Source organism: Brevundimonas sp. LPMIX5 (assembly GCF_003576505.1).
Taxonomy (GTDB): Bacteria; Pseudomonadota; Alphaproteobacteria; order Caulobacterales; family Caulobacteraceae; genus Brevundimonas; species Brevundimonas naejangsanensis.
This window is the reverse complement of record NZ_QWTZ01000006.1, coordinates 56,231-113,240: the sequence shown is the minus strand read 5'-3', so window position 1 is coordinate 113,240 and position 57,010 is coordinate 56,231. Positions and strand designations below refer to the sequence as shown.

The 57,010-nt window shown below is 67.4% G+C and carries 48 protein-coding genes and 1 tRNA gene (2 of these 49 cut by a window edge); 24 read left to right on the top strand and 25 right to left on the bottom strand.

Features of this window, described 5'->3' with window-relative positions; genetic code table 11:
- The 3 genes from eco to D1604_RS08270 all read right to left on the bottom strand — a co-directional run.
- On the bottom strand, positions 1-15 hold the beginning of the coding sequence (gene eco / locus D1604_RS08280) for a serine protease inhibitor ecotin (RefSeq protein ID WP_233551974.1). It extends 498 nt beyond the left edge of the window; the window shows 15 of its 513 coding nt (coding positions 1-15); the start codon lies at positions 13-15; its stop codon lies off the left edge, out of view.
- A 46-nt stretch (positions 16-61) separates the two neighbouring features.
- Positions 62-1,252: a thiolase family protein gene (locus D1604_RS08275; protein WP_119412908.1), complete on the bottom strand. Its 1,191-nt coding sequence runs from the start codon at positions 1,250-1,252 to the stop codon at positions 62-64.
- Between the two features lie 93 nt (positions 1,253-1,345).
- Entirely contained in the window at positions 1,346-2,182 is an 837-nt protein-coding gene (locus D1604_RS08270) for an acyl-CoA thioesterase (RefSeq protein ID WP_233551973.1), read from the bottom strand.
- A 164-nt stretch (positions 2,183-2,346) separates the two neighbouring features.
- Here D1604_RS08270 and D1604_RS08265 point away from each other — a divergent pair, with 164 nt between their 5' ends.
- Complete coding sequence (locus tag D1604_RS08265; RefSeq protein ID WP_024353273.1) at positions 2,347-2,841, top strand: winged helix-turn-helix transcriptional regulator; 495 nt, start codon at positions 2,347-2,349, stop codon at positions 2,839-2,841.
- A gap of 35 nt (positions 2,842-2,876) precedes the next feature.
- Here the strand turns inward: D1604_RS08265 and D1604_RS08260 are convergent, their stop codons facing one another.
- Positions 2,877-3,527 (bottom strand): hypothetical protein, encoded by a 651-nt coding sequence (locus tag D1604_RS08260; RefSeq protein ID WP_119412906.1) that lies wholly within the window; start codon positions 3,525-3,527, stop codon positions 2,877-2,879.
- A gap of 113 nt (positions 3,528-3,640) precedes the next feature.
- On the opposite strand from D1604_RS08260, the gene D1604_RS08255 reads away from it, so the two are divergent.
- Together D1604_RS08255 and D1604_RS08250 are read left to right on the top strand one after the other, a co-directional pair.
- On the top strand, positions 3,641-4,336 hold the full coding sequence (locus D1604_RS08255; RefSeq protein WP_119412905.1) for a helix-turn-helix transcriptional regulator: 696 nt from the start codon (positions 3,641-3,643) through the stop codon (positions 4,334-4,336).
- 70 nt (positions 4,337-4,406) lie between these two features.
- Complete coding sequence (locus tag D1604_RS08250; RefSeq protein ID WP_233551972.1) at positions 4,407-4,787, top strand: VOC family protein; 381 nt, start codon at positions 4,407-4,409, stop codon at positions 4,785-4,787.
- Between the two features lie 39 nt (positions 4,788-4,826).
- Here the strand turns inward: D1604_RS08250 and mnmA are convergent, their stop codons facing one another.
- Complete coding sequence (gene mnmA / locus D1604_RS08245) at positions 4,827-6,059, bottom strand: tRNA 2-thiouridine(34) synthase MnmA (protein WP_119412904.1); 1,233 nt, start codon at positions 6,057-6,059, stop codon at positions 4,827-4,829.
- Between the two features lie 109 nt (positions 6,060-6,168).
- On the opposite strand from mnmA, the gene D1604_RS15620 reads away from it, so the two are divergent.
- On the top strand, positions 6,169-6,387 hold the full coding sequence (locus D1604_RS15620; protein WP_147399897.1) for a hypothetical protein: 219 nt from the start codon (positions 6,169-6,171) through the stop codon (positions 6,385-6,387).
- 85 nt (positions 6,388-6,472) lie between these two features.
- Here D1604_RS15620 and sciP read toward each other — a convergent pair whose 3' ends face one another.
- From sciP to D1604_RS15915, 4 genes are all read right to left on the bottom strand, one after another.
- Positions 6,473-6,757 (bottom strand): CtrA inhibitor SciP, encoded by a 285-nt coding sequence (sciP, locus tag D1604_RS08240; protein ID WP_024353268.1) that lies wholly within the window; start codon positions 6,755-6,757, stop codon positions 6,473-6,475.
- Between the two features lie 187 nt (positions 6,758-6,944).
- On the bottom strand, positions 6,945-8,393 hold the full coding sequence (locus D1604_RS08235) for a flagellar hook protein FlgE (RefSeq protein WP_119412903.1): 1,449 nt from the start codon (positions 8,391-8,393) through the stop codon (positions 6,945-6,947).
- A gap of 12 nt (positions 8,394-8,405) precedes the next feature.
- The gene (locus D1604_RS08230) at positions 8,406-9,152 is read right to left on the bottom strand and encodes a flagellar hook assembly protein FlgD (protein ID WP_024353266.1); all 747 of its coding nucleotides are present in this window, start codon (positions 9,150-9,152) and stop codon (positions 8,406-8,408) included.
- Positions 9,153-9,154: 2 nt separating this feature from the next.
- A complete protein-coding gene (locus tag D1604_RS15915; protein WP_233551970.1) occupies positions 9,155-10,546 on the bottom strand; it encodes a flagellar hook-length control protein FliK in 1,392 nt (463 codons plus the stop codon).
- Positions 10,547-10,933: 387 nt separating this feature from the next.
- Between D1604_RS15915 and flgK the strand changes: the two genes are divergently transcribed.
- From flgK to D1604_RS08195, 6 genes are all read left to right on the top strand, one after another.
- Positions 10,934-13,024, top strand: a complete 2,091-nt coding sequence (gene flgK / locus D1604_RS08220) for a flagellar hook-associated protein FlgK (protein WP_119412902.1) — start codon at positions 10,934-10,936, stop codon at positions 13,022-13,024.
- On the top strand, positions 13,021-13,968 hold the full coding sequence (locus tag D1604_RS08215; RefSeq protein WP_119412901.1) for a flagellin: 948 nt from the start codon (positions 13,021-13,023) through the stop codon (positions 13,966-13,968). The genes flgK and D1604_RS08215 overlap by 4 nt, the downstream gene beginning before the upstream one ends.
- A gap of 307 nt (positions 13,969-14,275) precedes the next feature.
- Positions 14,276-15,394 carry an ABC transporter permease gene (locus D1604_RS08210; protein WP_119412900.1) on the top strand — a complete coding sequence of 373 codons (1,119 nt, stop codon included), beginning with the start codon at positions 14,276-14,278 and terminating at the stop codon, positions 15,392-15,394.
- Positions 15,391-16,185: an ABC transporter ATP-binding protein gene (locus D1604_RS08205; RefSeq protein ID WP_119412899.1), complete on the top strand. Its 795-nt coding sequence runs from the start codon at positions 15,391-15,393 to the stop codon at positions 16,183-16,185. Before D1604_RS08210 ends, D1604_RS08205 begins: the two co-directional genes overlap by 4 nt.
- A gap of 15 nt (positions 16,186-16,200) precedes the next feature.
- Entirely contained in the window at positions 16,201-17,139 is a 939-nt protein-coding gene (locus tag D1604_RS08200; protein ID WP_119412898.1) for an MlaD family protein, read from the top strand.
- Positions 17,136-17,768, top strand: coding sequence for an ABC-type transport auxiliary lipoprotein family protein (locus tag D1604_RS08195; protein ID WP_119412897.1), 633 nt, complete (start codon positions 17,136-17,138; stop codon positions 17,766-17,768). The genes D1604_RS08200 and D1604_RS08195 overlap by 4 nt, the downstream gene beginning before the upstream one ends.
- Before the next feature lie 96 nt (positions 17,769-17,864).
- Here D1604_RS08195 and D1604_RS08190 read toward each other — a convergent pair whose 3' ends face one another.
- Positions 17,865-18,515 (bottom strand): 3-oxoacid CoA-transferase subunit B, encoded by a 651-nt coding sequence (locus D1604_RS08190; RefSeq protein WP_119412896.1) that lies wholly within the window; start codon positions 18,513-18,515, stop codon positions 17,865-17,867.
- Positions 18,516-18,519: 4 nt separating this feature from the next.
- Positions 18,520-19,221, bottom strand: coding sequence for a CoA transferase subunit A (locus tag D1604_RS08185; RefSeq protein ID WP_119412895.1), 702 nt, complete (start codon positions 19,219-19,221; stop codon positions 18,520-18,522).
- 167 nt (positions 19,222-19,388) lie between these two features.
- Here D1604_RS08185 and D1604_RS08180 point away from each other — a divergent pair, with 167 nt between their 5' ends.
- Positions 19,389-21,854 (top strand): S9 family peptidase, encoded by a 2,466-nt coding sequence (locus D1604_RS08180; RefSeq protein ID WP_233551968.1) that lies wholly within the window; start codon positions 19,389-19,391, stop codon positions 21,852-21,854.
- Here the strand turns inward: D1604_RS08180 and D1604_RS08175 are convergent, their stop codons facing one another.
- Positions 21,855-22,745: a LysR family transcriptional regulator gene (locus tag D1604_RS08175; RefSeq protein ID WP_119412894.1), complete on the bottom strand. Its 891-nt coding sequence runs from the start codon at positions 22,743-22,745 to the stop codon at positions 21,855-21,857.
- A gap of 102 nt (positions 22,746-22,847) precedes the next feature.
- On the opposite strand from D1604_RS08175, the gene D1604_RS08170 reads away from it, so the two are divergent.
- Positions 22,848-25,022: a malate synthase G gene (locus D1604_RS08170; protein ID WP_119412893.1), complete on the top strand. Its 2,175-nt coding sequence runs from the start codon at positions 22,848-22,850 to the stop codon at positions 25,020-25,022.
- A 168-nt stretch (positions 25,023-25,190) separates the two neighbouring features.
- Here the strand turns inward: D1604_RS08170 and D1604_RS08165 are convergent, their stop codons facing one another.
- Positions 25,191-26,534 carry an MFS transporter gene (locus D1604_RS08165; RefSeq protein WP_119412989.1) on the bottom strand — a complete coding sequence of 448 codons (1,344 nt, stop codon included), beginning with the start codon at positions 26,532-26,534 and terminating at the stop codon, positions 25,191-25,193.
- 147 nt (positions 26,535-26,681) lie between these two features.
- Between D1604_RS08165 and cyoA the strand changes: the two genes are divergently transcribed.
- From cyoA to D1604_RS08130, 7 genes are read left to right on the top strand one after another with little or no spacing between them, the layout of a single operon-like run.
- Positions 26,682-27,917 (top strand): ubiquinol oxidase subunit II, encoded by a 1,236-nt coding sequence (cyoA, locus tag D1604_RS08160; protein ID WP_233551966.1) that lies wholly within the window; start codon positions 26,682-26,684, stop codon positions 27,915-27,917.
- A gap of 14 nt (positions 27,918-27,931) precedes the next feature.
- Positions 27,932-29,944, top strand: a complete 2,013-nt coding sequence (gene cyoB / locus D1604_RS08155; RefSeq protein ID WP_119412892.1) for a cytochrome o ubiquinol oxidase subunit I — start codon at positions 27,932-27,934, stop codon at positions 29,942-29,944.
- Positions 29,945-29,948: 4 nt separating this feature from the next.
- Positions 29,949-30,593 carry a cytochrome o ubiquinol oxidase subunit III gene (cyoC, locus tag D1604_RS08150; protein ID WP_119412891.1) on the top strand — a complete coding sequence of 215 codons (645 nt, stop codon included), beginning with the start codon at positions 29,949-29,951 and terminating at the stop codon, positions 30,591-30,593.
- Positions 30,590-30,973, top strand: a complete 384-nt coding sequence (gene cyoD / locus D1604_RS08145; RefSeq protein ID WP_119412890.1) for a cytochrome o ubiquinol oxidase subunit IV — start codon at positions 30,590-30,592, stop codon at positions 30,971-30,973. Before cyoC ends, cyoD begins: the two co-directional genes overlap by 4 nt.
- Positions 30,974-30,998: 25 nt before the next feature.
- On the top strand, positions 30,999-31,766 hold the full coding sequence (locus D1604_RS08140; protein WP_119412889.1) for an SURF1 family protein: 768 nt from the start codon (positions 30,999-31,001) through the stop codon (positions 31,764-31,766).
- The gene (locus tag D1604_RS08135; protein WP_119412888.1) at positions 31,766-33,109 is read left to right on the top strand and encodes an ATP-binding protein; all 1,344 of its coding nucleotides are present in this window, start codon (positions 31,766-31,768) and stop codon (positions 33,107-33,109) included. Before D1604_RS08140 ends, D1604_RS08135 begins: the two co-directional genes overlap by 1 nt.
- 23 nt (positions 33,110-33,132) lie before the next feature.
- The gene (locus D1604_RS08130; RefSeq protein WP_119412887.1) at positions 33,133-33,669 is read left to right on the top strand and encodes a response regulator transcription factor; all 537 of its coding nucleotides are present in this window, start codon (positions 33,133-33,135) and stop codon (positions 33,667-33,669) included.
- A gap of 13 nt (positions 33,670-33,682) precedes the next feature.
- Here D1604_RS08130 and D1604_RS08125 read toward each other — a convergent pair whose 3' ends face one another.
- Entirely contained in the window at positions 33,683-34,897 is a 1,215-nt protein-coding gene (locus D1604_RS08125; RefSeq protein ID WP_119412886.1) for a CaiB/BaiF CoA transferase family protein, read from the bottom strand.
- A gap of 85 nt (positions 34,898-34,982) precedes the next feature.
- Positions 34,983-35,058, bottom strand: a tRNA-Lys gene (locus tag D1604_RS08120).
- A 195-nt stretch (positions 35,059-35,253) separates the two neighbouring features.
- Here D1604_RS08120 and D1604_RS08115 point away from each other — a divergent pair.
- The gene (locus tag D1604_RS08115; protein WP_119412885.1) at positions 35,254-36,669 is read left to right on the top strand and encodes an amino acid permease; all 1,416 of its coding nucleotides are present in this window, start codon (positions 35,254-35,256) and stop codon (positions 36,667-36,669) included.
- Complete coding sequence (locus D1604_RS08110; RefSeq protein WP_024353238.1) at positions 36,669-37,022, top strand: Hpt domain-containing protein; 354 nt, start codon at positions 36,669-36,671, stop codon at positions 37,020-37,022. Before D1604_RS08115 ends, D1604_RS08110 begins: the two co-directional genes overlap by 1 nt.
- Before the next feature lie 7 nt (positions 37,023-37,029).
- Here D1604_RS08110 and D1604_RS08105 read toward each other — a convergent pair whose 3' ends face one another.
- Positions 37,030-37,362, bottom strand: coding sequence for a chorismate mutase (locus D1604_RS08105; protein ID WP_024353237.1), 333 nt, complete (start codon positions 37,360-37,362; stop codon positions 37,030-37,032).
- A gap of 4 nt (positions 37,363-37,366) precedes the next feature.
- Positions 37,367-38,182 (bottom strand): ferredoxin--NADP reductase, encoded by an 816-nt coding sequence (locus D1604_RS08100; protein WP_119412884.1) that lies wholly within the window; start codon positions 38,180-38,182, stop codon positions 37,367-37,369.
- Positions 38,183-38,630: 448 nt separating this feature from the next.
- On the opposite strand from D1604_RS08100, the gene D1604_RS08095 reads away from it, so the two are divergent.
- Together D1604_RS08095 and D1604_RS08090 are read left to right on the top strand one after the other, a co-directional pair.
- Complete coding sequence (locus D1604_RS08095; protein WP_119412883.1) at positions 38,631-40,904, top strand: S9 family peptidase; 2,274 nt, start codon at positions 38,631-38,633, stop codon at positions 40,902-40,904.
- A gap of 221 nt (positions 40,905-41,125) precedes the next feature.
- Entirely contained in the window at positions 41,126-42,508 is a 1,383-nt protein-coding gene (locus D1604_RS08090) for an amidase (RefSeq protein WP_119412882.1), read from the top strand.
- Here the strand turns inward: D1604_RS08090 and D1604_RS08085 are convergent.
- Together D1604_RS08085 and D1604_RS08080 are read right to left on the bottom strand one after the other, a co-directional pair.
- Positions 42,496-43,950: an amidohydrolase gene (locus D1604_RS08085; protein WP_024353233.1), complete on the bottom strand. Its 1,455-nt coding sequence runs from the start codon at positions 43,948-43,950 to the stop codon at positions 42,496-42,498. The genes D1604_RS08090 and D1604_RS08085 overlap by 13 nt on opposite strands.
- A 76-nt stretch (positions 43,951-44,026) precedes the next feature.
- A complete protein-coding gene (locus tag D1604_RS08080) occupies positions 44,027-47,083 on the bottom strand; it encodes a TonB-dependent receptor plug domain-containing protein (protein WP_024353232.1) in 3,057 nt (1,018 codons plus the stop codon).
- A 371-nt stretch (positions 47,084-47,454) separates the two neighbouring features.
- On the opposite strand from D1604_RS08080, the gene ggt reads away from it, so the two are divergent.
- Positions 47,455-49,203: a gamma-glutamyltransferase gene (gene ggt / locus D1604_RS08075; protein WP_119412881.1), complete on the top strand. Its 1,749-nt coding sequence runs from the start codon at positions 47,455-47,457 to the stop codon at positions 49,201-49,203.
- 39 nt (positions 49,204-49,242) lie between these two features.
- Here ggt and D1604_RS08070 read toward each other — a convergent pair whose 3' ends face one another.
- From D1604_RS08070 to D1604_RS08045, 6 genes are all read right to left on the bottom strand, one after another.
- Positions 49,243-50,367 carry a P1 family peptidase gene (locus tag D1604_RS08070; protein ID WP_119412880.1) on the bottom strand — a complete coding sequence of 375 codons (1,125 nt, stop codon included), beginning with the start codon at positions 50,365-50,367 and terminating at the stop codon, positions 49,243-49,245.
- The gene (locus D1604_RS08065) at positions 50,364-51,980 is read right to left on the bottom strand and encodes an ABC transporter ATP-binding protein (RefSeq protein ID WP_119412879.1); all 1,617 of its coding nucleotides are present in this window, start codon (positions 51,978-51,980) and stop codon (positions 50,364-50,366) included. Before D1604_RS08065 ends, D1604_RS08070 begins: the two co-directional genes overlap by 4 nt.
- 2 nt (positions 51,981-51,982) lie before the next feature.
- On the bottom strand, positions 51,983-52,840 hold the full coding sequence (locus tag D1604_RS08060) for an ABC transporter permease (RefSeq protein WP_119412878.1): 858 nt from the start codon (positions 52,838-52,840) through the stop codon (positions 51,983-51,985).
- Positions 52,837-55,458: an ABC transporter substrate-binding protein gene (locus D1604_RS08055; RefSeq protein WP_233551961.1), complete on the bottom strand. Its 2,622-nt coding sequence runs from the start codon at positions 55,456-55,458 to the stop codon at positions 52,837-52,839. The genes D1604_RS08060 and D1604_RS08055 overlap by 4 nt, the downstream gene beginning before the upstream one ends.
- Positions 55,459-55,545: 87 nt before the next feature.
- Complete coding sequence (locus D1604_RS08050) at positions 55,546-56,391, bottom strand: acid phosphatase (protein WP_233551960.1); 846 nt, start codon at positions 56,389-56,391, stop codon at positions 55,546-55,548.
- A gap of 23 nt (positions 56,392-56,414) precedes the next feature.
- Positions 56,415-57,010: the end of an alkaline phosphatase D family protein gene (locus D1604_RS08045; RefSeq protein ID WP_233551959.1), read on the bottom strand. It continues 985 nt past the right edge of the window; 596 of the gene's 1,581 nt are visible here — the last part of the coding sequence; its start codon lies off the right edge, out of view; its stop codon occupies positions 56,415-56,417.

Sequence of the window (57,010 nt, the reverse complement as noted above, 5' to 3'; positions counted from 1 at the left end):
GGCAGGGAGTTTCAAGGGGGAGGTCTCCACAGTTAGCTTGACCGCCGACAACGTCGCAGGATCAGGCGAGTTCCACCGCCATGGCCACGGCCTCGCCGCCGCCGATGCACAGGGAGGCCACCCCCTTCTTGCTGCCGCGCGCCTGAAGCGCCGCCAGCAGCGTGGACAGGATGCGCGCGCCCGACGCGCCGATGGGGTGGCCCAGCGCCGTGGCGCCGCCGTTGACGTTCAGCTTGGCGCGGTCGATGCCCAGCTCCTGTTGGGCGATCATGGCGACGACGGCGAAGGCTTCGTTGACCTCCCACAGGTCCACGTCCTCGACCGACCAGCCCGCCTTCTTCAGGGCCTTCTGCATGGCCGGAACCGGGGCGGTGGTGAACAGGCCCGGCTCATGGGCGTGGGCGGCGTGGCTGACCACGCGGGCGACGATGGGCAGGCCCAGCGCCTTGGCCGTGCTTTCGCGCGTCATGACCACGGCGGCCGCGCCGTCGGAGATGGAGCTGGAGTTGGCGGCGGTGACGGCGCCGTCCTTGACGAAGGCGGGCTTCAGCGTCGGGATCTTGGCCGGATCGGCCTTACCGGGCTGTTCGTCCTCGCTGACCGTCACCGGGCCCTTGCGGGTGGCGACCTCGACCGGGACGATCTCGGCCTTGAAGGCGCCGGAGGCGATGGCGTTCTTGGCGCGGGTCAGGCTCTCGATGGCGTATTCGTCCATCTGTTCGCGGGTGAACTGATACTGGGCCGCGGCGTCCTCGGCGAAGACGCCCATGGCCTTGCCGGGGGAATAGGCGTCCTCCAGCCCGTCCATCATCATGCTGTCGACGATGACGTCGTGGCCGATGCGGGCGCCGCCGCGGTGCTTGTTCATCAGGTAGGGGGCGCCCGTCATCGACTCCATGCCGCCCGCGACGATGACATCGGCCGTCCCCGCGAGCAGGGCGTCGTGCGCCATCATGGCCGATTGCAGGCCCGAGCCGCACATCTTGTTCACTGTCGTCGCCTCGACGTGTTTGCCGAGCCCGGCGCCGATGGCGGCCTGACGCGCAGGGGCCTGGCCCAGACCGGCGGGCAGGACGCAGCCCATGAAGATCTGCTCGACCTTCTCAGGCGCGACGCCTGCGCGCTCGACAGCGGCCTTGACCGCGACGGCGCCCAGATCAGTGGCTTTCACAGGCGACAGCGCGCCCTGGAAGCCGCCCATCGGCGTGCGGGCGAAGGAGCAGATGACGACGGGGTCAGAAGCGGCGGTCATGGCGGACGTTTCCGTAAGTTGAATCGTTTCGAGGGGGATTAGGGGAGGCGAAGGCCCGCTGGCAAGCGGCGCCTCACCGCAGCTTGTGGCGCTTCACAATAGCTTGCGGCGCTGGCGGGCCAGGGCCAGCGGGCGGCCGTCGGCGCCCCAGGCGATCGCTTCATCTACCGACCAGCCCAGGCCGTGGTCCAGCAGGCGATACTCGAAGAAGGCCCAGCCGTCGGGCGCGGTTTCGGGCGTCGGATCGGCCAGGAAGTCGCAGCGCAGGTCCACCGTCGTCATCATCGGCGGCGCCTTGAAGGCCGTCCAGGCGGGCGGATAGAGGGCGTCCAGCAGGTAGCACATCCGCAGTTCGTCCAGCGGCGCGCTGTCCTTCACCCGCATCCAGACCCGTTCGACGACAGGCCTGCCCTCATTACCGCCCAGGATGTTGGGGCCGCCGTCGAAGCGATAGTCGACGTGCTGAGAGAAGCGCGGCGCCATCGGGCCGCTGATGCCCGGCGCGTCCTTCAGGCTGTCCAGCGAGGGCGGCGACGCCAGCAGCGGCGTCAGCGGCGTGGGCGTCGCGCCGTCCGCGCCGTAGGTGGCGCTGGCGTGGTGGGTCAGCTTCGAACCTTGCCCGCCCTCGACCACGGCATAGGCGACGTTGCGGCCGCCCCTCAGCATCCGGGGCCGAAACTGCAACGACTGGCCGTAGCGGGCGGCCGCCAGATACTGGACCGTCAGGCTGCGCAGCGGCGCCTCGATCCCCAGACTCTGACGCATGGCCCCGGCGCACAGGGCCGCCAGCAGGCCGCCGAAGGGGAAGCCCGCTTCGGGCGGGGCGCTGATCGGGCCGTTGGAGAATTCGCCGGAAAGATGGGCCGCCAGAACGCCGTCATCTTCGGGCGTCAGGCAGAAGGCGGCGCGGATCAGGTCGGGTTCGGTCATGACTCTCATCGAAAAGCGGAGGCGGAACCTGCGACGGCGCCGCCTCCGAGTCGAGGGAAGGACATGGCCGGGGGCGGCCATGTCCGTTGCCAATAGAAACTGACTGACTGCGTCGCGATTGGCAACCCTTGTCAAAAGCCTGACGGAGCGTCACTTTCAGTTGTATGGGACGCACCGCCGACTATTCGCGCCAGAGCTGCTCGGTCGCCGCCACCCTCGAGGTGATCGGCGACCCGTGGACCATGCTGGTCATCCGCGACGCCTTCAACGGCGTCCGCCGCTTCGAGCAATGGCAGGAGCGGCTGGGCGTGGCGCGGAACGTTCTGGCCGCGCGGCTGAAGTCGCTGGTGCATCATGGGGTTTTGGAGCCGCGCCCCTATTCCGAGCGCCCGCCACGCAACGAGTACGTCCTGACGGCCAAGGGCAAGGATTTGTACGGCGTCCTGGTCACTCTGCATGCCTGGGGCGAGAAGCACGTCTATGGCGACGAGGCGTCGGGAATCGTCCTGCGCCACAAGACCTGCGGCCATGACCTGAAGCCGCGTATCGCCTGCGGCTGCTGCAATGAGATGGTTCGACCGCGCGAGGTGGAGGTGGTCTTCACCGAGAACCGACCGACCGTCGGCGAGGTCATGCCGACCAAGGACGAAGCGGCCTGAGAGGCCACGCCGGCGGAGGCTGGCGGAATGGCCGATCAGCCTGTCTTGTGCTGCGAGACGTCGTCCGAGCCGCCCATGCCCATGCCCATCCCCATGCCCATGCCGCCCCCTCCGCCGCCGGAGCCGCCGCCCTTGGCGTCGTCGCGGCCGCTCTTGCTTCCTGACGGGCGGGCCGGACCTTGCGGCGGAATGTCGAGGCCGCGCGGGACGGGGGTGAGGTCCAGAGCCTTGCGGATGAAGTCTCGCAGGGAGACGACCAGGGCGTGGGTGCGCACAGGCCGCCCGGCGACGAGGTCGCGCGCGGCCTGCTCGGCCAGGCGCACCTGGTCTTCCGTCCCCAGCAGGATGATGTCGGACAGGGCCGATTCAACCGCATCGCGGATGCGGCGGGCGCGGTCCGAGCGTTCGTGAGCGGCGGCGTCGTCGTCGGCAGCGCCGCCGCGCCGGATGTCGCGCATGTGGCGGGGATCGACGCTCAGATCGCCGGTGAACGATCCGCCCAGCACCTTATAGGCGGCGATCAGGGTGCGCAGGCGCTCGTTGATCTGGCGGTTCATCCGTTCGCGGCGCTGCTGGATGGCGAACATCATCATCAGCCGTATGCCCATCCCGATCAGCGTGACCAGGGCCAGGCCCAGCAAGGTGGCGAACAGGCTCTGCCATGAGCTGAAGTCGATGCCGCGCAAGGGCGTTCTCCCGTTGTAAATCCATCATGTCCGCTCAGGCGGGGCGGGAGCAAGAGCGTCTCTGTCCGACCCATGCTGCCGCTTTCCGACAGCAAGTCTGTTAAGCTTGCGGGGTGTCGCGCTCCGAACGTCTTCTTGATCTTCTCAACACCCTGCGGCGCCATCGTCGGCCGGTCAGCGGCCGCGCGCTGGCGGAGGAGACGGGCGTTTCCCTGCGCACCCTCTATCGCGATATCGCCAGCCTGCAGGCGCAGGGCGCGACGATCGAGGGCGAGCCGGGCGTGGGCTATGTGCTGAAGCCCGGCTATCTGCTGCCGCCGCTGATGTTCACACCGGAAGAGATCGAGGCCCTGGCCCTGGGCTCGCGCTGGGTGGCCGAGCGGGCGGATGCGCGATTGCGCGATGCGGCGTTGAGCGCCCAGTCGCGGATCGCGGCGGTGCTGCCGCCGGATCTGCGCGACGAGATGGAGGCCTCGGCCCTGTTCATCGGACCGGGCGCGCCGATCCCCGCCGATGCGGTCGATCCGACCCATTTGCGCAAGGCGATCCGCATCGAACGCAAGCTGAGGCTGAACTATCGCGACGAGGCGGGCGCGGCGTCGGACCGGGTCGTCTGGCCCTTCGCCCTGGCCTTTTTCGACCGGGTGCGGCTGCTGATCGGCTGGTGCGAACTGCGCGACGACTTCCGCAGCTTCCGCACCGACCGCATCGTCGAGGCCGAGGTGCTGGAGGCCCGCTATCCCACGCGAAAGGCCGTGCTGCTGAAACGCTGGCATGAGGCGTGCGAGCGGCAGGGGCCGCCGCGATGATGCTGACAGAAACTGGCGGCAGGCCCGACTAGGTTCTCCTTCTGTTCAGACAGGTGGAGGGACCATGACCATGAGCGACGACATTGTGCTGAACGTGGCCGACCCGGACGCCAGCGCGCGTTTCTACGCCGGGCTGCTGGGCCGACGACCGGTCGAGGCGGGGCCTGACCATGCCGTTTTCTTGCTGGCGCCGGGGCGGAGACTCAGCCTGTGGCGCGGTCGAGGCGGAACCCAGGCGGACCTGCGCATGGAGGCTCCCGGCGTGGTGGATGAACTGCACATCGACTGGTGGGACCGGGGCGCGCGCATCGTCCTGCCGCCGACGGACATGGACGGCGGCCACGGCTTCGTGGCGCGCGATCCGGACGGCAACTGCCTGCGGGTCTATGCGGCCCGCCAGAACCGTCACCCTCGGGCTTGTTCCGAGGGCCCATGGCGGACGTGTGCGTGACCTGAGCGGCTGTCCGCGCGGCTTGCAAATTTAAGGAGGTTAGACCGCCACGGCCTCGGTCGACTGGATGAAGCCGCCGCCCAGAACGCGCTCGTCGTCGGCCGGGTCGTACAGGACGCAGGCCTGGCCGGGGGCGACGCCTTCCTCGCCCTGATCGAAGACGACCTGAACGGCGTCATCCACCCAAGCCAGATGGGCGGCGGAAGGCTGGCGCGTCGAGCGGACGCGGGCCAGCACCGGGGCGCCGTCGCGGGCGGCTTCCTCGATGGTGGCTTGATCGCCCAGCCAGTTGGTTTCCTCCAGCGTCAGACGGGCGGTCAGCAGGGCTTCGCGCGGGCCGACGATGACGCGGCGGGTGTCGGGGTCCAGCTTGACCACGAACAGAGGCTCGCCCACAGCGACGTTCAGCCCCCGGCGCTGGCCGATGGTGTAGTCGGTGATGCCCGAATGGCGACCCAGCACCCGGCCGTCCATGTGGACGATGTCGCCCGCCTCACGTCCCTGTGGCCGCAGCCGGTCGATCAGGGTGCGATAGTCGCCGGTCGGCACGAAGCAGATGTCCTGGCTGTCCGGCTTGGACGCGATGCGCAGGCCCAGCGATGCGGCGACGCCCCGCACCTGCGGCTTTTCCAGATCGGCCAGCGGGAAGCGCAGATAATCCAACTGTTCCTGCGTCGTGGCGAACAGGAAGTAGGACTGGTCGCGCGAGTGATCGACCGCCTTGCGCATCTGCGAGCGGTTGCCGTGGGTCGCGCGGCGGACGTAGTGGCCGGTGGCCATGGCCTCGGCGCCCAGATCGCGGGCGACGTCCAGCAGGTCGCGGAATTTCACTGTCTGATTGCAGCGGATGCAGGGGACCGGCGTCTGGCCCTTCAGATAGGAGTCCGCGAACTGGTCGATCACCGCGTCTTTGAAGCGGTTTTCGTAGTCGAGGACATAGTGTGGAATGCCGATCAGATCGGCGGCCAGACGGGCGTCGTGAATATCCTGACCGGCGCAGCAGGCGCCCTTCTTCTTCAACGCCTCGCCGTGGTCGTAGAGCTGAAGGGTCACGCCCACCACGTCATAGCCCGCCTTGTGCAGCAGGGCCGCGACGACGGTGGAATCCACTCCGCCGGACATGGCGGCGACCACGCGCGCGCCCTGCGGCAGGCTCACGGCCTGTCGCACGCTCTCGATCGCGGCGTCCATGTCGGCTTGCGACATGGGAGCGATGTCGGGAACGGGGCAGAGGATGTCGTCGGTCAGGGCGTCCATGGTCATCGCCGCCATTTAGGCCTTAAGGCGCGCGATTTCGAGGCCTGGCTTCAGAGAGATGGCGACTTGTCGTTCCATCCGCCTCGACCTTCACCAGAAAACGGAACCAGCGCGGGGTTGAATCTTGCGACTGGAACATCTGGGCGTGGCCGAAGGCGATGGCTTTTTCCGCCTGGCCGCACGGGGGCGGCGGGCCGTTCACGATCTCACATTGCGTGGCGAGAGCGTCCGTTTCTCCGAGGCATTCCAGCCAGACAACGGCTTCCTGCGGGATACATTGGGCGGCCGGACGAGCGGCTGCGCATCCGCCGAGAAGCAGCGCGCTCGCGAGGATTGGACCTGAGACCTTCACCGCGCTGAACTCCAGACATGAAAAAGACCGCCCCCATTCAGGAGCGGCCCATGATCATGCGTCAAGCCGGGCAGGCTTAGTCGCGATAGCTCTGGATGCGCGTGGTGCGCAGGCCCTGCATGCCCCATTTGTCGATGGCCTTCTGCCAGGCCATGAATTCCTCGGCCGTCAGACGGTACTTCTCGAGGGCGTCCTCAAGGCTGATCAGCCCACCGCGCACGGCGGCCACGACCTCGGCCTTGCGCCGGATGACCCAGCGGTTCGTATCCGACGGCGGAAGGTCGCGCAGGGTCAGGGGCGTGCCCGTCGGCCCGACCACGTACTGTTCGCCGTTACTGTTAAGGCGTCGCTCTTGCAGCATGGGCTTTAAGCCTCTCTCACCACCACCATAGACGCGCAGGCTAGGCCCCCGCCCGCTAAGGGGCGTTTAAGCGTCGTGGTGAAGGAATGGCTAAGACGCATCCGGCCGATCCGGCGCGTTCTGCGCCGGCTAAAGGAAGGATTCATCGAGTCTAACGAGACCTTGCTCATGGATTCCCGTTGGCCGATCAGCGCTTGATGTTGATCAGCTCCGCCAGCATTTCGTCGGCGGTGGTGATGATCTTGGACGAGGCCGAATAGGCGCGCTGGGTGGTGATCAGGCCGGTGAACTCGGTCGACAGGTCGACGGTCGAGGCCTCCAGCTGCTGGGCGCCCAGCAGGCCCGCGCCGCCCGTGCCGGGGGCCTTCAGGTTGAAGGTGCCGGAGTTCTGGCTGACCCGGAAGGCGTTGCCCGCGACTTCGGTCAGGCTGTCGGCGCTGGGGAAGGTGGCCAGGGCGACCTGGGCGATCTTGCGCATGACGCCATTGTCGAAGATGGCGGTTACGAAGCCGTTGTCGTCGATCTTCACCTCGGTCAGATTCCCGAAGGCGGTGCCGTTCGTATAGGTGGCCTGGACGATGGAGGTGCTGTCGTACTGGGTCAGTCCGCCCGTCGAGGCGCCCAGGTCGATGCTGATGGTCTGGGCGGCGACGCCAAGATCTGTGGCCCAGAGAACGTCCGGCGTCGGCGCGCCGGGGATCGGCGGCGTCGGCGGCGTCGTCAGCGACGCTCCCATGGTGATGGTGGCGTTGGTCGGATCAGGGAACAGGGCGTTCGGACCGGTAAAAGACGTATCAAGCCGGCCGTCCTGGGTGAATTTGACGATACCGCTCTTGATCGGCGCATTCGGCGTCATGAGGGTGCCGTCTGCGTTGATCACCGAACCGTCGGGCGCATAGATTTCCGCGAACCATTCATTGGGGTTGGGTCCCTTCAGGAAGGCGACGGTGAGGTTCTGCTGGCCGCCCTTGGAGTCCGACACCGGAATGGAGATTTCAAAGTTGGGCTTCACCCCGACCGCCGGCACGGCGTCCGCCTTATAGGCGGCCATTGTTTCGCCAGCGCCGTAGCGCGCCAGTTCGGCCGCATCGGGCTCGGTGCTGGACTTCAGGTTGGCGTTCAGGCTGACGCGGGTCGTGGGTTCGGCGGCGCCGCCGACCGAGCCGACGTTGATGGTGCGCAGGCGGCTCATGTCAGACGGGTCGGCGTTGACCGTGCCGTCGCTGGCGACCGGCCAGCCCTGCAGATACAGGCCCGAGGTGTTCTGCAGATAGCCCAGGTCGTCGATCTTGAACGCCCCGGCGCGGGTGAACAGGCGCGCGTCCGACAGGGTCAGGTTCTCGGACTTTTCAGTCACGACGAAGAAGCCCTGGCCGGCGATGGCCAGGTCGGTGCCCGAGGTGGTGCGCTGAAGCTGGCCCGCCTGGCTGATGAAGTGACGGGCGGTCGCCTGCACCCCTCCGGCCGAATAGCCGACGCCCTGTGTCTGGGCGTTGACGACGGTGGAGAACTCCGTCGCCGCCCGCTTGTAGCCGACCGTGTTCACATTCGCGATGTTCTGCGAGATCGTCGAAAGGGCCGCGGCGTTCGCGGTCAGGCCGGACACGCCGGCCAGCATGGCGCCGTTGATGCTCATGGCTGGGGTTCCTTACGAGAGAAGATTGAAGGGGTTGAGTTTCGAGGCCAGGGCGCTGAGCGCGCCTGCGTCCTCGTCCGGATCGGGTTTGGCGGCGGCCTTTTGTTCTTCCAGCGCGATCAGGCTGGACACCGGCATGATCGACTTGCCGATGACGACGAAGGGGGTGTTGTCGTACATCTCGACCCCGGTGACGCGGCCGCGGATCAGCACCTGGCTGTCGACGTCCTTGCCTGCGCCGTCCTTGGCGACGACCTTCAGCGTATAGACGCCGCCGTCGTCCACCTGACCGCCGCCGGTGGTCTTTCCGTCCCACTTGAAGTCGTGCAGGCCGTTGGTCTTGTCAGGCGCCGGGCCGCTCCAGACCACCTTGCCCGAGGCGTCCAGCACCTGAAGCGTGGCATCGGTCGCGTCGGCGGCCAGTTCATAGCTCCAGCTGGCCTCGCCATCTTCGAAGCGGGTGGCGGACCAGACGGCGGTGGCGTCCTTGCCGATATAGGGCGCGGCTCCGGTCAGGCCGTCGCCCTGCTGGGCCTTCAGCAGACCGGTCAGCAGGTCGTTGGTCAGCAGTTGCTGCTCGACGCCCGCCATCTGGGTCAGCTGGGCGGTGAATTCGTTGGAATCGACCGGCGACAGCGGGTCCTGGTTCCTCAGCTGGGTGGTCAGCAGCGACAGGAAGGTCTGGAAGTTGGAGGCCAGCATCTGGCCTCCGGCGTTCACCCGGCCTGCGGCGTTGTTGGTGGAGACGGCGTCAACCATCGTCAGACCTTCAGATCGACGCGGTCAGGCGTCAGGGAAAGGGATGTCCAGGCGCTGGGCGGCGGAACGAGGGAATCGGCCTCTGCGGCCAGGCGGGCGGCGCCGGTGAAGGCGCGGCGGTCGGGCTGGCGCTCAAACGCGCCGCCGCCGAAGCCGGACGAGGGATCGCGCTCGGCGAACTCCAGGTCGTCGCTCGACAGGTGCAGCCCCGCCTCCATCAGCTGGCGGCGCAGTTCATCGGCGCGGGCGCGCAGGTCGGCGGCGGCGGCCGGGGTGTCGAAGGCCAGACGGGCCGTGACCTGACCGTCGGACTCGATCTCAAGGCTGACATCGACCCGGCCCAGACCCTCGGGCGTCAGCGCCATGTCGAAGCGGGTCGAGCGGCCGTCCAGCTTCTTGATGATCTGGGCGGCGATCTGGGCGGTGGTCTCGACCGTGGCGCGCGACAGATGGGACAGGCCCAGATCGCGTGGCGCGGCAGACTCCTGCGGCGCGGCCGTTTGGGCGGCGGCGGGCGGCTGGACCGGCGCGTCCGCGTCGGCGGCGGGCGGGGCGGGGGCGGGCGTCGGCGGCGTGGGGAGCGTTGCGGCTGTAGTCGGGCGAGCGACGGCTCCAGCTGCGACGGTCGCCGGAGCATCGCTTGTCTTGAGACGGTCGGCCGCCGACAGATCGGAGCCGCCTTCCGTCTGCGCCGCCGCCTGAACGACTTCACGCGCAGAGGCCAGGCGCTCGCCCGCGCCGGAGCGGAAGCCGGTCACGCCCGGCATGGCGGGGGTCGGACCCGACGGCGAGGGCAGGGGGGAGCGGTCGGGCGTCGAACCTTCAGCCTGCGTCTCGCCCTCGGCGGGCGGGGCTTCGATCGGAGCGTCAGATGCTGCGGCGACGGGGGCGGCCGCCTTGAGGGCGACGAGCGGCGCGGCGGCGGGGCTGAGCGCGAGCCCGTTCGCAGAGGGCGCTACCGGGTTAGCGGGCGCGGCGAATGCGGACGAAGCCGCAGGTGCGGCGGCCGCGATAGCTTCTGCGTCCTGCGTCTTGGCCTCAGTGTCCGCCGTCTTCTCAGAAGCGGGTTCTTCGGCCGCGGCGTCCGTGTTCAGCGGGGCGTCGTCGCCTTCAATCGTCAGCGCCGGTGCGCCGGTCGCAAGCTGTTGAGGCTCGGGCGTCGGAGCGAACCAGACCGGAATCATGGCGACGGCTGCGCCCATGTCGTCGGGCTCAGTCTGCGCGGCGGGCGTCCGGACGGACGGCGGAGCGGCGGCTGGGGCTTCGGGCGTCTCTTCCTTGAGCATCAGATCCGCGAACATGGCGCTGTCCGTCGCCGCCTCGATCGAGGCGTCCGGGCCCGCGCCGTCGGGGGCGGCGGGCGTCAGCACAGACAGGATGTTGATGGCGGACATGCGGCGGGCAGGCGCTTTCGGTCGTGTAAGGCGGCGCCTGCTGCGCCTGGGACATTCGGCAGAGGCTCCGCAAGCCTCGGGCCAAGTGCAGGATGTCGAGTTAACCTACTGAATTAAAGACATATTCAGAACGCGCGGCGCGCCGTTTTCGTTTTCCCGCGCCGGGCGCTTCTTGCCGCGCCTGTCGCTTTTTGCCGGGCGAAGAGGCCGCCGCGCGACTTGGCCCGCGCCTTGCCTTCCTCACCTGGGAACGCACAAGGGCCGAATGCCGATGTCGAGGAAAATCAAAGAGATGGTCAGAAGACCTGCTCGTTTCGCCGGGCAAGATCTGCACGCTCGCCTGCAAGGCTTGCCGGGCGGGCGGTCGTCGGCGTCAGGAGGCGTCTGATGTCCCTTAACTCGATCATGAACATCGCCACCTCGGGCATGAATGCGGCCCAGACGCAGCTGCGGGTGGTTTCGGACAACGTCTCCAACGTCAACACGCCCGGCTATGTCCGCAAGATCGCCGACCAGCAGTCCTGGGCCAGTCAGGGCGTGGGCGCAGGCGTCGAGATCGCCCGCATCCGCCTGGCGACCGACCGTTTCCTGCAGGCGGCCAGCCTGAACGCCAGCGCCGACGCCGGCCGCCAGACGGTGCGCTATGAACTGTATGACCGCATCCAGTCGATGTTCGGCGACCCTGGCGCCAACAGCGGTTTCTTCTCGCAGATCGACAGCGTCTTCGCCGCCTTCGCCGCCTCGGCCGAGAATTCGACCTCCGGTCCCGCGCGTCAGGACGCCATCTGGAAGACCCAAGGGCTGTTCGACGAAGCTGCCCGCATCAACAGTCAGATCCAGTCGGTGCGCGAAGACGCCGACGCCCGCATCAAGAGCGCGGTCGAGACGGCCAACAGCCTGCTGGAGCAGATCGAAAAACTGAACGTCGAGATCGCCAAGGCCACGGTGGTCAATGCGGACTCATCCGGCGCCCAGACGGCGCAGGCCGCCCTGATCGACCAGTTGTCCGGCCTCATGGACGTTCGCATCACCGGGCGTGCGGTCGGCGGGGTCGAAATCCGCACCGGCGCCGGCATCATGCTGGCGGGGCAGGGCGCGGCCAAGCTGGACTATGTGCGCGCGGGCGCTGTCGCGGCCGAGACGGTGTTCAACGAGATCACGGTCATAGAGCCGCCTGCCGGAAAGGCCCGCTCTCTGGCCGAAGGGCTGGGTTCGGGCGAGATCAAGGGCCTGCTGGAACTGCGCGACGGCGAGGCTCCGGCCACTGCCGAGCGTCTGGCTGAACTGATGTCGCGGCTGGCCGACGAACTGAACCGGGCGCACAACGCCTCCTCGGCCGCGCCGCCGCCGAACAGCCTGACCGGGCGCAATGTGGGCCAGTCGCTGGAGACCGCGCTGGCGGGCTTTACCGGCCGAACCTCCATCGTCATCACCAATGATCAGGGCGTCGCCCTGCACAAGGTGGACCTGGATCTGGCGACGATGAACCCGGCGACCTTCCTGGCCGATCTGAACGCCCAGCTGGGAACCAACGGCAGCGCCAGCTTCGTCGACGGGCGGCTGAAGATCGAGGGCGCGCCGGGAACGAGGGTCGTGGTGGTCGACGACCCTGCCGCGCCGACGAACAAGGGCGGGCGGGGCTTTTCGCACTTCTTCGGCCTGAACGACCTGATCTCCAGCGACCAGCCGGCGATGTACGAAACCGGCATGACGGGCGCGTCGCAGCATGGCTTCCCGGCGGGCGAGACCATCACCTTCCGCTTCAGCGATGCGGCGGGCGCCAAGTTGCGTGATGTCCAGGTGGCGGTCCCCGCGGGCGGCGACATGACCAGCCTGCTGGCCGCGCTGAACGATCCGATGACGGGCGCCGGTCGGATGGGAACCTTCAGCCTCAATGCGGCGGGCGAGATGGCGTTCACCCCGCGCCCCGGCTCCGGCGCCCAGCTTTCGGTGCTTCAGGACCGCACGACCCAGGTTCCGTCAGGCGTGTCGATGAGCGCCCTGTTCGGCCTGGGCGGGGCGCGCGCCTCGCGTGCGGACGCCTTTTCTGTCCGGCCGGACATTGTGCGCGACCCGGCGCTGATGGCCTTCGCTCAAGCGGACGCGACGGGCGGTCTGGGCACGGCCGTCGTCGGGCGGAATGACGCGCGCGGCGCCCGGCTTCTGGCCGCTGCGGGCGAGAATGCGACGACCTTCTCTGCGGCGGGCGGATCGGCGGGCGGCTCCATGTCGCTGTCGCGCTATGCGTCCGAACTGTCGGGCGAAATCGGCAGCCGCACCGCAATGGCCAAGAACAACGCCATCAGCGCCACGGCCCTGGCCAAGGAGGCGACGGCGCGGCGGACCTCGGTCGAAGGCGTCAATCTGGACGAGGAACTGGTGCTGATGACCACCTATCAGCAAGCCTTTAACGCTTCGGCGCGCATGGTTCAGGCCGCCAAGGACATGTACGATATCCTGTTGGGGATGGTGCGATGACCCGCGTCTCGACCTATGGAAACTACCAATCGGCCCTGCTGGACCTGATGTCGGCTCAGTCGCGCGCCGAGACGGCCCAGAAGAAGGTCAACACCCAGAAGAACGCCACCGATCTGGTGGGTTTCGGGCGGGGGTCGGAAACGGTCAGCGCGCTGAAGTCCAGCCAGACCCGCATCCAAACCTTCATCGACACCAACAAGGCCGTCGCCGCCCGGCTGGAGACGCAGGACCTGGCGATGGACCGCGTCGCCGACGCCGCGACCGCCGCGCGCCAGGCCCTCGCCGACGCCATCGCCGCCGGGCGTATGGACGCGCTGATGGGCTCGCTGGAAAGCCTGTTTATGGAGGCTCAGGACGGGCTGAACATGAAGCATCAGGGCAAGTATCTGTTCAGCGGCGGGGCTGTTGACCGCGCGCCCGTGGACCTGCCTGACATCCCCGGCCAGCCTGGCGCGACCATGATGGCCAAGCTGGCCGCCTTGCCTGATGAGAATGCGGCCTTCCGCAACGATCAACTGAAGCAATCGTCCTGGCTGGACGAGAACGTGTCGATGTACACCGGCTTCCTGGCCGACGCTATGGGGGCGGAGTTGTTCGCCATCTTCCGCGACATTCAACTGGCCCATGAGGCGGCGCCGCTGGAAGGGCAGATGACCGACGCGCAGAAGGCCTTCCTGACCACTCAGATGGGGCGCTTCGAGGCGGCGGCCAAAGGCGTCGTTGAACTTCAGGCCGCCAACGGCGGAATGCAGAACCGGGTGGATCGCCTGCTGGAGTCGCAGGAGGCGCGCAAGATCTCGGTCGACACCATCCTGGCCGGCAAGACCGACGCCAACATGGCTGAGGCGGTTGTGGAGCTGGAGATGGCCCAGATCGCCCTACAGGCTTCGGCCCAGGTGATCAGCCAATTGCGGCAGGTCTCGCTGCTGGACTATCTGCGCTAGAGCGAAATCGGTTCACATGCGATTGCATGTGAACCCAGATATTCGCTCGAGTGATTGATCTGGACCATTGATCTGAGTTCGGATTGATTCAATCCGAACCGATAATGGTCTAGGCCTTTGCTTTTCGATGCCTCTGAACAAAAATCCTCCCACGACGTTCACAAAGCTGCGCCGTGACGGGAGGGCTTGGCTTGCGCTCAGCAAGGCCGGAAGAGATCAAGAGTTGTCATCAGTCGTTGACGTCCGGCGAAAAGCATAGCTTTAAGCCGCGTAGGCGCGCGGACGGGCCTGTGTCAGTGTCGAGCTCATGAATCGGGCGGATTTCCAGGTTGACGATCATCAGGACGGACAGGCGCGCCTGCGGCTGGCCGGCGACTGGTCGACGGTGTCTGTCGGGCGTCTGGGCGACCGGCTGAAGTCCGAACTGGACGGGCGATCGGTTACGGCGCTGGATCTGGACGATCTGGGCCGTTTCGATACGGCGGGCGCTTTGGCGGTGGCCCAGGCGATGAGCAGCCCCATTCCCGAATCCGCCTGGTCTGCCCGGCCCGAGGCGGGGCGGCTGTACCGTATGGTGGCCAAGCTGGACTGTATGACGACGGAGCCGCCGCGCCGATCCGCGCCGATGACGCGCGGCTTCGCCAAGGTCGGTCGCGGGGTCTATGATTTCGGCGCTGAAGCCATGCTGTCGCTGGCCTTTCTGGGTCGCTTGATGGCCGCCGTCATCACGACGCTGAAGCACCCCGGCAGCATCCGCTGGGCCGCCTGGTTCAGTCAGGCGGAGCGCACGGGCCTGGACGCCATTCCCATCGTGGTGGTGACCAACTTCTTCATCGGCGCTGTGGTGGCCTTCATCGGCGTGGACCTGCTGACCCAGTTCGGCGCCGGGGTCTTCTCGGTGCAGTTGATCGGCGTCGCCGTCTTCCGCGAGTTCGCTGTGGTGATCACGGCGGTGCTGCTGGCGGGCCGCTCGGCCTCGTCCTTCGCCGCCGAAATCGGCTCCATGCGCATGACGCAGGAGGTGGACGCCATGCGGGTCATGGGGGTCGATCCCTTTCAGGCCCTGGTCATTCCGCGTCTGGCGGCGCTACTGGTCATGCTGCCGCTTCTGACCTTCCTGGCGATGGTGGGCGGGCTGCTGGGCGGGGTGCTGGTGTCTTGGAGCCAGCTGAACCTCGGCCCGGCCTTCTTTTTCCAGCGGTTGGTCGAGGACGGCTATATGCCGACCCACATGATGGTGGGTCTGATCAAGGCGCCGGTCTTCGCCCTCGTCGTCGCGGCCATCGGTTGCCGACAGGGCATGTCGGTGGCGGGCGATGTCGAAAGCCTGGGGCGCCGGGTCACGGCGGCCGTGGTGCAGGCCATCTTCGCCATCATCCTGCTGGACGCCGTCTTCGCCCTGATCTTCATCGAGCTGAAAATATGACGGGCGAGACGCGCAAACCGGACGACCGCGAGGCCGTCATTCAGGTGCGGGGCCTGCTCAGCCAGTTCGGCGAGCGGGTTATCCACCAGGGCCTGGATCTGGACGTGATGCGCGGCGAAGTGCTGGGCGTCGTCGGTGGGTCCGGCACGGGCAAGACGGTGCTGTTGAATTCCATCATCGGCCTGAAAGAGCCTGAGGGCGGGGAAGTGCGTCTGTTCGGCGAGGACCGCAGCGCCATGACCAAGGAAGAGGCCGCCGCCGTCGAGCGCCGCACCGGCGTGCTGTTCCAGCAGGGGGCGCTGTTCTCCTCCCTGTCCGTGCTCGACAATGTGGCCTCGCCGCTGGTCGAACATACCCATCTGCCGAAGAACACGATCCGTGAACTGGCCGAGATGAAGGTCGCCATGGTGGGGCTCAAGCCCGAGGCCCTTTATCTGAAACCGGCCGAACTGTCGGGCGGGATGCGCAAGCGCGTCGGCCTGGCGCGGGCGCTGGCGCTGGACCCCGAGCTGGTCTTTCTGGACGAGCCGACGGCGGGGCTGGATCCCATCGGGGCGGCGGCGTTCGACGACCTGATCCGTCAGCTGTCGGATGATCTGGGGCTGACCGTCTTCATGATCACCCACGATCTCGATAGCCTGTACGCCATCTGCGACCAGGTGGCGGTGCTGGCTGATAAACATGTGGTGGCCAAGGCGCCGGTCGCTGAGCTGGAACGCTCTGACCACCCTTGGATCAAGGAATATTTCCTGGGGCCGCGCGGACGCGCCGCCCACAAGACCGCGGCCTGAGGAGGGCGCGAAACGATGGAAAGAGACGCTCATTACGCCGCCGTCGGCATCGCCACCGTCGCCCTTCTGGTGGCGCTGGCCGTGTTCACGATCTGGCTGGCGCGGTTGCAGTTCAACAAGGACTACGATGTCTATGACATCATCTTCTACGGTCCCGTGCGCGGCCTGTCGGAAGGCGGCGAGGTCCATTTCAACGGCATCCGCGTCGGTGAAGTGACAAACCTGAACCTGGACCCCAAAAAGGGCGATCAGGTCATAGCCCGGGTGCGTCTGAACGGCACGACCCCGGTGCGCGTCACCTCGCGCGCCCAGTTGGAGCCGCAGGGCATCACGGGCCTGAACTACATCCAGATCACGGCGGGCGAGGCGTCCAGCCCGCTTCTGAAGGACCAGTATCCCGACAATGTCGTCCCGGTGATCCAGAGCCAGCCCAGTCCGCTGGCTGAATTGCTCAGCGGCTCGGGAACGGTGCTGGCGCAGACGGTCGACGCCCTGAACCGCATCAATCGGGTCATGTCGGACGACAATATCCGCAGCTTCTCGTCCAGTGTGAAAAACGTCGAGGCCCTGACCGCCGAGCTGGAAGCCCGCAAGGGCATGTTCCAGCAGCTGGAAGAGACGATCGCCAAGGCCAACGCCGCAGTCGGCGAATACCAGGCCCTGGGCGTCAGTGCGCGCCAGATGGTCGATACCGACGGCAGGCAGGCTATCGCCAACATCAACAAGGCGACGCAGGAAGCTCAGGCCGCCATCGCCTCGATCAATCGTTCGGCGTCCGGTCTCGAAGGGCCTCTGGGCGATTTCGGCACGCAGACAGTGCCGCAGTTGAACGACACCATCCGCCAGCTGGATCAGGCGACGCGCTCGCTGCAGTCGCTGATCGACAATGTGCGCGACAGTCCGCGTGAGTTCTTCGCCAAGGCGCCGTCCAAGGAAATCGAGGTGCAGCCATGATCCGCAACCGATGGATGACCGTTGCCGCCAGCGCTGCGCTTGCGGGCGCTTTGTCCGGCTGTGCTGTTCTGGCGACGCCGGATCCCGTCCAACTGTATCGCTTTGGCGGCGCATCCGCCTACGCCGGGACCGGAGCGACCTCGGCCTGCCCTGACGTTCATGTCGCCATGCGTCGGGTCGAGTTTCCTGAGGCCGCGCGCGGCGACCGCATGTTGGCCGTAACCGGGACCGAAGCCGCCTACATCAAGGGCGCGCGCTGGGTGTCTCCGGCCGAGACCCTGTTCGAAGAAGCTCTGCGCAACGCCTTTGCCGACGGCGGCACCTGCACGGTCCTGAGCAGCGGTCCGATGGCCCGCAACGGCCTGTTGCTCAGCGTCGACGTGCGCCGCTTCGAGGCGGCCTACGCCGCGCCGGGCGCCGTGCCGGATGCGAACATCGTCGTACTGCTGCGTCTGGTTCGGCCGGGGGACCGTTCCATCTTGGCCGAGGATCGCATCTCGGTCAGCGAGAGCGCGGGCGCCAACCGCCAGTCGGCCATCGTCGCCGCCTTCGACCGCGCCACGGCCGAGGCCAGCCGCCAGATCGTCCTGTGGACCGACCAGCAGGGCTTCCAGGCGACGCGGGATTAAATCTCTTCTCCCCTTGAGGGAGAAGGAAGACATGCAAAAACCCCGGCGACCGCGAGGTCGCCGGGGTTTCTGTTTTCAGAAGCGGAAGAGGGCGGTTCAGCCCACGCCCGGCGCCACCGTGTAGTCGGCCTCGGTCTTGGCCGCGACCTCGTCCAGCGTGACGCCGTCGGCCAGTTCGATCAGTTCGAGACCCGAACCGTCCGGCTTGACGTCGAACACCGCCAGATCGGTGATGATGCGGCTGACTACGCCCGTGCCGGTCAGGGGCAGGGTGCATGCCTTCAGCACCTTGGACTGACCGTGCTTGTTGGCGTGATCCATGACCACGACCACGCGCTTGACGCCCGCGACCAGATCCATGGCCCCGCCCATGCCCTTCACCAGCTTGCCGGGGATCATCCAGTTGGCGATGTCGCCGTTCTGGGCCACCTCCATCGCGCCCAGGATCGACAGGTTGATGTGGCCGCCCCGGATCATGGCGAAGCTGTCCGAGGAGCTGAAATAGCTGCTCTCGGGGATTTCAGTGATCGTCTGCTTGCCCGCATTGATAAGGTCGGGGTCTTCCTCGCCCTCATAGGGGAAGGGGCCCATGCCCAGCATGCCGTTCTCGCTCTGCAGCGTGACGGTCATGCCCTGCGGGATATAGTTGGCGACCAGCGTCGGGATGCCGATGCCCAGGTTCACATAGAAGCCGTCCTGAAGCTCTTTCGCGGCGCGTTCAGCCAGTTGTTCGCGAGTACGTGCCATTGGATTAAGCCTCCCGTTTGCGCGTAGTGCGCTGTTCGATGCGCTTTTCGGAAACGGTCTGGATCAGGCGGTCGACATAGACGCCCGGCGTATGGATGTGGTCGGGGTCCAGCGAGCCGACGGGGACGATCTCTTCCACCTCGACCAGCGTCACCTTGCCCGCCGTCGCCATCATCGGATTGAAGTTGCGGGCCGTCTTGCGGAAGACGAGGTTGCCGCGCTCATCGGCCTTCCACGCCTTGATGATGGACAGGTCGGCGACCAGCCCCGTCTCCATGACGTATTTGCGGCCGTCGAACTCGCGCACTTCCTTGCCTTCGGCGACCAGGGTGCCGACGCCGGTGGCGGTGAAGAAGGCGGGGATGCCCGCGCCGCCCGCGCGGATGCGCTCGGCCAGGGTGCCCTGCGGGTTGAACTCCAGTTGCAGCTCGCCGGCCAGATACTGGCGCTCGAACTCCTTGTTCTCGCCGACGTAGGACGAGATCATCTTGGCGATCTGCTTCGTCTCCAGCAGTTGGCCCAGACCGAAGCCGTCCACGCCCGCATTGTTGGAGATGACGGTCAGGCCCTTGACCCCCGTGTCGCGCAGGCCCGCGATCAGGTTCTCGGGAATGCCGCACAGGCCGAAGCCGCCCGACATGACGGTCATGCCGTCGAATGTCAGCCCCTCCAGCGCGGACTTCACGTCAGCGTAAATCTTGCCCATCGGACTCCCTTTTTCACCGTCTGATGAATATCGCGGTCTTCTCCGTCCTTAAAGCGGGCGAGAGAAGGGGGCAAGCGCCATGCGTCGAAAGGCTCGGCGGTTGACCGCGCGGCCCGGGGGCGACACACCTAGGCTCACAGAAGACTTAATCTCAGTGGGGAAACTCCATGCGCAATCGACTGATGCGGGCCGCATTGCCCGCTCTGGTTCTGGCTGCGGCCGTTCCGGCCCTGACGCTGCCGGTCGCAGCGGTCGCCCAGGAGGCGGCGGCGACCTATCAGCAGCCGCCCGCGCCGATCGCACAAATCCTCGACGCCAAGCCCAACCCCGGCGTCAGCGTCAGCCCGGATCGCAAGACCCTGCTGCTGACCGACCGCTCCAACCTGCCCAGCATCGCCGAATTGTCCGAGCCGATGCTTCGCTTGGCCGGATACCGCATAAACCCGCGCAACAACGGCCCGGCCAATAGCCGCGTCTCGTGGCTGACCGGGCTCAGCTTCCAGTCGATCGATGGCGGCGCGGCGCGGCCGGTCACGGGCCTGCCCGCCAATGCGCGCCTGACGAACACCAGCTGGGCGCCGGACGGCAGGACGGTCGCCTTCCTGGTCAACGTCCCGAACGGGCTGGAGCTGTGGGTCGCCGATGTCGCCCAGGCCAAGGCGCGCAAGCTGAACGGGCCGATGGTCAACGCCGCCTCGGGGTCGGGCTTCTCCTGGCTGCCGGATTCCTCTGGCCTGCTCGTCCTGGCGGTTCCGGCCGGGCGGGGCGTAGCCCCGAACGTGGATCATCCGCCCGAGGGTCCGATCATCACCGAGACGGGCGGCCGCGCCGCTCCGGTGCGCACCTATCAGGACCTGCTGTCCAATGCGGGCGACGAGGCCCTGTTCGGCTATTACTTCACCAGCCAGCCGACGGCGGTGTCGCTGAACGGCCGCGCCCGCACCGTGGGGCAGCCGGGCGTCATCCTGGGTCTGTCGACCTCGCCGGACGGCCGCTACATCCTGCAGACGCGGGTGAAGAAGCCTTATTCCTATGTCGTGCCGGCCAGCCTGTTTCCGTCCGACGTCATCGTCACCGACCTGAACGGCCGCGAGGCGCACCGCGTCGCCGACCTGCCGCTGCGGGATAATGTGCCGACGCCGTTCGACGCCGTGGCGCCGGGGCCGCGCTCGGTGCAGTGGCGCGCGGACGCCGACGCCACCCTAGTCTGGACTGAGGCTCAGGACGGGGGCGATCCGCGCAACGCCGCCGAGGTGCGTGACCGCGTCTTCATGCTGCGCGCGCCGTTCAACGACCGGCCGCAGGTGCTGCTTGACCTCAAGGAACGCTACGCCGGTACCACCTGGGGCCGCGACGACGTGGCCATCGTCAACAGCCGCTGGTTCAACACTCGGCATGAGACCCGCACCCTGGTCGACCCATCCAATCCCGGCGCGGGCCGCGTCCTGGTCGATCGCAATTATCAGGACCGTTACAATGACCCTGGCTCGGTGATGACCGAGCCGAACGCGCGCGGCCGCTCGGTCATGCGCTTCAACGCCGACGGCTCCAAGGTCTTCGTCGATGGCGCCGGGGCGACGCGCGAGGGGCAATATCCCTTCCTCGACCTGATGGATCTCAAGACCGGTGCGTCCGAACGTCTGTGGCGCTCGTCCCAGGGCGAGTACGAAACCGTCGTCGGCGTGCTGGACGAGAACGGCCGCAAGCTGGTCACCTATCGCGAAAGCCGCACCGACCCGGCCAACCTGCGCGTGCGCGATCTGGACGGGGGCGTCACCCAACTGACGCACTTCCCGGACCCGGCGCCGCAACTGGCCGGGGTCAGCCGCGAGTTGATCACCTACACCCGCGACGACGGGGTCGAACTGTCGGGGACGCTGTATCTGCCCGCCGGCTATGACAAGGACCGCGACGGCCCGCTGCCGCTGCTGATGTGGGCCTATCCGGCCGAGTTCACCGACGCCGCCGTGGCCGGTCAGGTCGTCGACACCGACAACCGCTTCGTGCGACCGGGCGGCTCCAGCCACCTGTTCCTGCTGACGCAAGGCTACGCCATCCTGGACAACCCGACGATGCCGATCATCGGCCGCGACGGGGCCGAGCCGAACGACACCTACATCGAGCAACTGTCCGCCAGCGCCAAGGCGGCGGTCGACGCCGTGGTCGCTCTTGGCGTGGCGGATCGCGACCGGATCGCCGTCGGCGGCCACTCCTACGGCGCATTCATGACGGCCAACCTGTTGGCGCACACCGACCTGTTCAAGACCGGCATCGCCCGCTCGGGGGCCTATAACCGGACGCTGACGCCGTTCGGCTTCCAGGCGGAACAGCGGTCCTATTGGGAGGCGACCGACACCTACAACGCCATGTCGCCCTTCACCTACGCCAACAAGATCAACGAGCCGATCCTGCTGATCCACGGCGAGGAGGACGACAATTCGGGCACCTTCCCGGTGCAGACCGAACGCTTCTATGCGGCGCTGAAGGGCAATGGCGCCACGGCGCGCTATGTCGTTCTGCCGCTGGAGGCGCACGGCTACCGCGCGCGGGAGTCCGTCGGTCATACCCTGTATGAGATGGGCGCCTGGTTGGATCGCTGGATGAAGCCGGCGGCGACGACCGGACAGGAGTGATCAGCGATCCCACTCCGGCGTCTCGCCATAGAGACCGGTCAGGAAGTCGATGAAGGCGCGGACGCGGGTTTCGGTCCGCGCCCGCCCGGCCGTCAGGGCGAAGATGGCTACGTCCGACGATCCCGCATACTGCGGCAGCACCACCTTCAGCCGCCCGTCGCGCAGTTCGTCCCCGACGTCCCACGTCGAGCGCAGGGCGACGCCGACGCCCGCCAGAGCCAGTTCGCGCGCCACTTCGCTTGAGTTGGTCCGCACCCGGCTGCGGGCGTGGAAGACGACGGGGCCTTCCGGACCCTCCAGCCGCCAGGTCGATTGATTTTCGGCGGCCAGTTGGGCGTGACGGCGCAGGTCTTCCAAGCTCTCCGGCACGCCGTGCTCGGCCAGATAGGCGGGCGAGGCGCACAGCACGCGCCGGTTCGGCGCCAGTCGGTGCATCAGCGGGTTTTCCGCTTCATAGCCGCCGATCCGCACCGCCACGTCCACGTCTTCAGCCATCAGGTCGACGAAGGCGTCGGTCAGGTTCAGCTCCAGCGTCAGGCGGGGCTGCGCCGCCAGGAAGGGCTGCAGCAGGGGCGCCAGCCGTCGCCGCCCGAACGAGGTCGGCGCCGAGACGCGCAGCAGGCCGCGCGCCTGGGTCGTGCGGCGCGACACCACGGCCTCCAGATCCTCGACCCCCTCAAGCAGCTGCGCCGCGCGGTCATAGACCAGCCGCCCCGCCTCGGTCGGGGCCAGACGACGTGAGGTGCGCTCGATCAGCCGCACGCCCAGTCGGTCTTCCAGCCGAGCCAGCCTGCGCGAGGCCACGGCGGGCGACAGGTCCAGCCGACGCGCGGCGGCGGACAAGCTGCCTTCCTCCAGCGCACGGACGAAGATTTCATACTCGGCCAGCATGGCGGACTCTCATCATTGCAGATTTTGCAAAGATAAGCGGCTTTCTTCGCCGTGGATAGCGGCGGCCATTAGGGCGTAGTCTTCAGGCTGAAGGAGACCGCCATGTTCGACGCCCCCAAGACCCCCGCCGACGCCTATGTCCGCCACGGCAGCCTGAAGGTCGCCGCCGAACTGGACGCCTTCGTGCGCGATCAGGCGACGCCGGATACGGGCGTGAGCGCCGCAGCCTTCTGGGCCGGGGTCGAGGGGCTGCTGGCCCGCTTTGGGCGCCGAAACCGCGACCTGCTGGAGCGCCGCGATCAGCTGCAGCGCAAGCTGGACGACTGGCACCGCGCCTATCCGGGCCAGCCGGATCAGGCGGCCTATCAGGCCTATCTGCGCGAGATCGGCTACATCGAGCCAGAGCGCGACGGCGTGCAGGCCGAGACGGTGAACGTCGATCCCGAGATCGCCTCCATGGCCGGGCCGCAGTTGGTCGTGCCGCTGACCAACGCCCGCTATCTGCTGAACGCGGCCAATGCGCGCTGGGGCAGCCTGTACGACGCGCTTTACGGCACCGATGCGCTGGGCGAGGCGCCCGGGGCGGGCGGCTATGACGTCGAACGTGGCGCGCGCGTCATCGCCCGCGCCCGCGCTTTCCTGGACCAGGCGGCTCCGCTGGCTGAGGGCGGCCATGCCGAGGCAGTCGCCTATCGGGTCGAGGGCGGGCGGCTGGTCGTCGCCTTGTCCGGGGGGCGCGAGACGGGGCTGGCCGATCAGGCCTCCTTCGCCGGTCATGCGGGGGAGGCGGCGGCGCCGTCGGGCGTCCTGCTGCGACACAACGGCTTGCATCTGGAGATCGTCATCGATCGCGCGCACCCCATCGGCCGTGACGACCCGGCGGGCGTCGCCGACGTGCTGGTCGAGGCGGCCCTGTCGGCCATCGCCGACGCCGAGGACAGCGTCGCGGCCGTCGACGCGGCGGACAAGCGGCTGGTCTACGCCAACTGGCTGGGCCTGATGCGCGGCGATCTTCAGGCGGATTTCGAGAAGGACGGCCGCACGGTCGAGCGGCGCCTGAACCCCGACCGTGTCTATACGGCGCCGGATGGATCGACGCTGGCGCTGAAGGGGCGCAGCCTGATGTTGGTGCGCAACGTCGGCCTGCACCTGATGACCGACGCCGTGCTGGACGCCCACGGGCGTGAGACGCCCGAGCATCTGTTGGACATCGCCATGACGGGCCTGATCGGCCTGCACGACCTGCGCCGCCCGGCTGAGGCGCGCAACAGCCCTGCGGGCTCGGTCTATGTGGTGCGGCCCAAGATGCACGGCTCGGACGAGGTGGCCTTTGCCGACGAGCTGTTCGGCGCGGTCGAGGCCATGCTGGGCCTGTCCGCCCTGACGCTGAAGATGGGCATCATGGACGAGGAGCGTCGCACCAGCGTCAACCTGATGAACTGCATCGCGGCGGCTAAGGGACGGGTGGTCTTCATCAACACCGGCTTCCTGGACCGCACGGGCGACGAGATTCACACGGTGATGGAAGGCGGCCCCGTCGTCCGCAAGGAGGCGGTGCGCGAGACCGGCTGGATCAAGGCCTATGAGGACCGCAACGTCGACATCGGCCTGAAGGCGGGCCTGTCGGGCCGGGCGCAGATCGGCAAGGGGATGTGGGCCGCGCCGGACCGCATGGGCGATATGCTGGCGGCCAAGGCGGGGCATCCGCGCGCGGGCGCCTCGACGGCCTGGGTTCCGTCGCCGACAGCGGCGACCCTTCACGCCCTGCACTATCACGAGGTCGACGTCTGGGCGCGTCAGGCCGAGATCGCGACGCGCGCACCGACCGGACTGACGCCACTGCTGACGCCACCGTTCGCGACCGGAACGCCGGGCGGTGATGGAATCCGGCAGGAGCTGGACAACAACGCCCAGGGCATCCTCGGCTATGTCGTGCGCTGGGTGGATCAGGGCGTCGGCTGCTCCAAGGTGCCGGACATCCACGACGTGGGACTGATGGAGGACCGGGCGACGCTGCGGATCTCCAGCCAGCATCTGGCCAACTGGCTGCGCCACGGCGTCACGACCGAAGACGAGGTCATGGAGGCGCTGAAGCGCATGGCCGTGGTGGTGGATCGCCAGAACGCGGGCGAGCCGGCCTATCGCCCGCTGGCGCCGGCCTATGACGGCCCGGCGTGGCAGGCGGCCTGCGATCTGGTGTTCAAGGGCAGGGAGCAGCCGAACGGCTACACCGAGCACCTGCTGACTCACTGGCGCCGCAAGGCTAAGGCGGGCTGATATCCATTCTGCCGCTCATCCCCCCCTCCGCGGGGATGAGCGGGGTTTGGGGAGCTGCGCAAAAATGCGCTCAAGCAGCGAGGCGCCGCGCGCCGAGCGATAGCGCAAACAAAAGAAGGGGCGCGACCGGCTGGCCGCGCCCCTTCTTTCAGGCCGGGGAGAAAAATCCTACGCCTTGCCGCCCGCGCGGCCCTTGGCCAGTTCGCGGTTCAGCCACAGGGCCAGTAGGGTGCAGATCGCGCCCGACAGCAGATAGGCGCCGCCCGCCACCAGGCCGAACCTGCCTGACAGCGCCAGGGCCGCCAGCGGGGCGAAGCCTGCCCCGAACAGCCACGCCAGGTCCGAGGTCAGGGCCGAGGCGGTGTAGCGGTTTTTCAGGCTGAAGCTGGAGGCGATGGCGCCCGAGGCCTGGCCGAACGACAGGCCCAGCAAGATGAAGCCCAGGATCATATAGGTCAGTTCGCCCGCCGGGCCGCCGTCCAGAAGCTGGGGCGCGAAGCCCGAGAAGGCGGCGATGCCCGCCGCCGTGACGGCCAGCAGGGCGCGGCGGCCATAGCGATCGGCCAGCCAGCCCGAGGCCAGGATGGCGAACAGGCCGAAGACGGCGCCGATCAACTCGATCATCAGGAAGCGGCTGGGCGCCTCGTCAGTGTAGAGGAAGACCCACGACAGCGGGAACACCGTCACCATGTGGAACATGGCGAAGCTGGCCAGAGGAGCGAAGGCGCCGATGATGATGTCGCCGCCTTCTTCGCGCACGGCCTTGGTCACAGGCGCGGGGTGCAACTCGAGCGTCTCGAAGGCGGCCTGGAAGGTCGGCGTCACCACGATGCGCAGCCGGGCGAACAGGGCCACGACGTTGATGGCGAAGGCCACGAAGAAGGGGTAGCGCCAGCCCCAGTCCATGAAGTCGGCCGCCGACAGCTTGCTCAGGAAATAGGCGAACAGGGCGCTGGCCACGATCAGGCCGATCGGCGCCCCCAACTGCGGGACCATCGCATACCAGCCTCGGCGCTTTTCAGGCGCGCTGACGGACAGCAGGGAGGCCATGCCGTCCCAGGCGCCGCCCAGTGCCACGCCCTGACCGATCCGCAGGGCGATCAGCATGGCGGCCGACCAGTGACCGACCTGCGCATGGCTCGGCAGGAAGCCCAGGCAGACGGTCGACAGGCCCAGCAGGAACAGGGCGATGGTCAGCTTGGTCCCACGCCCGAAGCGTCGGTCGATGGCGATGAACAGGGCCGTGCCGAACGGCCGGGCGATGAAGGCCACGGCGAAGACGGCGAAGGACAGCAACGTGCCGCCCAGTGGTCCCGCATAGGGAAACACCAGCTGCGGAAACACCACGACCGAGGCGATGGCGTAGACGAAGAAGTCGAAAAACTCCGACGTCCGGCCGATGATGACGCCGATGGCGATTTCGCCCGCGTCGATTTTGCCGTCTCGTGCGTTGATCCGGCTGGCGTCCCGTTCAAGGGGCTCTGAAGAAGGCGCGCCGCTGGCTGCGTTCATGACCATGAGGCTCCCTGCACCGGGGCGCATACACGCCCGCGATCATAGAATGGCTAAAGCGTCCCTTTGCTCCCCTCGGGTCGCAGAGGGGATAGGGCAGATTGTCCAATGTCGTACGCTGGGGGTGGGGTTTACGGGGGCTGGACGATGACCGAGCCCTTGTCTCAAACCTCGACTGGAGCCGCCGTGCGCCGACTGCGCCCCCTGTTGCTGTTGCCCCTTCTGGCCTTGCTGCCCGCCTGTCAGGCCGTGGTGCTGGCGCCCGCCGGCGACATCGCCGCCCAGCAGCGCGACCTGCTGGTCATGTCCGTGCTGCTGATGCTGATCGTCATCATCCCGGTGATGATTCTGACCGTCTTCTTCGCCTGGAAATATCGGGAGTCGAACAAGGAAGCCCGTTACGAGCCGGACTGGGACCACTCGACTCATCTGGAGCTGGTGATCTGGGCGGCGCCGCTGCTGATCATCATCTGCCTGGGCGCCATAACCTGGGCCGGGACGCACCTGCTCGACCCCTATCGGCCGCTGGACCGTGTCGCGGCCGGGCAGGCCGTCGCCGAGGATCACCGTCCGCTTCAGGTCGAAGTGGTGGCGATGGACTGGAAGTGGCTGTTCATCTACCCCGAATACGGCATCGCCACGGTGAACGAGCTGGCCGCCCCGGTTGATCGGCCGATCCGTTTCCACATCACCTCGACCGGGGTGATGAACTCCTTCTACATCCCGGCGCTGGCCGGTCAGATCTACGCCATGCCGGGCATGGAGACGAAGCTGCACGCCGTCATCAACCGTCCGGGCGAATACGTCGGCTTCTCGGCCAACTATTCCGGCGACGGCTTCTCCAACATGCGTTTCGCCTTCCACGGGCTGGATGAAGCGGGCTTCGACCAGTGGGTCGCGGGCGTGCGCGCCGCCGGTCAGGGTCTGGACCGCGACACCTATCTGGAGCTGGAGAAACCCAGCGAGAAGGTCCCCGTCATCCACTACGCCTCGGTCGACGACCGCCTGTTCGACGCCGTGGTCAACATGTGCGTCGAGCCGGGCAAGATGTGCATGGGCGAGATGATGGACATCGACCGCAAGGGCGGTCTGGGCCTGACGGCGGTCAAGAACACCCTGCCGCTGGTCTATGACAAATACGCCCGTCGCGGCGACGCCGTCTTCGGCGCCGGCGAGTCCTATGTGCTGACGATCTGCACCCCGCTGGAGGCCGAGGCCGCCGCCGTAGAGGCGGCCCGTCGCCGTCAGGCCTTCGGCGAGGACGTGGCTCGCGACACGCCGCTGAACCGCGTCATGGGTCAGGGGCTGGAGCGCCCCGGCCGATCCGAACCGGGCCAGCGTTTCGCCTCCCTCTTCTCCGCGCCTGCTGCGTCGCAATCCTGAGCGCCTGAACGATCATGACCGTTGAACATTCCACATCGCCGCTTCTGGGCCGGTTGAACTGGGAGTCGCTTCCGTTCCACGAGCCCATCCTGGTCGCCACCTTCGCCGTCGTCGTGATCGGCGGCCTGGGGGTGCTGGCCCTGATCACCCGCTACAAACTGTGGGGTTATCTCTGGAAGGAGTGGTTCACGACGGTGGACCACAAGAAGATCGGGATCATGTACATGATCCTGGGCCTGATCATGTTCCTGCGGGGCTTCGCCGATGCGGTCATGATGCGTCTGCAGCAGGCCATGGCTTTCGGCGGGTCCGAGGGCTACCTCAACGCCCACCACTATGATCAGATCTTCACCGCCCACGGCGTGATCATGATCTTCTTCGTGGCCATGCCCCTGATCACCGGCCTGATGAACTATCTTGTGCCGTTGCAGATCGGGGCGCGGGACGTCTCCTTCCCCTTCCTGAACAACTTCAGCTTCTGGATGACCACCATGGGGGCCGTTCTGGTGATGGCCTCGCTGTTCATCGGCGAGTTCGCGCGCACGGGCTGGCTGGCCTATCCGCCGCTGTCGGGCATCGGCTACAGTCCGGGCGTCGGGGTCGATTACTACATCTGGGCGCTGCAGATCGCGGGGGTAGGGACCACCCTGTCCGGCATCAACCTGATCGCGACCATCGTGAAGATGCGCGCGCCGGGCATGGGCCTGATGAAGATGCCGGTCTTCACCTGGACCTCGCTGTGCGCCAACATCCTGATCGTGGCGTCCTTCCCGATCCTGACAGCCACCCTGGTCCTGCTGTCGGCGGATCGCTACATCGGCACCAACTTCTTCACGAACGACTTCGGCGGCAATCCGATGATGTACGTGAACCTGATCTGGATCTGGGGCCACCCCGAGGTCTACATCCTGATCCTGCCGCTCTTCGGCGTGTTTTCCGAAGTCACCTCGACCTTCTCGGGCAAGAAGCTCTTCGGCTACACCTCCATGGTCTATGCGACGGTGGTGATCACCATCCTGTCCTACCTGGTGTGGCTGCACCACTTCTTCACCATGGGCTCGGGCGCGTCGGTGAACTCCTTCTTCGGGATCACGACGATGATCATCTCGATCCCGACAGGGGCCAAGCTCTTCAACTGGCTGTTCACCATGTACCGCGGCCGCATCCGGTTCGAACTGCCGATGATGTGGACGGTCGCCTTCATGCTGACCTTTGTGATCGGCGGGATGACGGGCGTCATGCTGGCGGTGCCGCCGGCGGACTTCGTGCTGCACAACTCCCTGTTCCTGATCGCCCACTTCCACAACGTCATCATCGGCGGGGTGCTGTTCGGCCTGTTCGCCGCCATCAACTTCTGGTGGCCCAAGGCCTTCGGCTTCCGGCTGGAGAAGAAGTGGGGCCTGGTCAGCTTCTGGTGCTGGGTGGTCGGCTTCTGGATGGCCTTCATGCCGCTGTACGTCCTGGGCTTCATGGGCGTGACGCGGCGGATGCGGGTCTTCGACGACCCGGCCTATCAGATCTGGTTCGTCATCGCGGGTGTCGGCGTGGCCGTCATCGCCGTCGGCATCCTGGCCATGCTGATCCAGTTCGCCGTCAGCATCATCAACCGCGACAAGCTGCGCGACGAGACCGGCGACCCCTGGCAGGGCCGCACGCTGGAGTGGGCCACCTCGTCTCCACCGCCGGACTACAACTTCGCCAAGACGCCGATCATCCATGACAGCGACGCCTGGTGGGACATGAAGACGCGCGGCTATGAGCGGCCGAGCGAAGGTTTCAAGCCGATCCACATGCCCGCCAATACCGGCGCCGGTTTCATTCTGTCGGCGCTGTCGCTGATCGTCGGATTCGCCCTGATCTGGTACATCTGGTGGCTGGTGGCGGCGGGCTTCGCGGCCCTGATCGGCTACGCCATCTTCCACACCTTCAACTACAGGCGCGACTACTACATTCCGGCCGAGACGGTTCAGGCGACCGAGGACGCGCGCACCCAGGCCCTGGCGGCCGCAGCAGCGACGCAGGGGTGATCCGATGAGCCACGCACCAACCCTCAACCCCGACTACGTCGACGAGACCGGGCGGCCGATCTTCCACCCGGCCGAGGAGCCGCACCACCCGGAGGGCCACAGCACCATGCTGGGCTTCTGGATGTATCTGATGAGCGACTGCCTCATCTTCGCGATCCTGTTTGCGGTCTACGCGGTGCTGGGCGGCAACTATGCCGCCGGTCCGGCACCCAAGGACCTGTTCGACCTGCCGCTGGTGGCGGTGAACACCTCCATGCTGCTGTTCTCGTCGATTACCTACGGCTTCGCCATGCTGGCGATGTACCGCAACAAGGTGGCGCAGACGCAGGCGTGGCTGGCGATCACCGGCCTGTTCGGCCTCTGCTTCCTGGGCATCGAGCTCTATGAGTTCGCCCACATGATCCACCTGGGCGCCACGCCCCAGCGCAGCGGCTTCCTGTCGGCCTTCTTCATCCTGGTGGGCACGCACGGCCTGCACGTCACCTTCGGCTGCATCTGGCTGGTCACCCTGATGATCCAGGTGGGGCAGAAGGGCCTGATCCAGGCCAACAAGCGCCGCCTCATGTGCCTGAGCCTGTTCTGGCACTTCCTGGACGTCATCTGGATCGGCGTCTTCACCTTCGTCTATCTGTTCGGGATGCTGCGATGAGCGCCGAAGCCCACAACGAGCACGCCGTGACTCACGACGATCACCACGGCGACGACCATGATCACGGCACCTACAGAAGCTATCTGATCGGCTTCGCCTTGTCGGTCGTGCTGACCGCCATTCCCTTCTGGCTGGTCATGGCCGGGGTGCTGGCGCCGCAGCTGACGGGCCTGATCATCACCGCCTTCGCCGTGGTGCAGATCGTGGTCCACATGATCTTCTTCCTTCACATGAACCACAGGTCCGAGGGCGGGTGGAACATGCTGGCGCTGATCTTCACCCTGGTGATCGTGGTCATCGCCGTCGCCGGTTCGGTCTGGGTCATGTATCACCTGAACACCAATATGATGCCCGTCCACGACATGCAGGTGATGGGCTGAGCCCTTTTGCACGCGGAGACGCCGCTTGACGTCATCGTCGGCCCCTGAACCCGCCGCCCGTCCGGCGACACGCCGTCGATGGATCGCGGGACTGGCGGTCTTCGCCGTACTGTTCGCAGGCTTTTCCGCGCTGGGGGTCTGGCAGGTCCAGCGCCTGGCGTGGAAGCAGGAGCTGATCCGCCAGGTCGACAGCCGCATCCACGCCGACCCCGTCCCGGCGCCGGGGCCTGCAAGCTTCGACGCCGTGACGCGCGAGGCGGACCAGTACAGCCGCGTCACGGCCAGCGGCCGGTTCCTGCATGACCGCGAGGCGCGGGTGAAGGCGGTGACGGACCTGGGGCCGGGCTTCTGGGTCGTCACGCCGCTGGCGGATGCGCGGGGCTTCACCGTCCTGATCAACCGGGGCTTCGTCCCCGCCGAGCGAACGGCCCCTGAAACCCGCACCGAAGGTCAGGTCGACGGCCCGGTCTCCGTCACCGGCCTGTTGCGGATCAGTGAACCGAAGGGCGGCTTCCTACGCGACAATGATCCAGTCGGCGACCGCTGGTTCTCGCGCGATGTGGCGGCGATCGCGCAGGCCAAGCGGCTGGACGGCCCGGTTGCGCCCTATTTCATAGATGCTGACTCGACGCCCAATCCCGGCGGCTGGCCGCGCGGCGGTCTGACGGTGGTGCGCTTCGCCAACAGTCATCTGGTCTATGCTCTGACCTGGTTCGGTCTGGCCCTGATGTCGGCGGGCGGCGCCGTTCTGTGGCTGCGCGACGAGCGGCGCCGCAGGGCAGGGGGGCGATAGTGCAGACGCAGACTCTGGGCCGCTTCGCTCAAACCGTTCTAGGCATGGACGCCAATGCCGAGACTCCGGTGTCGCCGGGCGCGGCCGGGCGGCGCAACATGCTGTTGCTGATCCAGTTGAGGTGGCTGGCGGTTATCGGTCAGGTGGCGACCATCGTCATCGTCCACTGGGGTCTGAAGATCAGCGTCCCGCTGGGGCCTCTGCTGCTGGCGCCGACGGCGCTGGCGGTGATGAACCTGGTCAGCGCGCCGGTCACCCTGCGGCGCAAGGTCGTCACCGACCCAGAGATTCTGCTGGCCCTGTGCGTCGACGTGGCGGCGCTGAGCTGGCTGCTCTACTTCAGCGGCGGGGCGACCAATCCGTTCGCGGCCCTTTACCTGATGCAGGTGGTGCTGGCGGCGGTGCTGCTGCGGCCCGTCTACGCCTGGGGCTTCGTGCTGGCGACGGGCGCCTGTCTGGCCTTCCTGGCGGTGTGGCGGCAGCCGCTGGACCTGCCGGATGGCGCCGATGCGCGGCTGGGCCTGATCCAGCAGGGCGCCCTGATCAACTTCATCCTGATCGCCGTGCTGCTGGTGGCCTTCGTCACCCGCACCAGCCAGAATGTGCGCGCTCGCGACGCCTATCTGGCCGAGGCGCGGCAGCAGGCGGCGGAACAGGACCACATCGTGCGCATGGGGCTGCTGGCCTCGGGCGCAGCGCATGAACTCGGCACGCCGCTGGCCTCCCTGTCCGTGATCCTCAGCGACTGGCGGCGCATGCCCGCCCTGACCGGCGACGAGGACCTGCGCCACGACATCGACCAGATGCAGGCCGAGGTGGATCGCTGCAAATCCATCGTCACCAACATCCTGATGTCGGCGGGCGAGGCGCGCGGGGAGGCGCCGACCGTCACCGCCCTCAGCGGCTTCCTCGGCGAGATCATCGATGACTGGTCCGCCAGCCGACCCGGCGACGCCATGCAGGTCGCCCTCAGCGGCCCGACGCCGCGCGATCCGTCCATCATCGCCGACCCGGCTCTGAAACAGGTATTCAGCGCCCTGCTGGACAATGCGCAGGAGGCGGGCGCGCGAAACCTGGAGATGCGGGCGGTGGCCGACGCCGACGGCCTGTTCATCGCCTTCGAGGACGACGGCCCCGGTTTCGCGCCCGTCATTCTGGAAAAGCTGGGCCAGCCCTATCAGTCTACCAAGGCGCGGGCAGGGGCGGGTCTGGGCCTGTTCCTGCTGGTCAATGTGGTGCGAAAACTGGGCGGCACGGTCGTCGCCGCCAACCGTCCGGGCGCGACCGGCGGCGGGGCCGTGGTGCGACTGGCCTTGCCCATCGACGCCCTGGCGCCGAAGTAAGCAGTCTGGAAAGAGGGCATGAGATGACGGACGAACACCGCCGGCTTCTGATCGTCGAGGACGACGAGTCCTTCTCCCGCACCCTGCGGCGCTCGTTCGAGCGGCGCGGCTATCAGGTGGTGGCCGCCCACAGTCATGACCAGATGGTCGAGCTGTTGAAGACGCACCATCCCGACTATGCGGTGGTGGACCTGAAGCTGGGAACGGCCTCGGGCCTGACCTGCGTACAGACGCTGCACGCCTTCGACCCCGATCTGGTGATCGTCGTCCTGACCGGCTTCGCCAGCATCGCCACGGCGGTCGAGGCCATCAAGCTGGGCGCCCGTCACTACCTCGCCAAGCCTGCCGGCACGGATGACATCGAGGCCGCCTTCGGTCGCGCAGCGGGCGACCCTGACGCCCCTCTGACCGCCCGCCCGACCTCGATTAAGACGCTGGAGTGGGAGCGTATTCACGAGGTTCTGGCCGAGACCGACTTCAACATCTCCGAGGCCGCCCGGCGTCTTGGAATGCACCGCCGCACCCTGGCGCGGAAGCTGGAGAAGCGTCAGGTCAGCTAATCAGCGGCTCCGCTCATCCCTCCGTCTTCAACGCCCCCAGCACATCTTCCGTATCCTGCCCCAGCTTCGGCGGCGGGGCGTCGTATCGCACCGGCGTCTTCGACAGGCGGATGGGCGAGGCGACCGTGCGGACCGGATCGGCCAGATCGGGCCGCGACTGTTCGACCGTCAGGCCGCGATGGATCGCCTGAGGCTCGGCGAACACCTGATCGATGGTGTTGACGGGGCCGCAGGGCACGCCCGCCGCCTCCAGCGCCTGCATCAGCCCCTGCATGGTGAAGCCCGCCGTCTTCGCCGCGATCAGCGGACCCAGCGCCTCGCGCTCAGCGACCCGCAGGGCGTTGGTGGCGAAGCGGTCCTCGACTTCCAGCCCCAGGGCGCCGCACAGGGCGCGGAACTGGCCGTCGTTGCCCACGGCGATGATCACCATCCCGTCGGAACAGGCGAAGGGCTGATAGGGGGCCAGATTGGGATGGGCGTTGCCCATCCGCGTCGGCGCGGTTCCTGAGACGAACCAGTTGGTCGCCTGATTGGCCAGCATGGCGGCCTGAACGTCGAACAGGGCGATGTCCACGTGCTGCCCCTCTCCGGTCGCCCGCGCGTGCCACAGGGCCGCCAGTATGGCGTTGGAGGCGTAAAGGCCGGTGAACAGATCAACGACCGCCACCCCGACCTTCATCGGCTCGGCGCCCGGCGCGCCGTCGGGCTGGCCGGTGATCGACATCAGCCCGCCCATGGCCTGGATCATGTAGTCATAGCCCGCGCGGTGCGCGTCCGGCCCGTGCTGGCCGAAGCCGGTGATGGAGCAGTAGACCAGCCTCGGATTGATCGCCGCCAGCGAGGCGTAGTCGAGGCCGTATTTCTTCAGCCCGCCGGTCTTGAAGTTCTCGACCACCACGTCGCAGGTCGCGGCCAGACGGCGCACGGCCTCGGCGCCTTCCGGGCTGGCGATGTCCAGCTCGACCGACTTCTTGCCCCGGTTGGCGCACAGGAAATAGGCGGCGTCGCCGGGCGCGCCGTCGGCCGTGGTGGTGAAGGGCGGGCCCCAATGGCGGGTGTCGTCGCCGGCGCCCGGCCGTTCGATCTTGATGACCTCGGCCCCCAGATCAGCCAGCGTCTGCGTCGCCCAAGGCCCCGCCAGCACCCGCGACAGGTCCAGAACCCGCACGCCATGAAGCGGGCCGCAGGCAGAAGGGGCGGGGGCGGGAATCGAGACGGCGTCGGACATGCGCGACTTCTAACAGAAACCGGCGGCGGTCGGATGGCCTGCCGCCTGGGCGGCTGTCTTCTGTAATGAAGGAATAAAGAGACGATGGTGGGTGATCACAGGTTCGAACTGTGGACCCGCTGATTAAGAGTCAGCTGCTCTACCAACTGAGCTAATCACCCGTACCGTCGTCTGCGCCCTTGGTGTGGCGCCGGTCCTTCGCTGCGGTGTGAACAACCTCGGCGAAGGGCGCTCCTATTACTCGCAGCGATCATGCGGTGCAAGCGCCAAATGCGTCTTTTATCATGATTGCAACGCGCGCTAAGGTCGCGCCTTGAATCAGCCGCCGAAAGACGCGGCGAGGGGGAGTAAAGATTATGGCGTTCTGGAACCGTCGGCGCTCGATCGACGCGATGTTGGCTCCGAGCTCGGGGCCGGGGCTCAAAAAGACCCTGAGCTGGCCGCACCTTATGGCGCTGGGCGTCGGCGCCATCGTCGGCACCGGCATCCTGACCCTGATCGGGGTCGGAGCGGGGCTGGCGGGTCCGGCCGTGTTGATCAGCTTCGCCCTGGCCGGTCTGGTGTGCGCCTGCGCCGCCCTGGCCTATGCCGAGCTGTCGACGATCATGCCCGCCTCGGGCAGCGCCTATACCTACTCCTATGCCGCCCTGGGCGAGATCTTCGCCTGGGTCGTGGGGTGGAGCCTGATCCTTGAATACTCCCTCGTTGTGTCGGCCGTGGCTGTCGGCTGGTCGGGCTATGCGGCGCCCTTCCTGTCCGGGCTGGGAATCGACCTTCCGTTCGCCCTGACCGTCGGGCCGCACGTTGAAGGCGGGCTGATCAACCTGCCGGCGGTGTTCATCATCGGCATCGTCACCGGCCTGCTGTTGATGGGCACGCGCGAGAGCGCGACGCTGAACGCGGTGCTGGTGGTCATCAAGATCGCCGCCCTGGTGGCTTTCGTGGCGATCGCCCTGCCGAAGTTCGATGCGGCGAACTTCACCCCCTTCATGCCGCACGGCTTCGGGGCGCCCTTCGTTCAGACGGGTGTCATGGCGGCGGCCGCCATCATCTTCTTCGCCTTCTACGGCTTCGACGCCATCGCTACGGCGGCCGAAGAGACCAAGAAGCCCGAGCGCGACCTGGCCATCGGCATCGTCGGTTCGATGGTGGTCTGCACCATCCTCTACATCGCCGTCGCCGCGGCTGCGATCGGCGCCGCGCCGGTGTCCAGCTTCGCCGACAGCCCCGAACCGCTGGCCCATATCATGCGCGGTCTGGGTCAGGGCGTCGCCGCACAATGGATCGCCGCAGCCGCCGTCGTCGCCTTGCCGACCGTCCTGCTGGCCTTCCTGTTCGGCCAGAGCCGCATCTTCCTGGGCATGGCCCGCGACGGCCTGCTGCCCAATCGCCTGGCCAAGATCTCCAATCGCGGCGTGCCGACCGTGGTGACGATCTTCACCGCTATCGTCGTCGCCTTCCTGGCGGGCATCATGCGTCTGGACGAACTGGCGTCGCTGGCCAATGCCGGCACCCTGATGGCCTTCATGGCCGTGGGGATCAGCCTGATCGTGCTGCGCGTGCGTGAGCCGAACCGCGAGCGCAAGTTCAAGGCGCCGTTGTGGCAGCTGGTCGGCGGGGTGGCTATCGTTGGCTGCATCGTCTTCTTCTTCAGCCTGAAGAGTTCGACGCAGCTGTATTTCCTGCTGTGGAATCTGTTCGGTCTGGCCGTCTATCTGGTCTGGTCGTCGCGTAACTCGCGCCTGGCCAAGGGCGAAGAGGCCGAGGGTTAATGGCCAGGCGCGACCTGTCGGGGGCGGTGGATTTCACCGTCCTCGAAGCCATGACTGGCGGCATGGATGAGGTGACGGAAGAAGTGCTGGGCCTGTTCGCCGAACAGGCCCGCATGTGGTCGGCCCTTCTGGATGCGTCCAGCGAAGGCTGGCGCGACGCCGTTCACACCATCCGCGGCGCCGGGGCAGGCATTGGGGCCAAGGCCCTGGCCCAGGTCTGTGAAGAGGTGGAGTTCGGCGAGCAATCCGCCGCGCCTGCCGGTTTGGAGCGCGTGAAGACGGCGCTGGACGCGGCCCTGGCCGACGTCGCCGCCTATCGCCATGAACTGGCGCTCAGGAGTTTGAAGGGCTGAAGCGAGGCTAGGCCCGCGTCTGGTCCCAGGTTCCGAACTCGTGGGCGATGCAGCGGTCGATGAGCAGGCGCCAGACTGGCTCGGCGATGTCGGGCGACAGGCCGGCGGGTTCGGCCGCCTTCAGCACCTTGGCCACCACGTCGTCGATGCGGGCCTGATCGAAGACGGCGTCGCGGTTCGGCTTGATGCGGGCGGCGGCGTCCATATAGCGCTGACGCTCGGCCAGCAGGGTCACCAGAGCGCGGTCTAGCGCATCCACCCCCTGACGCACATCGACCATGGTGACGCAATCTTCAGGGGCCTTGCGCTCGTCAATGGCGACGGTGCGGGGAGAGGTCATCAGGTCAGCCGACAAAGGCGCGCTCCAGAACATAGTCGCCGGGTTCGGCGTTCGAGCCTTCTTTCAGGCCGTAGGATTCCAGCAGTTCGCCGGTCTCCTTGATCATGGCCATCGAGCCGCACAGCATGACGCGGTCGCTGTTGGGCGAAAAGCCGATGGGCAGTTGCAGGTCGGCGAACAGATCGCCCGACTTGATGCGGTCGGTGATGCGGCCCGGCGTCTCGAACCGTTCGCGCGTCACCGTCGGATAATAGGTCAGCTGGGCCTTGGCCTCGTCGCCGATCAGCGGGTCGTCGTGGATCTCGTGGCTGAAGAAGTCGCGATAGGCCAGGTCGGCGACATTGCGCACCGTGTGGCAGACGATGACCTGCTTGAAGCGCGAATAGGTTTCCGGATCGCGCGCAACCGACAGCCAGGGCGCCAGGCCCGTGCCGGTGCCGATCAGCCACAGACGCTCGCCGCCGGTCAGGGCGTCCAGCACCAGGGTGCCGGTCGGCTTCTTGCCCATCAGAACGCTGTCGCCCGCGACGATCTTCTGCAGGCGCGAGGTCAGGGGGCCGTCCTGGACCTTGATGGAGAAGAACTCCAGCTCCTCGGCCCAGAAGGGGCTGGCGATCGAATAGGCGCGCAGCACGGGTTTGCCGCCGTCTTCGCCCGGCAGGCCGATCATCACGAACTCGCCCGAGCGGAAGCGGAAATCCTCGGGCCGTTTCACGCCGAAGCTGAACAGCTGGTCGTTCCAGTGGCGGACCCACAGGACTTCCAACTCATGGAACGGACTGGCCTTGACGGGCGGCGCGGCGAGGGAGGCGTCAGACATGGCGACTACCTAGGCGGTCGCGGGCGATTGCGAAAGAGTGCTGCGGCGATCCTTCTGTCGCTTGAGGAAGAAGGCGCTCAGGCAGCCAGGAGCGACAGTGCGTAAAGATCCTTCTCCCCTTGAGGGAGAAGGTGGCCCGCCAGGGCCGGATGAGGGGTGTCGGCGCGAGGCCTGCCCGGAAGTCGCTCGCCTGCTTCCTCGCACCCCTCATCCGTCAGGCCCCGCCTGCCACCTTCTCCCTCAAGGGGAGAAGGAAAAAGAGAGTCCAATTCGTCTGAACCGTCTGAAATCCCCTGCGTCGGGCGGTCGCTTCTTCCCTGGCCGGAGCGCAGTCTAGAACAGGCGGCAGGGCAGGCTGGCCGATTGGGGCGAGCCTCCTTCCGTCATGAACAGGGGGCGGGCGAAAGAAGGGATGACGACGGAGGATTCCGGCTCTAGCTTCGCCGCCATGCGCACACTTCTTCTCGCCTCGACCATCCTGATGGCTGCGACGCCGGCCTTCGCTCAGCAACCTGCCACGCCGCCCGCCGCCACGGCGCCGGTGTCCTCGATCCTGACGGTCGAGCGGGTGTTCGCCAATCCGTCGCTGGCCGGGCCGGTGGCGCGGGGCGTCAGCCTGTCGCCTGACGGCGAACTGGTCGCCTTCCTGCGCTCGCGCGAGGATGATGTGGACGTGCTGGACCTGTGGGCCGCGCCGGTGGAGGGCGGCGAGCCGTTCAAGCTGATCGACGCCCGCGCCCTGGTCCCCGATGCGGGCGAACTGTCCGAGGCCGAGAAGGCGCGGCGCGAGCGGATGCGGATTTCCCAGCGCGGCGTGGTCGAATACTCGTGGGACGAACAGGGCCGCTACATTCTGGCGCCGCTGGAAGGCGACGTCTTCCTGGCCAACCGAGCCGACGGCTCCGTGCGGCGTCTGACGGAGACGGCGGCCGACGAGATCGACGCCAAGGTCTCGCCCAAGGGCGCTTTCGTCAGCTTCGTGCGCGATCAGAACCTGTTCCTGATCAACCTTGAGACGGGCGCCGAACAGGCGATCACTACCGACGGCAAGGACCTGATCACCTGGGCCGCGGCCGAGTTCATCGCCCAGGAAGAGTTGGACCGCGACACCGGTTACTGGTGGAGCCCGGACGAGCGCTACATCGCCCTGCAGCGCACGGACGAGAGCACCGTCGACGTCATTCCGCGTCTGGACATCACCGGCGGCGGCGCCTCGGTCGCTCAGCAGCGCTACCCCCGCGCCGGACGGCCCAACGCCGTGATTGAGCTTTATGTGCAGGACGTGCAGAGCGGCCAGCGGGTCAAGGTCGATCTGGGCGCCGATCACGACATCTACCTGGGTCGGGTGAACTGGGCGGCGGACGGCTCGGTCGCCTATGTCCAGCGCCTGTCGCGGGACCAGAAGCGGCTGGACCTGCTCAGCGTCGATCCGGCCACGGGCGCCAGCCGCGTGATCGCCAGCCAGACCTCGAACGCGTGGGTCAACGTCACCCATGACTTCAAGGCGCTGAAGGACGGGAACTTCATCTGGTCCAGCGAGGAGAGCGGGTGGCGTCACCTGTACCTCTACGCCAAGGACGGACGCCGCCTGCGCGCGATCACGCGCGGCGACTATCCGGTCAAGTCGCTGGCGGGCGTCAATCAGGAGACGGGCGAGGCCTTCTTCACCGCCTCCATGCGCGACGGCAGGGAATATCCGATCGAGCAGCAGCTGTTCCGCGCCAGCTATAAGCGGACGCTGAACCCCACTGAGGTCACGCCGCGCGGCGGCTGGTGGAGCGCCACGGTCAACGGCACCGGCACGGCCTATGTCGGCAACTACAGCGACGTGAACACCCCGGCGCAGTCGGCGCTGTATTCCATCAACGGCCAGCGCGTGCGCTGGATCGAGGAGAACAAACTCCAGCCCGGCCACCCCTTCTGGCCCTATGCCGAGCGCCAGCAGAAGCCGACCTTCGGCACGCTGCAGAGCCACGGCGAGACCCTGGTCTGGCAGATGACCACGCCGCCGGGCTTTGATCCGTCGAAGCAGTATCCGGTCGTTATGCAGGTCTATGGCGGCCCGTCGGCGGGCGGGGTGAAGAACGCCTGGCAGGGGGCGACGAACCAGTTGCTCACCGAAGCGGGCTATATCGTCTTCCGTCTGGACAACCGGGGCGAAGGCGACCGCTCGGCCGCCTTCAAACAGGCCCTGTATCTGAAGATGGGCCAGCCCGAGATCGAGGATCAGGTCATCGGCGCCGACCACCTGCGCTCGCTGCCCTACGTCGACGACAGCCGCATCGCCATGATGGGCTGGTCCTACGGCGGGTTCATGAGCCTGATGGCGCTGACGGAGCCTAAGATGGGGCTGGCGGCGGCGCTGGCGGGGGCGCCGCCGACGGAGTGGAGCCTGTACGACACGGCCTATACCGAGCGCTATATGTCGACGCCGCAGGGCAATGTGGAGGGCTACGCCGCGTCAGATGTGCTGGGCCGTCTGGACAACCTGACCGGGCGTCTGCTGCTGCTGCACGGCATGGCCGACGACAACGTCATCTTCGAGAACACCACGCGGGTGCTGAACGCGCTGCAGGAAAAGAGCATTCCGTTCGAGACCATGCTCTATCCGGGTCAGCGTCACGGCGTGCGCGGCAACGACAGGCAGCTTCACCTATGGCGCACCTACCTCGACTTCCTGGACCGCACGATCGGCACGCGGGCGCCCGTAAAGGCCGATTGATCGCGGCGGCGGCTGCCGGAGCTCTCTATTGCGGGTTTGTAACCCCGGCAGCCGCACAGGCGACGTCAAGCCAGTCGGGCTGCCGATTGCTCAGCCAGATGGCTCCTGCCGAGCAAGCTGAAATTCGTCGCGCCGCCGCCGCGCGCGGACGCTCCATTCCGGATGGAGCAGACGTCGAGGTCTGCCGAGAGAGGGCGACCTCTGCGGCGTCGTTCGTCGGAATGCTGCAGACAATGGATGAGCGCTATCGAAGCGTGCTCCGATGGTCATCGCCAGAAGTCATGAGGATGCGAGACGGAAACGACGCTCAAATGCAGGGCGTGCTGGTCCTGCTCAAGGACAACATCGAGACGCGCGACATGCCGACCACGGCCGGCTCGCTGGCCCTGGCCGATAATGCGCCCGGCCGCGACGCTCCCATCGTGGCGCGGTTGCGGGAGGCCGGCGCCGTCATCCTGGGCAAGGCCAATCTGTCGGAATGGGCCAACATCCGTTCGTCGCGGTCCATCAGCGGCTGGAGCGCCGTCGGCGGCCAGACGCGCAATCCCTATGATCCGGAGCGGACGCCGTGCGGCTCGTCCTCAGGCAGCGCCGTGGCGGTCGCCATCGGCCTGGCGCCGGTAGCCATCGGCACCGAGACAGACGGCTCCATCGTCTGCCCGGCCTCGGTCAACGGCGTGGTCGGCTTCAAGCCGACGGTGGGCCTGGTCAGCCGCACCCACGTCATCCCCATCAGCCATTCCCAGGACACGCCGGGCCCCTTCGCCACGACGGTGGAGGACGCGGCCATCGTCCTGACCGTCATGGCCGGGTCCGATCCCGAGGATCCGGCGACGGCCGAGGCGGATGCGCGAAAGGTCGACTATCGCGCGGCCCTGGACGCTGGCAGCCTGCGCGGCGCGCGGCTCGGGGTCATGGGCTTCCTCTTGCCCGCCTACTCGACCGAGGCGCGCGCGGAGTTCGACCGGGCCGTGGAGGCTCTGCAGGCCGCAGGCGCCGAGGTGGTCGAGATCGGCGAGGGGCCTAATATGCAGGCCATCGGCAGCTGGGAACTGACCGGCATGCTGACCGAGCTGAAGCACGGCCTGAACGCCTATCTGGCCTCGACCGACCCGGCCCAGGTCAGGACGCGCACCCTGGCCGAGGTGATCGCCTTCAACGCCGCCGAACCGCGCGAGACGGAACTGTTCGGACAGGAGTTCTTCGAGATGGCCGAAGCGACCGCGGGCCTGGACGACCCAACCTATCTCGAGGTGCGGGCCAAGGCCTTCCAGGCGGCGGGGCCGGATGGAATCGACCGCATGATGCGCGAGCACGGCGTGGTCGCTCTGATCGCCCCGACCACGTCGCGGGCCTGGACCAATGATCCCAACGACGATGATCGGTCGCAGGGCTCCGCCAGCCGGCTGGCGGCCGTGGCGGGCTATCCGCACCTGACGGTGCCGATGGGGTTTGATCGGGGGATGCCGATCGGCCTCAGCTTCATTGGCGGCAAGTGGGACGACGCCCGCATCCTGTCTCTGGGCCATGCCTATGAACAGGCGACGCGGGAGCGTCGGCCGCCGCCCGCGGGGACGGCGGCCGAGCCGGATCAGTCGCGGTAGTTCAGCGCCGGGGCGCGGTCGCCCAGCAGGGCGCGGTATTCGAAGTTCGGGCCGCGACGCTGTTCGAACTCGGCCTTGGCGGCGGCGATGGTGTCCGGGCTCTGGAACAGTTCGGCCGTGGTCAGGGCCAGGGTCTTGGCGGCCAGATGGGCGCCCTTCAGGCCGATGGTCGTGCCCGCCGCCACCACGTTCTGCCACGAGTGACCGGCCGAACCCGGCACGAAGGTCGCCGTCGACAGGCCGACCGTAGGCGTGACCCACGACACGTCCGACACGTCGGTGGAGCCGCCGAAGTCGCCGCCGATCACGGCGTCCTCGATCTGACCGACGCTGGCCAGGTCCGGCTTGGAGGTCAGGGTTTTCTGGATTTCGGTCGCCAGGGCGGTTTCCTCTGCCGTCCAGGTGATGCCGCCGACATGGCGCAGGTTGCGGTCCATGACCGTCATCAGGGCCTGATTGGGCAGCATGGAATAGACGCCGCCGATGGCCTCGAACTCGACGCGGGTGCCAGTGCCCAGGGCGGCGCCGTCAGCCGCCAGCTTCACCCGCTCCAGTACGTCGCGGACGATCTCGGGGTTGTTGTGGCGCACGTAGTAATAGGCCTCGGCATAGGCCGGGACGACGTTGGGCGCCTTGCCGCCGTCGGTGATGGCGTAGTGGATGCGGGTGCGGTCCGGCACGTGCTCGCGCATCATGTTGACCATGTAGTTCAGGGCCTCGACCCCATCGAGCGCCGAGCGGCCCTTGTCGGGCGCGGCGGCGGCGTGGGACGCCGTGCCGTAGAAGCGGAACTTGCCCGAGACGTTGGCCATCGTGTCGCCCTGACGGGCCGAGTTCACATTGCCGGGGTGCCAGTGCAGCGACACGTCGACGTCGTCGAACAGGCCGTCGCGGACCATATAGACCTTGCCAGAGCCGCCTTCTTCGGCCGGGGTGCCGTAGACGCGCAGTTCGCCCTTGATGTTGTTAGCGACCATCCAGTCCTTGACCGCGATGGCGGCGTGGATCGAGGCGGCGCCGAACAGGTTGTGGCCGCAGCCGTGGCCCGCATGGCCGCCTGCGGATTCCTGGATCGGGCTGAGGGTCTGCGACAGACCGGGCAGGGCGTCGTATTCGGCCAGGACGGCGATCACCGGACCTGCGCCGTTCTTGAAGCTGGCCAGGAAGGCGGTCGGCTCATTGGCGATGCCGGCGGTGATGGCGAAGCCCGCGTCGCGCAGCTGATCCTGCAGCAGGGCGGTGCTCTGGGTCTCCTGATAGCCCAGCTCGGCGAACTTCCAGATCTCCAGCGCGGCGTGGTCCAGGGCGGCCTGGTTGCGATCGACGGTGGAGGTGATCTGGGCTCTGGCCTGCGGCGACAGTTCAGCGGCGACGGCGGGAGCCAGAGGCAGGCTGGTCATCGCGGCGGCTAGGGCGAGGACGCGCATCGAAACGGGCTTCATGGGAACTCCGGGAACAGGAAAGAAGAAGGGGCGGAAGGCGTCGCCGCCAACCGCCCCGAAATCAGTCAGAGACTGATCAGAAGGACTTGCGGAAGCTGGCGTACCAGTAGCGCCCGTAGGGCTGGTACACCGTGCCGACATAACCGCCGCTGGCCAGCGGGGGCTGTTCGTCGGTGATGTTGCGCACGCCGACGCGAACGGCCGAGTCGGCCAGCGCCTCGCTGAAGCGCGAACCGTCGAAGGCGTATTCCGCATAGAGGTTGGCGGTGATGGTGGAGTCCACCGTCCAGTAATCGCCCGCCGAGTTGGTCAGGCCGTCGTCATACAGCGACGAGATGTACTGGGTGAAGGCGCCGACCGTCCAGTCGTCCTTGCGCCACGTCGCCGACAGCGACCACTTCCATTCCGGGCGACCGAAGTCGGCGATCATGTCGCCGAACGAACCCGACAGGAAGATGGCCTCGTCCAGCTGACCCGAAGCCTGGGCGTCGGCCAGCATCTTGGTGTCCGGCGCCATGTCCAGATAGTATTTGATCAGATGCGAGACGTTCAGGTTGACGTTGAAGTCGCCGTACTGGGTGCCGCGCAGACGCCACATCACGCCCAGGTCCAGGCCTTCGACCGTCTGAGGCTGCTGGTTGGTATAGGCGTCCTTGATGTAGAGAACTTCGCCCGCCGCCTCGAGGCCCGAGCCTGCGAAGAGGGCGATGTCGGCGGCGGTCGGATCGGCGCGGACGACGTTCTCGTTGAACGAGCCCTGCTTGCGCAGCAGGTAGTCCAGCGTCAGAGCGTTCTGACCGCGGAACAGGCCCACCATGCCTTCCTGCTTCACCTGCCACCAGTCAGCGGTGAAGGTGAAGTCGCCGAACTCAGCCGGGATGAAGCGCGGCTGGATGACGAAGCCAAGCGAGACGGTTTCGGACTCTTCCGGGGCCAGGTCCGGGTTGCCCGAGCGGCGCTCCTGCGTCGATTTGCGGGCGTGGGTCTGGCTGAAGTTCGCCTTGAACTCGTCCGCGACCCTGGAGCTCATCGAGGCGCCGCAGCCGCGCAGGGTGTTGTCGATCGCGCCCGTGGCGGTCTTGAGGCCGCCCTGAACGCGCAGGGCCTCGCAATAGATCCAGTCGTTGCTGTTGTTCGAGCGGGTGATGACGGTGGCGTTCATCTGCTCCAGGTTCGGAGCGCGGAAGCCTTGCGCCCACGAGCCGCGGATACGGAAGCCGTCGACGATGTCCCAGGCCGCAGCGAACTTGGGCTTGGCGACCGAACCGAAGTCCGAATACTCCTCGAAGCGACCGGCGAGCTGGACTTCCAGGTTGTGGACCAGCGGCACGCCCATTTCCGGCGAAATCAGCGGGGCGGCGAGCTCGACATAGGCCGAGAAGACGTCGCGTTCGCCGTAGGTGTCCGGGTTCTCCGACTGGTTGATCAGGTCCGAAGACTGGACGCCCAGCAGGTTGGTGAAGCGGATCGTGCCGTCGACGCGGCTGTCGCGGTCGTCCAGCTGGGTCTCGGTGCGCAGCTCGATGCCGGCGGCGACGCCGACGGGACCAGCGGGCAGCTGATAGACGTCCGGACGCGAGATGCGGAAGTCCCACATGCCCAGTTCGGTCTTGGTCTTGCGGACCATGTCCACGCGGATGCCGTCCAGGGCCGCCTGGTTCGACAGGGTGTCGTCACCGACCGTGGGGTTGGTCAGCGAGCCGCCGTTGAAGAAGTTGTAGGCGTCCGGGGTCGACTTGGCGGCCCACTCCTGCAGCTTGGTGGCGGAAATGTTGTCCGACACGTCCTTGGCCGAAGCTTCCGACCAGGTCAGGGCGGTTTCCCAGTTCCAGCCGTTCCAGTCGCCGCGCAGGCCGCCCAGGATGCGGTACTGCTTGTTGACCACATTGACGCTGATCGGGCCCATGTCCATGAACCGATAGCCGGTCAGGGTCAGGTTCTGATTGCCGTCCAGCGGGTTGTAGTAGTTCGTGCCGGGGATGATGAAGGGCACAGCCGAGGCCGTTGCGATCGGCTCCTGCCAGGCTTGGGATTCGGCATAGTAGCCGCCCAACTCGCCGAAGGCCTCGACGGCGTCGTTGATCTGGTATTTGCCGGTGACGAACAGGTTGAAACGGTCAACCTCGGGCATGACCGTCAGGCCCAGCTTGGCCATGTCGGCGTTAAGGTCCGACGGCAGGTTGGCGCCGCTCATGACGCACAGGCCGTCGCCGATGGCGGTGACGCAGTCGTTGTGCGTTCCCGGCAGGACGGTGAAGGCGCTGTAGGCCCTGCCGTTGATCGTCGCGCCGGAGCCGTTGACGGTGAAGCGGCCCCAGGGCGTCAGCGGCGAGGTGCCGATCAGGCTGCTGTTGTTCTCAAAGCCCGTGCCGGCGAACAGCGACGTCAGGTCGTTGGAGGCGGTGTAGTCCTGATCGAGCGTGTTCAGCTCGTCGCGGTGGTCGTAGTTGAAGAAGGCCGAGATGTTGCCGCGACCGTCCTGAATGTCCTTGCCGCCATAGATCGACAGGTTCAGCTCGCGCATGCCGGTGCCTTCGGCGCCGCCGTACTGGGTCGAGATGGTCAGGCCGTCCATGTCGTCGCGCAGGACGGTGTTGACCACGCCCGCCACGGCGTCGGCGCCGTAAATGGCGGCGGCGCCGTCGCGCAGGACTTCCATGCGCTTCAGGCCCGACACCGGAATGGCGTTGGTGTTGTAGGTCAGGACCGGCACCAGATGCTCATTGGCCTGCGACGTCGGGTGGCCGACGACGCGACGGCCGTTCAGCAGCACCAGGGTGTTGCCGATGCCCAGGCTGCGCAGGTTCACCGAGCCGGTGTCGCCGCGCGCCGCGTTCGAGGTGTAGGGCAGGTAGGACGAGTTGAAGGTCACATCGCCCATTTGCGGGATGGAGCGGAACAGGTCGTCGCCCGATGCCGGAGCGGCGGCGACGATGTCGTCTTCGCTGACGACGGTCACCGGCAGGGCGGCCGTCACCTTGGAGCCGCGGATCTGCGAGCCGACGACGACGATCTCGTCGACCTGAGTGACCTCGTCCTGCGCCTCCTGGGCGAAGGCGGCGGTTGCGCCGAACAAGGCCGTGGTGGCCAGTAGGGCCGTTCGCATGGTGCGGCGCGCCAAGACAGTGCTCATGAAGTAGTCATCCCCGTTGTGGTCATCGTTCTGCGCTCCTGTCTGAAGCAGGCGTCGCATCGCTGACTGATCTGTATGTCGAATGAGGCCGACTCCCGCGCGCGCCGCCCCGACGAATCGAAAAACCTGGCGCGGCGCGGAGAGTTCGCCTCAGTCCGGACTTGAAGCGGCCACACTGCGGCGCGTCAACCTTAGCTGAAAAAATATTGCTGATATCCCAAATAATGAGCGCGATAATCACTCAAGCTCGTCCTTGAACTACTGTTTTGAGCAATGCTATCGCTATGGTTCTTGATAATATTGTCCTGCGGGAAAGCGTGGCGGGCGCTTCAGCCTTTCGCGACGCACGGGCTTGAGGCGGGGATTTCTGTATGCGTTTGGGTTTGATGAAGTCGGCGACGGCTGTTTCGGCGGCGGCCCTGATGTTGCTGGCTGCGCCGGGGATGGCCCAGGAGGCGGCGGTCCAGGTTCGGCCGACCACCGGCAGCGGCGGCGACATCGTCAACTACGGCCAGATTCACAGCCCTGTCGTGGGACGCGGCGGCATGGTGGTCAGCCAGAGCGACCCGGCGACCCGCGTTGGCGTCGATATCCTGCGCCAAGGCGGCAACGCCGTGGACTCGGCCATCGCCGTGGCCTTCGCCGAGGCGGTGACCCTGCCGCGCGCAGGCAACATCGGCGGCTCAGGCTATATGGTCGTGCATATGGCGGCCACGCAGGATCGTCCGGCCCAGGACATCGCCATCAACTATTACGGCACGGCCCCGGCGGCGACGACGCCTGACCTGCTGCTGGGACCGGACGGCCGGTTCGACCGCTCCAAGCCGTCGGGCTTCCGCAATGTGGCGGTGCCGGGCACCGTTATGGGCCTGTGGGAAGCGCACCAGCGTTTCGGCTCCATGCCGTGGGCGGATCTGGTGGCTCCTGCCATCGCCCTGGCGGAGGAAGGCTATGTCCTGTCCGACGGCGAGGCCGACGCCACGGGCGGCCGCGCCCGCGTTCTGGCGACCGATCCGGGCGCGCGCGAGGCCTATCTGAAGGCTGACGGTTCAGTCTATCGGGCGGGGGAGGTCTTCCGTCAGCCCCTGCTGGCCGAGAGCCTGCGCAAACTGGCGCGCGGCGGCGCGGACGAGTTCTACAAGGGCGAACTGGCGCGTCAGATCGTGGCCGGGATTCAGGCGCATGGCGGCGTCATCACGATGGAAGACATGGCGGCCTATCGCGCCGACGTGTCAGAGCCGATCTGGGGCAGTTATCGCGGCCACCGCATCTCCTTCATGCCGCCGACGGCCTCGGGCGTCAGCGTCGCCGAGGCGCTGAACCTGCTGGAGCATTTCGACCTGCGCGCGATGGGATGGGGCAGCGTCGACAGCCTGCACCTGATCTCCGAGGCGATGAAGATCACCTCGTCCGACCGCAACCTGATCGGCGGGGCGCCGCAGTGGACGACCCCGGCCAAGGGCCTGGCGAGCAAGGAATTCGCCGCCGAGCGCGTCAAACTGATCTCGCTGGACAAGACGCTGAAGGCCGAGGATGTGCCGGAAGGCAATCCCTATCCGTTCGAGAGCAAGGACACGACGCACTATTCGGTGGCCGACGCCTACGGCAATGCGGTGTCGAACACCTATACGCTGTCGAACTCCTACGGCGCCCACGTCGCGCCGGTTGGGACGGGCATCCTGCTGAACAACCACCTGGACAACTTCTACTGGGGCACGCAGGGGCAGCCGAACTCGCCCGCGCCGGGCAAGCGTCTGGGCTCGACCATCACGCCGATGATCGTGTTCAAGGACGACAAGCCGTGGCTGGTCACCGGCACGCCGGGCGGCGGCTATATCATCGCTACGATGGTGCAACTGGTCTCCAACGTCATCGACCACCAGTTGAACGTGGCCGAGGCCGCCATGCGTCCGCGCCTGAATCAGGGCGGCGGCGACAGCCCGCTGGAGCTGGAAGGCGGCTTCTCGCCCGACGTGGAGCGGCTGTTGCGCGAGCGCGGCCACACGGTGCGTCCGTCCATGACGATGGGCAGCACCCAATCCATTCTGGTTGATGGCGACCGCTTCCTTGGCGCCGCCGACACCCGCCGTCCGGACGCCCTGGCGCTGGGCGTCCGCTAAACCGGCGGCTGATCAAGACCCTCTCCCGGCGGGAGGGGGTCAGGCCATCTCGCGCCAGGTCCTGCCGGTGACGCCGTCATAGTTGGTGGCGTGATAGACGCCGCGCGCCACGGCGCGGGCCAGCACATCGGCGGCGACGTTGCCCAGTTGCGCCACCGCGACCTGGCGGGCGGCGGGGTCCTCGATGATCTTCTTGCCGGTCGACAGGCTGAACAGGGTGTCGCCGTCGAAGGGCGCATGGGCCGGGCGGATGGCGCGAGCCATGCCGTCCTGCGCCATGATGGCCACGCGCTGAAGCTCAACGCGGGTCAGGGCCACGTCGGTGGCGATGCAGGCGATGGTGGTGTTCTCGCGCGGTTGAGGGCGGAACTTGGACAGGCCCCAGTCCTCGGCCGAGGCGTGCAGGCCGGACGAGCCGAGGCCGCCGAATTCGTCGCCGATTTCATAGGGGGCGGCCCAGAAGCTCTTGCCGCCCGGCGCCACGACCGAGCCGACGCTGTTGACCGCCACGATGGCGCCGACCGTCCAGCCCGAGGCCATGACGGCCGATGCCGAGCCGATGCCGCCCTTCAGCGCGCCGGCCTCGGCGCCATAGCCCGCGCCCGCTGTACCCAGATCGAAGCGGTCGCTGGCGGCCTCCAGCGCCTGAACCGACAGGCGGCGATAGGGCGGCTCCATCTCCCACTGCTTGTTCCCGCCGTTGGCCAGATCATAGAGGCAGGCGGTCGGGATGATGGGCGAGGGGGGCACGCCCGGCGCCCCGCCCATGCCGTAGCCGCGCCCGCGCATCCCCATCCATGCGGCGACGCTATCGGCCGAGCCGAGGCCATAGACCGACCCGCCCGACAGGATGATGGCGTCCACCTCCTGCACCAGATTTTCAGGGCGCAGCACGTCGGTCTCGCGCCCGGCGGGGCCGCCGCCGCGCAGGTCCACGGCGGCCGTGGCGGGCTTTTCGGCCATAATGACGGTGACGCCGGTGCGGACGCTTGCGTCATGCGCCTGACCGACCTTGAGGCCCTCGACGTCGGTGATGAGGTTGAGCGGTCCGGTGCGGCCCGAGGCGCGGGCGGCGGACTGCGCGGCGGGTTTGGCGCTGGCGGCTCCTGCTGCGGAGGCTGCGGCGCCGATCAGGGCCGAGCCGAGGACGGTTCTGCGGTTCATCCGACGGTTTCCTTTTCCAGAGCGTGATTGCGGACCAGATCCGGCGTCGCCGCCAGAAGTTTCTGCGTATAGGGATGCGATGGCGCGGCGAAGACGGCGGCCGTCTCGCCCTGTTCGACGATCTTTCCGGCCTGCATGACCAGCAGGCGATCCGTCACCGTGCGCACGACGCTGAGGTCGTGGGTGACGAAGAGGTAGGACAGGCCCAGCCGGTCCGACAGGTCGGCCAGCAGGTCCAGCACCTGCGCCCGCACCGAGACGTCTAGCGCCGAGACCGCCTCGTCCAGACAGATGACCGACGGCTCGGTGATCAGGGCGCGGGCGATGGCGATGCGCTGGCGCTGGCCGCCCGAGAACTCGTGCGGATAACGGTCGGCGGCGGCGCTATTCAGGCCCACGCGCTCCAGCATTTCATCGACGCGACGACGGGCCTCGGCGGGGCTGGGGCGGGCGTCCAGCAGGTGGAAGTTTTCGGACACCAGATCGCTGACCTTCCAGCGCGGATCAAAGCTGCCGTAGGGGTCCTGGAACACCACCTGAATGTCGCGGCGGATGGCCTTCAGGGCGGCGCCGCGCGCGGCGGTGATGTCGCGGCCCTTGACCCGGACGCGGCCCGCCTGCGGGGGCTCCAGCGCGAGGATGGCGCGCAGCAGGGTGGACTTGCCGCAGCCGCTTTCGCCGACGAGGCCGACGCTCTCGCCCGGCTGGATCGACAGGCTGACCTGATCGACGGCGCGGAAAGCCTTGGCCTTGCCGAACAGGGCGGGCGCGCCGCCGTATTCGCGCACCACTCCCTCGACCTGAAGCACGGGGGCGGCGTCGGCCTGCGGGACGCTGTGACGGGTCGGGGCGTGGGTGGCGTTGGCCAGCAGGCGCTGGGAATAGGGATGCGCCATGCCGGTGCGGATGCGGTCGACGGGCGCCTCCTCGACCAGTTCGCCGTCCTTCATGACCGCCAGCCGGTCGGCGGTTTCGGCCACGACGGCGAGGTCGTGGGTGATGAGGATCAGACCCATGCCGTCCTCGCGCACCAGCCGCTTCAGCAGGTCCAGCACCTGAGCCTGCGTCGTCACGTCCAGCGCCGTCGTCGCCTCGTCCGCGATCAGCAGTTTGGGCGTCAGGGCGATGGCGATGGCGATGGCGACGCGCTGTCTCTGGCCGCCCGACAGCTCGTGCGGATAACGGGTCAGAGGGAAGCGTTCGGCGGGCAGGCCGACCCGGTCCAGCACGGCGCGGGCGACGGCGAGGGCCTCCTTGCGCGAGGTCTTCTTGTGCAGGCGCACCGTCTCGGCGACCTGATCGCCGATGGTCATGACGGGGTTCAGGGCCGTCATCGGCTCCTGAAAGATAATGCCCACGTCGCGGCCGCGCACCTGCTGCATCACGGCGTCGGGGGCGTTCGAGACGACCTGACCGTTCAGGCGGATCTCGCCGGTCAGGGTCGCACGCGGCGGCGTCAGGCCCAGCACGGCCAGCGCCGTCATTGACTTGCCCGAGCCGCTCTCGCCGACCAGGCCGAGGATTTCGCCGGGGGCGACGGACAGGCTGACGTTCTTCAGGATCGGGGTCTGGCCGATCGACAGGCTGAGGTCGCGGATGTCGAGGACGGTCATGGTCAACGCTCCCGCCGCACGCGCGGGTCGAACAGATCGCGCAGGCCGTCGCCAGTCAGGCTGAGGCCCAGCACGGTCACGAAGATGGCCAGCCCCGGCATGACGGCCAGCCACGGCGCGAAGCCGATCATGGTCTGGGCCTCGGCCAGCATCCGGCCCCAGCTGGGCGCGGGCGGCTGGGCCCCCAGGCCGACGTAGGACAGGCCCGCCTCGGCGACGATGCCGACGGCGAACTGGATCGCGGCCTGCACGACCAGCAGGCTCATCAGATTGGGCAGGATGTGCTGGAGCGAGATCAGGGCCTTGGACTTGCCCGCCGTGCGGGCGGCCAGGACGTATTCGCGGGTCCACAGGCCCTGCGCCGCGCCGCGCGCCACGCGGGTGAAGACGGGGATGTTGAAGACGCCGATGGCGATGACGGCGTTGATCGCGCCCGGCCCCATGACGGCGGTGATCATCACGGCCAGCAGCAGGGCGGGGAAGGCGAAGATCAGGTCGTTGCCGCGCATGACCAATTCGTCGACCCAGCCGCCGCGCGCCGCTGCGGTCAGGCCTAGGGGCGTGCCGATTGCGACGCCGATGCCGACGGCGACGAAGGCCACGACGAGGGAGTTCTGCGCCCCCGCCATGATCATCGACAGCACATCGCGGCCGAAGTGGTCCGTGCCCATCCAGTGGGCGGCGGAGGGGGCGATCAGCTTGGCGGCGATGTCCACCGCCTCCACGTCATAGGGCGTCCAGACCAACGCCAGCAGGGCGGTCGCCAGCACGACGGCGGTCAGGCCTGCGCCGACGATCAACGACAGAGGCCAGCGCACGCGGGGTTTGGCGGGGGCGGTGATGGCGGGGGCGTCGGTCATGCGCGGCGTCCCCTCAGGCGCGGATCAGCGAACAGATAGGCGAGGTCGATCAGGAAGCTGACCAGAACCACGGCGAAGACCAGAACCACCACCACGCTCTGCACCACGATCAGGTCGCGCTGGGTGATGGCCTGGAAGACCAGTCGGCCCAAGCCGGGCAGGGAGAAGACGTTCTCGATGATGATGCCGCCCGCCAGCAGGAAGGGGAATTGCAGGCCAAGGATGGTCAGGACCGGGATCCAGGCGTTGCGCAGCGCGTGTCGCCACAGAGCCTGATTGACCGACAGCCCCTTGGCGCGGGCGGTGCGGACATAGTCCTCGTTCATGGTGTCGAGCAGGGCGGTTCTCAGCACGCGCGCCAGAATGGCGGCCTGCGGCGCGGCCAGCGCTACGGCGGGCAGGATCAGGGCCTTGAAGGCGGGCCAGAAGCCGCTGTTCCAACCGGGGAAACCGCCCGCCGAGAACCAGCCCAGGTTCACCGAGAACAGCAGGATCAGCAGCATGGCGATCCAGAAGTTGGGCAGGGCGACGCCGACCTGCGTGACGCCGATCAGGCCGGTGTCGACGGCGGTTCCCCGGCGGCTGGCGGCGGTGACGCCGATGGGCAGGGCGACCAGCAGCGACAGGACGGTGGCCATCAGGGCCAGCGGCGCGGACACGGCCAGACGTTCCGCGATCAGGCCGCCGACCGGCACCTGATAGGTGTAGCTGGTCCCGAACTTTCCGGTCAGCAGGTCGCCGAGCCAGGCGAAATAGCGCTCAAGGCCTGAGCCTTCGAGGCCCATCTGCTGGCGCAGGGCGGCGATGGATTCCGGGCTGGCGTTCAGCCCCATCATATAGCTGGCCGGATCGCCGGGCACGACCTGCAGCAGCAGGAAGATGACCACGGTCGCCGCCAACAGAGTCAGCGCGTGGCCGCCCAGCTTCTTCAGCAGCCAGGCGGCGCCGAAGCGCCAGGCGACGAAGGCGAGGAGCGCGGCGCCCGCGAGCAGGCTGATCCAGCCCCAGGGGAGGGCGCCGCCGGTGCGCTCGGCGGTCGCGGCGCCCGCTGCGCCCGCGCCGGTCCAGTAGGCGCCGGTGACGTCGTTGGCGGCGATGGGGCCGTTGATCCATAGGCCGTTGACGTCCGCCTTCCACACGCCGATGCGCGAGGACTGGAACAGGAAGCCGTTGACCGCGTCATCGGCGATGCGGCGTTGCAGATCGCCCAGCAGGCGGTTGCGCGTCGGCTCGTCGGGGGCGGCGTTGACCTGAGCCAGCAGGGCGTCGAAGGCGGGGCTGTCGTAGCCGAAATAGTAGTCCTTGCGGCCATAGATGTCGTAATCCATCGGCTCGACGTGCTCGACGATGGTCAGGTCGAACTGGCGGCGCTTGAACACCTGGTCCAGCCACTGGGCCCATTCCAGATTTTCGATCTTCGCGCGGATGCCCGCCTCGGCCAGTTGCGAGATCAGCACCTCGCCGCTGCGCCGCGCATAGGGGCGGGGCGGCAGGCGCAGCGTCACGTCGATGCCGTTGGGATAGCCCGCCTCAGCCAGCAGGGCGCGGGCCTTGGCCGGATCGTGGGGGGACAGCTCGGTCAGGTCGACATAGCCCGGCGCCTGACGCGAATAGTGGCTGCCGATCGGCTGGCCGAAGCCGAACATGGCGCCCTGTATCAGGGCGTCCCGGTCGATGGCGTAGGACAGGGCGCGGCGCACCCGCACGTCATTGAACGGCGCCTTGGTGTTGTTGATCCCCAGAATGACCTTGCCTTCGGAGGCGCCGACGACGACGCGGAAGCGCGGGTCGCGCTGGAACTGGGCCACGTTTTCGGGCGCGGGATAGTTGGGGAAGGCGTCCACGTCGCCGGCGCTTACGGCGGCGAAGGCGGCGGTCGGGTCGCTGATGAAGCGGAAGACGACAGTGTTCAGGCGAGGCGCAGGCCCCCAGTAGCCGTCGCGGCGGATCAGGGTCAGCTGACTGCCGCGCTGCCAGCTCTGCAGCTTGAACGGGCCGGTGCCGATGGGGGTGACGGCGTTGGTCGCGGCGCTCTTGGGCGAGACCATGACTGCATCGCCCCAGGCCAGAACGTAGGGCAGGGTCGCCATCGGCCGCGACAGGTGGATGCGTAGGGTCGCCGGGTCGACGACCTCGACATTGCGGATCGGCGCGAACAGGGCCTTCTGGGCGTTGGTCGAGTCTTTGGCGGTGATGCGGTCGAGAGAGAATTTGGCGACGGCGGCGTCGAACGGCGAGCCGTCGGAGAAGGTCACGCCGCGCCGCAGATGGAAGGTCCAGGTGAGGCCGTCGGGGGCGGCCTCCCACGACTCGGCCAACGATGGGGCGACGGCGCCGTTCTGGGTCAGCTTGGTCAGGCCCTCGAAGAGGTTGGCGTAGACGACTTCATCCACCGCCGCCGCCGCGCCCGAGGTCGGATCGAGGTTCGGCGGCTCCAGCGGGAGGCCGAGGATCAGGCGGTCACGTGCGGGCTGGGCTTGAACCTGCGGCGCCGTCAGGCCCCAGACGAGGCACAGGGCCAGCGACAGCACGAGCGTGATCAGGCCGGGCCGAAGCCCGCCGTTCCGGCCGCGCCGTCGGGATGCTGTCGCGACGCGTGTCGCCCCTGTCTTCGTCACCTTCCCTCGATCTCCCCCCTTGCGACGTGGCCGATCTGCGTCAGCCTACGTCATGGATTTGCACTCACGCCATCGATTAAGCGCGCCTCACCAGGGCTGGCGAGACAGCGAGGCGGGGCAGGCGGCGGTGCTTTCGGTCGCGGCGGCGCGGGCGGCGTCGAACTCCTCCTTCGCGCGGGCGAAGTCGGTCTGGAACCCCGGATCGGCCTTCAGACGGGTGACGATGGTCGCGCCGACGATGCGGCCCGCCTCGACGTCGCTGACATAGTGGACGCCGCACACTGCGCGGCTTTCGCCATAGGCCAGTCCGCGCCGCAGGATGGCGTCGGCGCGGTCGGGCGCCAGTTCGGCCAGCACCAGCGACCAGGCCCAGCCCAGCGCCGAGTGGCCCGACGGATAGGAGCCGCTGGCCGCCAGCCATGTCTCGGGCGCGATACAGGTCGGCAGAGGCTCGACCACGAAGGGGCGTTTGCGGAAATAGCCCTTCTTGGCCGGGGTCTGGATCATCTCCAGATCGCCCAGCATCTTGCCCATCAGCAGGGTCAGGGTCGGCATCTGTTCCGGCTCGAACTTGAAGCCAAGGGCGCAGTCGAAGGCGCGCGGGGCGCCGGGCGTCTCGATCTCATTGTCGGCGCGGGCGATGGCCCAGCGCTCGGAGCCTTCCAGCGACCGCATGGCGCGATAGGCGGCGATGTCGGCCTGTTCGCGCAGGGAGCCTTCCTCGGGCGGCGGCGGCAGGAAGTTGGCGGCGTTGGGCGTGTTCTCAGCCGTCAGATAGCCGTGCGGGTGGTCGCGAAAGCCTTCCCATAAGGTCACGGGCGCGGCCGGGGCGACGGCCGCCGCCGTCTGCGTCGAAACCGCGCCGGCGCAACCGCCCAGGGCGAGAGCGAGGCTCATCGCGATGAGAGAGGACGCAAGGCGCGGGGTGATCATGGAAGAACTCCGAGTGGCGGGGATCATGCGGCGACGGCGCCGGGGCGGCCCGATTCAACGGTCCAGGATTTCAGGGTCGACAGGCTGGCCTTGGGATCGCGGACGTCGCTGATGACCTGATAGCGCGTATCCATGCGGTCGGGGCGCACGTCGATCGACATATAGCCGCGCGGGCGGCTGTCGAAGAACTTCACCTGCGGATTATTGGGCATGACGGCCATCAGCCCGTCGTAGCTGGGGCCGGTCGAGGTGATGGAGGTGCCGACGAACTCGGTCGCCACGGTGGCCGAGGACGGGTCGCGGCTGTCCAGCTTAACGTCATTGGTCCAGAAGGAGTGGTAGTCGCCGCTGAGCACCACAGGGTTGGACGGCTTCAGCTCGGACAGGGCGGAGGTCAGGCGGTCGCGCGCGGCGGGGAAACCATCCCAGGTGTCGGTCCAGTAGCGGTTTTCCTCGGCCGGGCTGCGGGCCAGACGCAGGCCTGCCATCACCAGATTCTGGCCGAGGATGTTCCAGCGCGCCTCAGCGCGGGCCAGGCCATCATACAGCCAGCGCTCCTGCTCGAAGCCGAGGAAGGTGCGTGACGGGTCCAGCCGGTCGGTGCAGGTCGCGTCGGTGA

Bases quoted from the DNA above. Each gene is read 5' to 3' on its own strand.
- D1604_RS08180 (WP_233551968.1), top strand. From the start codon at position 19,389: ATGCGCAATCGACTGATGCGGGCCGCATTGCCCGCTCTGGTTCTGGCT.
- D1604_RS08115 (WP_119412885.1), top strand. From the start codon at position 35,254: ATGGCGTTCTGGAACCGTCGGCGCTCGATCGACGCGATGTTGGCTCCG.
- D1604_RS08095 (WP_119412883.1), top strand. From the start codon at position 38,631: ATGCGCACACTTCTTCTCGCCTCGACCATCCTGATGGCTGCGACGCCG.
- D1604_RS15915 (WP_233551970.1), bottom strand. From the start codon at position 10,546: ATGTCCGCCATCAACATCCTGTCTGTGCTGACGCCCGCCGCCCCCGAC.
- cyoD (WP_119412890.1), top strand. From the start codon at position 30,590: ATGAGCGCCGAAGCCCACAACGAGCACGCCGTGACTCACGACGATCAC.
- D1604_RS08060 (WP_119412878.1), bottom strand. From the start codon at position 52,840: ATGACCGACGCCCCCGCCATCACCGCCCCCGCCAAACCCCGCGTGCGC.
- D1604_RS08235 (WP_119412903.1), bottom strand. From the start codon at position 8,393: ATGAGCATCAACGGCGCCATGCTGGCCGGCGTGTCCGGCCTGACCGCG.
- D1604_RS08085 (WP_024353233.1), bottom strand. From the start codon at position 43,950: ATGAAGCCCGTTTCGATGCGCGTCCTCGCCCTAGCCGCCGCGATGACC.
- D1604_RS08195 (WP_119412897.1), top strand. From the start codon at position 17,136: ATGATCCGCAACCGATGGATGACCGTTGCCGCCAGCGCTGCGCTTGCG.
- D1604_RS08215 (WP_119412901.1), top strand. From the start codon at position 13,021: ATGACCCGCGTCTCGACCTATGGAAACTACCAATCGGCCCTGCTGGAC.
- D1604_RS08100 (WP_119412884.1), bottom strand. From the start codon at position 38,182: ATGTCTGACGCCTCCCTCGCCGCGCCGCCCGTCAAGGCCAGTCCGTTC.
- D1604_RS08270 (WP_233551973.1), bottom strand. From the start codon at position 2,182: ATGACCGAACCCGACCTGATCCGCGCCGCCTTCTGCCTGACGCCCGAA.
- D1604_RS08070 (WP_119412880.1), bottom strand. From the start codon at position 50,367: ATGAACCGCAGAACCGTCCTCGGCTCGGCCCTGATCGGCGCCGCAGCC.
- D1604_RS08170 (WP_119412893.1), top strand. From the start codon at position 22,848: ATGTTCGACGCCCCCAAGACCCCCGCCGACGCCTATGTCCGCCACGGC.
- mnmA (WP_119412904.1), bottom strand. From the start codon at position 6,059: ATGGCGGCGATGACCATGGACGCCCTGACCGACGACATCCTCTGCCCC.
- D1604_RS08200 (WP_119412898.1), top strand. From the start codon at position 16,201: ATGGAAAGAGACGCTCATTACGCCGCCGTCGGCATCGCCACCGTCGCC.
- D1604_RS08205 (WP_119412899.1), top strand. From the start codon at position 15,391: ATGACGGGCGAGACGCGCAAACCGGACGACCGCGAGGCCGTCATTCAG.
- D1604_RS08265 (WP_024353273.1), top strand. From the start codon at position 2,347: ATGGGACGCACCGCCGACTATTCGCGCCAGAGCTGCTCGGTCGCCGCC.
- D1604_RS08130 (WP_119412887.1), top strand. From the start codon at position 33,133: ATGACGGACGAACACCGCCGGCTTCTGATCGTCGAGGACGACGAGTCC.
- D1604_RS08165 (WP_119412989.1), bottom strand. From the start codon at position 26,534: ATGAACGCAGCCAGCGGCGCGCCTTCTTCAGAGCCCCTTGAACGGGAC.
- D1604_RS08185 (WP_119412895.1), bottom strand. From the start codon at position 19,221: ATGGGCAAGATTTACGCTGACGTGAAGTCCGCGCTGGAGGGGCTGACA.
- D1604_RS08250 (WP_233551972.1), top strand. From the start codon at position 4,407: ATGAGCGACGACATTGTGCTGAACGTGGCCGACCCGGACGCCAGCGCG.
- D1604_RS08275 (WP_119412908.1), bottom strand. From the start codon at position 1,252: ATGACCGCCGCTTCTGACCCCGTCGTCATCTGCTCCTTCGCCCGCACG.
- D1604_RS08080 (WP_024353232.1), bottom strand. From the start codon at position 47,083: ATGAGCACTGTCTTGGCGCGCCGCACCATGCGAACGGCCCTACTGGCC.
- ggt (WP_119412881.1), top strand. From the start codon at position 47,455: ATGCGTTTGGGTTTGATGAAGTCGGCGACGGCTGTTTCGGCGGCGGCC.
- flgK (WP_119412902.1), top strand. From the start codon at position 10,934: ATGTCCCTTAACTCGATCATGAACATCGCCACCTCGGGCATGAATGCG.
- sciP (WP_024353268.1), bottom strand. From the start codon at position 6,757: ATGCTGCAAGAGCGACGCCTTAACAGTAACGGCGAACAGTACGTGGTC.
- D1604_RS08175 (WP_119412894.1), bottom strand. From the start codon at position 22,745: ATGCTGGCCGAGTATGAAATCTTCGTCCGTGCGCTGGAGGAAGGCAGC.
- D1604_RS08090 (WP_119412882.1), top strand. From the start codon at position 41,126: ATGCTGCAGACAATGGATGAGCGCTATCGAAGCGTGCTCCGATGGTCA.
- cyoA (WP_233551966.1), top strand. From the start codon at position 26,682: ATGACCGAGCCCTTGTCTCAAACCTCGACTGGAGCCGCCGTGCGCCGA.
- D1604_RS08125 (WP_119412886.1), bottom strand. From the start codon at position 34,897: ATGTCCGACGCCGTCTCGATTCCCGCCCCCGCCCCTTCTGCCTGCGGC.
- D1604_RS08105 (WP_024353237.1), bottom strand. From the start codon at position 37,362: ATGACCTCTCCCCGCACCGTCGCCATTGACGAGCGCAAGGCCCCTGAA.
- D1604_RS08210 (WP_119412900.1), top strand. From the start codon at position 14,276: ATGAATCGGGCGGATTTCCAGGTTGACGATCATCAGGACGGACAGGCG.
- cyoB (WP_119412892.1), top strand. From the start codon at position 27,932: ATGACCGTTGAACATTCCACATCGCCGCTTCTGGGCCGGTTGAACTGG.
- D1604_RS08230 (WP_024353266.1), bottom strand. From the start codon at position 9,152: ATGGTTGACGCCGTCTCCACCAACAACGCCGCAGGCCGGGTGAACGCC.
- D1604_RS08110 (WP_024353238.1), top strand. From the start codon at position 36,669: ATGGCCAGGCGCGACCTGTCGGGGGCGGTGGATTTCACCGTCCTCGAA.
- D1604_RS08050 (WP_233551960.1), bottom strand. From the start codon at position 56,391: ATGATCACCCCGCGCCTTGCGTCCTCTCTCATCGCGATGAGCCTCGCT.
- cyoC (WP_119412891.1), top strand. From the start codon at position 29,949: ATGAGCCACGCACCAACCCTCAACCCCGACTACGTCGACGAGACCGGG.
- D1604_RS08065 (WP_119412879.1), bottom strand. From the start codon at position 51,980: ATGACCGTCCTCGACATCCGCGACCTCAGCCTGTCGATCGGCCAGACC.
- D1604_RS08190 (WP_119412896.1), bottom strand. From the start codon at position 18,515: ATGGCACGTACTCGCGAACAACTGGCTGAACGCGCCGCGAAAGAGCTT.